Origin of the sequence: Blautia sp. OF09-25XD, assembly GCF_003482095.1 — a bacterium.
Classification (GTDB): Bacteria; Bacillota; Clostridia; order Lachnospirales; family Lachnospiraceae; genus Fusicatenibacter; species Fusicatenibacter saccharivorans.
Genome location: NZ_QUMG01000001.1, coordinates 1 through 57,274 on the forward strand (window position 1 = coordinate 1; position 57,274 = coordinate 57,274).

Annotated in this window: 50 protein-coding genes, 1 tRNA gene and 10 pseudogenes (1 of these 61 cut by a window edge); 51 read left to right on the top strand and 10 right to left on the bottom strand. The window is 48.8% G+C overall.

Annotated elements, in window-relative coordinates; all coding sequences use genetic code 11:
• Both DXA93_RS00005 and DXA93_RS00010 read left to right on the top strand, forming a co-directional pair.
• A pseudogene (locus DXA93_RS00005) lies at positions 1–162 on the top strand (MobQ family relaxase); the annotation flags it as partial.
• Positions 159–574, top strand: a pseudogene (locus DXA93_RS00010) (AAA family ATPase); the annotation flags it as partial. The pseudogenes DXA93_RS00005 and DXA93_RS00010, both read left to right, overlap by 4 nt.
• A gap of 261 nt (positions 575–835) precedes the next feature.
• On the opposite strand, the pseudogene DXA93_RS18860 reads toward DXA93_RS00010, so the two are convergent.
• Both DXA93_RS18860 and DXA93_RS00030 read right to left on the bottom strand, forming a co-directional pair.
• A pseudogene (locus DXA93_RS18860) lies at positions 836–970 on the bottom strand (transposase); the annotation flags it as partial.
• 240 nt (positions 971–1,210) lie between these two features.
• Positions 1,211–1,366, bottom strand: a pseudogene (locus DXA93_RS00030) (winged helix-turn-helix transcriptional regulator); the annotation flags it as partial.
• Positions 1,367–1,639: 273 nt separating this feature from the next.
• Between DXA93_RS00030 and DXA93_RS00040 the strand changes: the two are divergent.
• Positions 1,640–1,777 carry a hypothetical protein gene (locus DXA93_RS00040; protein ID WP_442857661.1) on the top strand — a complete coding sequence of 46 codons (138 nt, stop codon included), beginning with the start codon at positions 1,640–1,642 and terminating at the stop codon, positions 1,775–1,777.
• A 95-nt stretch (positions 1,778–1,872) separates the two neighbouring features.
• Here DXA93_RS00040 and DXA93_RS00045 read toward each other — a convergent pair whose 3' ends face one another.
• From DXA93_RS00045 to DXA93_RS00055, 3 genes are read right to left on the bottom strand one after another with little or no spacing between them, the layout of a single operon-like run.
• Positions 1,873–2,895, bottom strand: coding sequence for a helix-turn-helix domain-containing protein (locus tag DXA93_RS00045; protein ID WP_117814028.1), 1,023 nt, complete (start codon positions 2,893–2,895; stop codon positions 1,873–1,875).
• Complete coding sequence (locus DXA93_RS00050) at positions 2,892–3,278, bottom strand: ArsR/SmtB family transcription factor (RefSeq protein WP_055228485.1); 387 nt, start codon at positions 3,276–3,278, stop codon at positions 2,892–2,894. The genes DXA93_RS00045 and DXA93_RS00050 overlap by 4 nt, the downstream gene beginning before the upstream one ends.
• Positions 3,279–3,331: 53 nt before the next feature.
• Complete coding sequence (locus tag DXA93_RS00055; protein WP_242991104.1) at positions 3,332–3,874, bottom strand: Rrf2 family transcriptional regulator; 543 nt, start codon at positions 3,872–3,874, stop codon at positions 3,332–3,334.
• A gap of 127 nt (positions 3,875–4,001) precedes the next feature.
• Between DXA93_RS00055 and DXA93_RS00060 the strand changes: the two genes are divergently transcribed.
• The 3 genes from DXA93_RS00060 to DXA93_RS00070 are packed head-to-tail and all read left to right on the top strand — an operon-like array spanning position 4,002 to position 6,737.
• Positions 4,002–4,982: an NAD-dependent protein deacetylase gene (locus tag DXA93_RS00060; protein WP_173841546.1), complete on the top strand. Its 981-nt coding sequence runs from the start codon at positions 4,002–4,004 to the stop codon at positions 4,980–4,982.
• On the top strand, positions 4,979–5,860 hold the full coding sequence (locus tag DXA93_RS00065; protein ID WP_117800762.1) for an NAD-dependent protein deacetylase, SIR2 family: 882 nt from the start codon (positions 4,979–4,981) through the stop codon (positions 5,858–5,860). Before DXA93_RS00060 ends, DXA93_RS00065 begins: the two co-directional genes overlap by 4 nt.
• Before the next feature lie 16 nt (positions 5,861–5,876).
• Positions 5,877–6,737, top strand: coding sequence for an NAD-dependent protein deacetylase, SIR2 family (locus DXA93_RS00070; protein ID WP_243109112.1), 861 nt, complete (start codon positions 5,877–5,879; stop codon positions 6,735–6,737).
• A 142-nt stretch (positions 6,738–6,879) separates the two neighbouring features.
• Here the strand turns inward: DXA93_RS00070 and DXA93_RS00075 are convergent, their stop codons facing one another.
• Positions 6,880–7,233: a winged helix-turn-helix transcriptional regulator gene (locus DXA93_RS00075; protein WP_117814032.1), complete on the bottom strand. Its 354-nt coding sequence runs from the start codon at positions 7,231–7,233 to the stop codon at positions 6,880–6,882.
• 154 nt (positions 7,234–7,387) lie between these two features.
• Between DXA93_RS00075 and DXA93_RS18100 the strand changes: the two genes are divergently transcribed.
• From DXA93_RS18100 to DXA93_RS00130, 11 genes and pseudogenes are all read left to right on the top strand, one after another.
• Positions 7,388–7,630: a hypothetical protein gene (locus tag DXA93_RS18100; RefSeq protein ID WP_242998468.1), complete on the top strand. Its 243-nt coding sequence runs from the start codon at positions 7,388–7,390 to the stop codon at positions 7,628–7,630.
• On the top strand, positions 7,570–7,890 hold the full coding sequence (locus tag DXA93_RS18105; RefSeq protein WP_242998471.1) for a flavin reductase: 321 nt from the start codon (positions 7,570–7,572) through the stop codon (positions 7,888–7,890). Before DXA93_RS18100 ends, DXA93_RS18105 begins: the two co-directional genes overlap by 61 nt.
• 253 nt (positions 7,891–8,143) lie before the next feature.
• A pseudogene (locus DXA93_RS00090) lies at positions 8,144–9,062 on the top strand (radical SAM mobile pair protein B).
• Positions 9,063–9,364: 302 nt separating this feature from the next.
• Positions 9,365–10,255 carry a LysR family transcriptional regulator gene (locus tag DXA93_RS00095; protein ID WP_022462480.1) on the top strand — a complete coding sequence of 297 codons (891 nt, stop codon included), beginning with the start codon at positions 9,365–9,367 and terminating at the stop codon, positions 10,253–10,255.
• Positions 10,256–10,368: 113 nt separating this feature from the next.
• Positions 10,369–10,563, top strand: coding sequence for a DUF4224 domain-containing protein (locus DXA93_RS00100; RefSeq protein ID WP_022462481.1), 195 nt, complete (start codon positions 10,369–10,371; stop codon positions 10,561–10,563).
• Between the two features lie 20 nt (positions 10,564–10,583).
• Positions 10,584–11,927 carry an MATE family efflux transporter gene (locus tag DXA93_RS00105; RefSeq protein WP_117760428.1) on the top strand — a complete coding sequence of 448 codons (1,344 nt, stop codon included), beginning with the start codon at positions 10,584–10,586 and terminating at the stop codon, positions 11,925–11,927.
• A gap of 138 nt (positions 11,928–12,065) precedes the next feature.
• Complete coding sequence (locus DXA93_RS19045) at positions 12,066–12,230, top strand: oxidoreductase Fe-dependent alcohol dehydrogenase family (protein ID WP_022462483.1); 165 nt, start codon at positions 12,066–12,068, stop codon at positions 12,228–12,230.
• A gap of 467 nt (positions 12,231–12,697) precedes the next feature.
• Positions 12,698–13,714, top strand: coding sequence for an O-acetyl-ADP-ribose deacetylase (locus DXA93_RS00115; protein WP_117760427.1), 1,017 nt, complete (start codon positions 12,698–12,700; stop codon positions 13,712–13,714).
• A 189-nt stretch (positions 13,715–13,903) separates the two neighbouring features.
• Complete coding sequence (locus tag DXA93_RS00120; protein ID WP_119207608.1) at positions 13,904–14,554, top strand: vWA domain-containing protein; 651 nt, start codon at positions 13,904–13,906, stop codon at positions 14,552–14,554.
• 4 nt (positions 14,555–14,558) lie between these two features.
• Positions 14,559–15,592 (top strand): annotated as a pseudogene (locus DXA93_RS00125) (alcohol dehydrogenase).
• Positions 15,593–15,746: 154 nt separating this feature from the next.
• Positions 15,747–15,926: a hypothetical protein gene (locus DXA93_RS00130; protein ID WP_119188740.1), complete on the top strand. Its 180-nt coding sequence runs from the start codon at positions 15,747–15,749 to the stop codon at positions 15,924–15,926.
• 49 nt (positions 15,927–15,975) lie between these two features.
• Here the strand turns inward: DXA93_RS00130 and DXA93_RS20365 are convergent.
• Positions 15,976–16,811, bottom strand: a pseudogene (locus DXA93_RS20365) (4Fe-4S binding protein).
• Positions 16,812–17,440: 629 nt separating this feature from the next.
• Here DXA93_RS20365 and DXA93_RS00140 point away from each other — a divergent pair.
• The 15 genes from DXA93_RS00140 to DXA93_RS00220 all read left to right on the top strand — a co-directional run bounded on the left by DXA93_RS00140 (position 17,441) and on the right by DXA93_RS00220 (position 32,943).
• The gene (locus DXA93_RS00140) at positions 17,441–18,742 is read left to right on the top strand and encodes an MFS transporter (protein WP_055218308.1); all 1,302 of its coding nucleotides are present in this window, start codon (positions 17,441–17,443) and stop codon (positions 18,740–18,742) included.
• A 292-nt stretch (positions 18,743–19,034) separates the two neighbouring features.
• The gene (locus DXA93_RS00145; RefSeq protein ID WP_242856390.1) at positions 19,035–19,238 is read left to right on the top strand and encodes a hypothetical protein; all 204 of its coding nucleotides are present in this window, start codon (positions 19,035–19,037) and stop codon (positions 19,236–19,238) included.
• 275 nt (positions 19,239–19,513) lie between these two features.
• Positions 19,514–19,729: a hypothetical protein gene (locus tag DXA93_RS00155; RefSeq protein WP_022462490.1), complete on the top strand. Its 216-nt coding sequence runs from the start codon at positions 19,514–19,516 to the stop codon at positions 19,727–19,729.
• A 416-nt stretch (positions 19,730–20,145) separates the two neighbouring features.
• Positions 20,146–21,141 (top strand): asparaginase, encoded by a 996-nt coding sequence (locus DXA93_RS00165; RefSeq protein WP_117509129.1) that lies wholly within the window; start codon positions 20,146–20,148, stop codon positions 21,139–21,141.
• A gap of 333 nt (positions 21,142–21,474) precedes the next feature.
• Positions 21,475–21,747 (top strand): hypothetical protein, encoded by a 273-nt coding sequence (locus DXA93_RS00170; RefSeq protein WP_191892600.1) that lies wholly within the window; start codon positions 21,475–21,477, stop codon positions 21,745–21,747.
• Between the two features lie 48 nt (positions 21,748–21,795).
• On the top strand, positions 21,796–22,395 hold the full coding sequence (gene pcp / locus DXA93_RS00175; RefSeq protein ID WP_330420940.1) for a pyroglutamyl-peptidase I: 600 nt from the start codon (positions 21,796–21,798) through the stop codon (positions 22,393–22,395).
• A gap of 183 nt (positions 22,396–22,578) precedes the next feature.
• The gene (locus DXA93_RS00180; RefSeq protein WP_055218301.1) at positions 22,579–23,061 is read left to right on the top strand and encodes a LeuD/DmdB family oxidoreductase small subunit; all 483 of its coding nucleotides are present in this window, start codon (positions 22,579–22,581) and stop codon (positions 23,059–23,061) included.
• 5 nt (positions 23,062–23,066) lie between these two features.
• A complete protein-coding gene (locus DXA93_RS00185) occupies positions 23,067–24,317 on the top strand; it encodes a 3-isopropylmalate dehydratase large subunit (protein ID WP_117509127.1) in 1,251 nt (416 codons plus the stop codon).
• Between the two features lie 45 nt (positions 24,318–24,362).
• Positions 24,363–24,854 carry a LeuD/DmdB family oxidoreductase small subunit gene (locus DXA93_RS00190; protein ID WP_022462500.1) on the top strand — a complete coding sequence of 164 codons (492 nt, stop codon included), beginning with the start codon at positions 24,363–24,365 and terminating at the stop codon, positions 24,852–24,854.
• Positions 24,855–24,872: 18 nt separating this feature from the next.
• Positions 24,873–26,120 carry a 3-isopropylmalate dehydratase large subunit gene (locus DXA93_RS00195; protein WP_117509126.1) on the top strand — a complete coding sequence of 416 codons (1,248 nt, stop codon included), beginning with the start codon at positions 24,873–24,875 and terminating at the stop codon, positions 26,118–26,120.
• A 34-nt stretch (positions 26,121–26,154) separates the two neighbouring features.
• A complete protein-coding gene (locus DXA93_RS00200; protein WP_119207609.1) occupies positions 26,155–27,747 on the top strand; it encodes a Na+/H+ antiporter NhaC family protein in 1,593 nt (530 codons plus the stop codon).
• A gap of 263 nt (positions 27,748–28,010) precedes the next feature.
• Positions 28,011–29,783 carry an ABC transporter ATP-binding protein gene (locus DXA93_RS00205; protein ID WP_158554957.1) on the top strand — a complete coding sequence of 591 codons (1,773 nt, stop codon included), beginning with the start codon at positions 28,011–28,013 and terminating at the stop codon, positions 29,781–29,783.
• A gap of 2 nt (positions 29,784–29,785) precedes the next feature.
• Entirely contained in the window at positions 29,786–31,684 is a 1,899-nt protein-coding gene (locus tag DXA93_RS00210; protein WP_117509123.1) for an ABC transporter ATP-binding protein, read from the top strand.
• Positions 31,685–31,933: 249 nt separating this feature from the next.
• A complete protein-coding gene (locus DXA93_RS00215; protein ID WP_242991102.1) occupies positions 31,934–32,626 on the top strand; it encodes a YoaK family protein in 693 nt (230 codons plus the stop codon).
• Positions 32,627–32,661: 35 nt separating this feature from the next.
• Positions 32,662–32,943: a hypothetical protein gene (locus DXA93_RS00220; protein WP_022462506.1), complete on the top strand. Its 282-nt coding sequence runs from the start codon at positions 32,662–32,664 to the stop codon at positions 32,941–32,943.
• A 99-nt stretch (positions 32,944–33,042) separates the two neighbouring features.
• Here DXA93_RS00220 and DXA93_RS00225 read toward each other — a convergent pair whose 3' ends face one another.
• Positions 33,043–33,930, bottom strand: a complete 888-nt coding sequence (locus DXA93_RS00225; protein WP_117509122.1) for a LysR family transcriptional regulator — start codon at positions 33,928–33,930, stop codon at positions 33,043–33,045.
• Positions 33,931–34,183: 253 nt separating this feature from the next.
• On the opposite strand from DXA93_RS00225, the gene DXA93_RS00230 reads away from it, so the two are divergent.
• From DXA93_RS00230 to DXA93_RS00240, 3 genes are all read left to right on the top strand, one after another.
• Positions 34,184–36,724, top strand: coding sequence for a heavy metal translocating P-type ATPase (locus tag DXA93_RS00230; RefSeq protein ID WP_117509121.1), 2,541 nt, complete (start codon positions 34,184–34,186; stop codon positions 36,722–36,724).
• Between the two features lie 193 nt (positions 36,725–36,917).
• Positions 36,918–38,084, top strand: coding sequence for a GNAT family N-acetyltransferase (locus tag DXA93_RS00235; protein WP_117509120.1), 1,167 nt, complete (start codon positions 36,918–36,920; stop codon positions 38,082–38,084).
• A 27-nt stretch (positions 38,085–38,111) separates the two neighbouring features.
• Positions 38,112–38,417: an acylphosphatase gene (locus tag DXA93_RS00240; protein WP_022462510.1), complete on the top strand. Its 306-nt coding sequence runs from the start codon at positions 38,112–38,114 to the stop codon at positions 38,415–38,417.
• Here the strand turns inward: DXA93_RS00240 and DXA93_RS00245 are convergent, their stop codons facing one another.
• Positions 38,418–38,669, bottom strand: coding sequence for a YlmC/YmxH family sporulation protein (locus DXA93_RS00245; protein ID WP_022462511.1), 252 nt, complete (start codon positions 38,667–38,669; stop codon positions 38,418–38,420). It lies immediately after the preceding gene.
• A 142-nt stretch (positions 38,670–38,811) separates the two neighbouring features.
• Between DXA93_RS00245 and nrdR the strand changes: the two genes are divergently transcribed.
• The 12 genes and pseudogenes from nrdR to metA all read left to right on the top strand — a co-directional run bounded on the left by nrdR (position 38,812) and on the right by metA (position 49,849).
• Positions 38,812–39,264, top strand: a complete 453-nt coding sequence (nrdR, locus tag DXA93_RS00250; protein ID WP_022462512.1) for a transcriptional regulator NrdR — start codon at positions 38,812–38,814, stop codon at positions 39,262–39,264.
• Between the two features lie 14 nt (positions 39,265–39,278).
• Positions 39,279–39,914, top strand: a complete 636-nt coding sequence (locus DXA93_RS00255) for a DUF3786 domain-containing protein (protein WP_117509119.1) — start codon at positions 39,279–39,281, stop codon at positions 39,912–39,914.
• A 130-nt stretch (positions 39,915–40,044) separates the two neighbouring features.
• Positions 40,045–41,403, top strand: coding sequence for a citrate/2-methylcitrate synthase (locus DXA93_RS00260; protein ID WP_117509174.1), 1,359 nt, complete (start codon positions 40,045–40,047; stop codon positions 41,401–41,403).
• 104 nt (positions 41,404–41,507) lie between these two features.
• Complete coding sequence (locus DXA93_RS00265; RefSeq protein WP_055218274.1) at positions 41,508–42,395, top strand: patatin-like phospholipase family protein; 888 nt, start codon at positions 41,508–41,510, stop codon at positions 42,393–42,395.
• 74 nt (positions 42,396–42,469) lie between these two features.
• Positions 42,470–42,994, top strand: a complete 525-nt coding sequence (locus tag DXA93_RS00270; RefSeq protein WP_117801204.1) for a YqeG family HAD IIIA-type phosphatase — start codon at positions 42,470–42,472, stop codon at positions 42,992–42,994.
• Positions 42,995–43,078: 84 nt separating this feature from the next.
• Positions 43,079–43,636 (top strand): elongation factor P, encoded by a 558-nt coding sequence (gene efp, locus DXA93_RS00275; RefSeq protein WP_022462517.1) that lies wholly within the window; start codon positions 43,079–43,081, stop codon positions 43,634–43,636.
• Between the two features lie 269 nt (positions 43,637–43,905).
• A complete protein-coding gene (locus DXA93_RS00280; RefSeq protein ID WP_022462518.1) occupies positions 43,906–44,817 on the top strand; it encodes a DUF5688 family protein in 912 nt (303 codons plus the stop codon).
• A gap of 127 nt (positions 44,818–44,944) precedes the next feature.
• Positions 44,945–45,017: transfer RNA gene (locus DXA93_RS00285), tRNA-Arg, on the top strand.
• Positions 45,018–45,161: 144 nt separating this feature from the next.
• Positions 45,162–46,040 (top strand): hypothetical protein, encoded by an 879-nt coding sequence (locus DXA93_RS00290; protein ID WP_119207610.1) that lies wholly within the window; start codon positions 45,162–45,164, stop codon positions 46,038–46,040.
• Positions 46,041–46,085: 45 nt separating this feature from the next.
• Positions 46,086–46,816 (top strand): annotated as a pseudogene (locus DXA93_RS20370) (pseudouridine synthase).
• Complete coding sequence (ligA, locus tag DXA93_RS00300) at positions 46,813–48,768, top strand: NAD-dependent DNA ligase LigA (protein WP_055228463.1); 1,956 nt, start codon at positions 46,813–46,815, stop codon at positions 48,766–48,768. The pseudogene DXA93_RS20370 and the gene ligA overlap by 4 nt, the downstream one beginning before the upstream one ends.
• Before the next feature lie 150 nt (positions 48,769–48,918).
• Positions 48,919–49,849: pseudogene (metA, locus tag DXA93_RS00305) on the top strand (homoserine O-acetyltransferase MetA).
• 88 nt (positions 49,850–49,937) lie between these two features.
• Here metA and DXA93_RS00310 read toward each other — a convergent pair.
• Positions 49,938–50,171, bottom strand: coding sequence for a helix-turn-helix domain-containing protein (locus tag DXA93_RS00310; RefSeq protein WP_118659117.1), 234 nt, complete (start codon positions 50,169–50,171; stop codon positions 49,938–49,940).
• Positions 50,172–50,408: 237 nt separating this feature from the next.
• On the opposite strand from DXA93_RS00310, the gene DXA93_RS00315 reads away from it, so the two are divergent.
• The 4 genes and pseudogenes from DXA93_RS00315 to DXA93_RS00330 form a co-directional block, all read left to right on the top strand.
• Positions 50,409–51,182 carry a DUF6062 family protein gene (locus DXA93_RS00315; RefSeq protein ID WP_118699902.1) on the top strand — a complete coding sequence of 258 codons (774 nt, stop codon included), beginning with the start codon at positions 50,409–50,411 and terminating at the stop codon, positions 51,180–51,182.
• A gap of 31 nt (positions 51,183–51,213) precedes the next feature.
• A complete protein-coding gene (locus tag DXA93_RS00320) occupies positions 51,214–53,283 on the top strand; it encodes an LTA synthase family protein (protein ID WP_118594690.1) in 2,070 nt (689 codons plus the stop codon).
• Positions 53,284–53,404: 121 nt separating this feature from the next.
• Positions 53,405–55,035, top strand: a pseudogene (locus DXA93_RS00325) (ABC-F family ATP-binding cassette domain-containing protein).
• A gap of 2 nt (positions 55,036–55,037) precedes the next feature.
• Positions 55,038–57,274, top strand: the 5' portion of a protein-coding gene (locus DXA93_RS00330; RefSeq protein WP_117509114.1) for a DUF2298 domain-containing protein. 127 nt of this gene lie beyond the right edge of the window; only the first 2,237 of its 2,364 coding nucleotides appear in the window; the start codon lies at positions 55,038–55,040; the stop codon falls past the right edge of the window.

Consider the following 57,274-nt stretch of genomic DNA (forward strand, 5'->3'; position numbering starts at 1 on the left):
ACCACCTATGGCGAGTTTAAGACCGTCAGAGACGATTTACACCGTCTTTGGAAGGTCAAGTCATGTGTAGATACTGCCGCCCGATTTAACGAGCGTACAGAGGAACAAAAGCTCCAAAATCGACCCCAAACACGACAGAAAAAGGAGGAACTATCCCGATGAATTATACCCAAGCGCAGATTGACCGGGCAAATGCCGTCAGTCTGGAAGATTTTCTCCGCACACAGGGAGAGACACTGATAAAAAGCGGACGAGAATACCGCTGGAAAGAACATGACAGTCTGACCGTCCGGGGAAACAAGTGGTTTCGCCACAGCCAGAGCAAGGGCGGCTATCCCATTGATTTTGTCATAGAGTTTTACGGCAAGTCCTTTCCCGAAAGCTGACAATTATCCAGGGTAATCCCGGCGAGGGCAAGACCTACTTTGCCATGCGCCTTGCGGCGGCTTGCACCAATCGAAAGCCTTTGCCCGGTATGGAGACACTTGAACCTTTCAATATCATCTATCAGACCGCCGAGGACGGTCTGGGCGATACGGTCAAGCCCCGATTGATGGAAGCAGACGTAGCCCTTGCGCTGTAATTCTTTTTCAAGTTTTCTGCGTTCTTTCTCAGAATCCTTAAGTTCGCGGTTAAGCCGGGAAGCTTCTTTAGCGATGCCACCATTGGCATTCATGCAGGCATCTTTCCAGGCTTTGATCTGCTCGATATAAAGACCTTTTTTACGGGCATACTCGGCAAGTTCCGTTTCATTCATACCTGCTGTTTCAACAACAACTAAAAATTTATCCTGTGTACTCCAGTCATCAGGAACAGCATCCGTACCAGGAGCAGCATAGCCTTCCTTTCGGGCTTTATCCCGCCAGTTACGAAGTGTCTGTTCAGAGATTCCTTCTTCTCTGGATATCTTGGTAATAGATTCATTGTTTGGTGGAAGCATCCTCCTGAGGAGTGCATCCTTTAATTCTGGACTATCCTTTCGACATTTGCCCTGTCTCTTTTTTTACCAATACCATAGACAGTTTTCTTTCATTTGCTGTTGTCTCCAATCTCCATACACTGATATGGATAAAGCCTGCCAAGTATCATGCTGATACAGCACCCGGCAGTGCTTTCTGAAAATATGGTTTCTCTGTACTTTTTCTTATCACCCCAGAGATGTAGGATTTCTCACAGGCGGCAGTGTGCTTCACTGCTCCATTGGAAGTTGTCACTCTGTCAGTCGATTCTCCTCGCCCCAGACACAGAGCTGATCCAGCACAGTCATCAGCGTTTTTCCTCGTTCCGAAAGCGTATATTCCACCTTCGGCGGAATCTGCGGATACTCGGTGCGGACGATCAGTTTATCCGCTTCCAGCTCCTTGACAGTCTACATCTGCATTTTTAAAAATATGCGTTTCAAGATTTTTTGAAAGTAAGCGCAAAATAATTCGACGGATTGTGTTGCCCTAAAAATCAATTCATAATAATCATTAGAGAATGCAAGCATTTCACTTCATTTTCTCTTGCTTGAAATGATAGATGCGAGCATTTTACTCTATTCAAGTTATCCCTGTGTGTTAGGATAGTTGTCAGTGAAAGATAATTACTTTTGTGGTAGTATGTAGCTATCACAGGAAGGGAGCTTTCGCTATGAACTATGACGAAGAAGGCGATGGATAAACTGATTACAAGGAAGGAAGCAGCCAGTATACTGGGAATCAGCGTAAAAACACTGGATGCTGTAAGAACAGACGGTTTGATCTCCTATGTTCAGTATGTGGAAAACGGCTGCTGATGCAGTCAGCACAGATTAGGATGACAACGCTGATCGACTATACATCAAAAGTGAAGAACTTGGCTTTGTTGGCAGTAGTCTACCAGAATTTTTCATTACAGTGTTTTGCTAAAGGAATCCGATGGAGCTATACCCTGGATTTTTCTGTATTCTCTGGGTGACATTTTGACTATAGACTGAAAAGCGCTTGAAAACTTTCCCTGGGTTTGGTAGCCTACCTGGGAAGCAATATCCGCGATAGTGTCATTTGTTTCCCGTAATAATTTCATAGCCTGACGCACTCGAAATTCCTTCATATAGGTGGCGATAGGCTGGCCGTAGACTGCCTTGAATATCTCCTTTAGAGTGGAGGTATTTATCAAATACTGTTTGGAAAGTTCTGCGATCGTAAATCGTTGATCCAAGTGCTCTGTCAACTGTTGATGAATTTCTTTTATCAATTCGGTTTGCTGGGAGAAGTATTGAGTCAATTCTTTATGCTCCGATTTCATGTTGCTCAAATAAATCAAAATTTCCAGCACCTTCAATTTCAAGAGGGAAATTCGAACGGATACAGGAGCAGAAAAGAGTGGGGCAAAAATGTGCTCTAAATCGGAACAGGACGGGATTGCGGATGGTTTTCCGGAGCAAAATCGATCCCGTAACTGGTCTGCCTCCACACCGGCATTCTTTAAAACTTCCGGGCAAATGGAAGAGAGCTGTTTCAGATCCACGGAAATGGAAATTCCCTCTGAATATCCTAGGGGAAACATCATGGCGGAATCCGCGCAGCAGGCCATACTGTGTGCTGTCACATCACCTGTACCTAAATAGACGGCAGTACCGTCTTGCATATTCCAACCCACGCGACCACTGCGACAATAGTAAATTTCTAAAACAGAATCCGAAGCATCATGCTGAAACTTGATCTCTGAAGCAAGAAAAACATTGAAGGATACCTCTATTCCAGGAAAAGTTTCATATGCCTCCATAACCCCTTTTCCAGCGGTAACCGCTCGAAACTGTTCTCCAAAGAGTGTGGTACCCGTTCCGCCAGCCCGGCAATGCTTCAAGGCGAGGGTGCCGTTTGGAATCTTTTGAAATTTTTGAGCGATAACTTTGGATTCTTCTTTTTTCATGGCGTTCCTTTTTGTTTTTCTACTTGCGACGGACAGGCGATTTTTACAAGCCACTCAATCATGTGATGGAAATTTCGGGCCTGCTCGGTATCGGCCGCTTTATAATAGACCTCTTTTCCGTCCCGGCGGCTAACGATCAGACCTGCTGATTTCAACTGCTTGAGATGGTGAGAAACTGCAGGACTGCTCATATTTACCATGGCTGAAAGATTGATAACACATTCCTCACAGTGGCAAAGCAACCAAAAAATGCGAATACGGCTGCCATCCCCCAGCTGCTTGAAAATATCAGCTACGGTTTGAAAGTTTTCTACGCTGGGCATATGTTCCAGTTCCTGCTCGATAGTTTGTCCGTGGTCGTGTGGTAAGGGGTTCTGAATCATTTAGCACTCCTCCTTAAAGTCTATCTTACCACAGGCTGAAGGAAAAAGAAACTTTACTTCTGAAATATTTCTGGTTCAGGACCAGCGTCATGGGTGTAATCCAAGATACGGACACCATCACCTATCTCTTTCTGCACCAGCTCCCGCATACGTTTGGCAAAAGGACAGGGGTAACCAATGGGAGTCATGTGATATTGTTCCAGCACATCTTTCAACGTGATTCCTTGCATTCTTTGTTCCGCTGTTTTTTGAATGTCCAAGTAAAAATCCCGCAGCACCAGTTGAATATTTACACCCACGCCACAGGCAGGATTGGTGTGGATGTCCTGATGGAGCAGGGGCTTGTTGCCCTCTACTGCCCGATAGGCATCCAGTAGAGTGATTTTCTCCGGCTCACGAGCCAGAGCAGGTCGGGGATGTCCCTTCACGCTGACCAGCAGTCCTCCCTTCCGCAGGGCGGACATGAGCTGGCGCACATAGGCAGGATTCGTCTGAATGCTCTCTGCCAGCTTGTTACTGGTCAGGTCGCAGTTTGGGTACAGAGCGATAAAAGCCAGAATATGAACAGCATCGCTAAGACGGGTAGAATATTTCATAGCCTGATCTCCTTTTTTGCTTTGATGTTATTTTTATTATAACAACATATTGACAGTGACGCAAGAGGATGCTAAAATAATTTGAAGTAAGAATAAAAATAACACCCACTTGAAAGGAATGGTGACAATGAACTTCTATGATGATCTGGTCATGCAGACCCAGATGAATTATTCCAGGCACTATCATATCTATGCTTCCGGCGGTACGCCTTATCAGCTGACTGACAAAAAGCCGCTGCCGTATAGCGAACAGATCCATCGTTTGGTACAGGAGGTAAAGGAAGCTGACTGTGTGGTAGTGGGCGGGGCCTCCGGCCTGTCCGCTGCCGGTGGTGGAGATTTTTACTACGAGGACAACGACTCTTACCGCAAATACTTCCGCCCTTTTGCCGAGAAGTACCACTTCAAAGGTGCTTTTGCAGGGATGATGCACCCCTGGAAGACAAGGGAAGAGTATTGGGGGTATCTCGCCACATTCCTTCACACCACCCAGACCGCACCTGTGCGTCATTCCTATTTGGATTTAGACGCTTTGCTGAAAGGCAAGGACTTCTTCATCCTCACCACGAACCAGGATACCCAGTTTGTCAAACTCTACCCGGAGGAGAAGGTGGCAGAGATTCAGGGGGATCACCGCTTCTTCCAGTGTGCCGCCTGTTGTACCGATGACACTTGGGATGCGGTAAAGCCGGTGGCTGATATGGTAGCCGCTATGGGGAGTGACACGAAGATTCCCACGGATCTCATTCCCCGATGCCCCCACTGCGGCGGCGAGGCATTCCCTTGGGTGCGAGGATATGGGAATTTTCTGCAAGGAAAGAAATACGAAGAACAGTACGAAAAAATTTCTCGCTATGTGCTGGAACACAAAGACAGCAAAATTTTGTTCCTGGAGCTGGGCGTGGGCCGAATGACTCCCATGTTTATCCAAGAACCTTTCTGGAACATGACCCTCAGCTTTCCCCATGCTCGATATATTGCTGTCAACAACAAGTATGACTTCCTGCCCAAGCAGTTGGAGGACAAGGGCATGACCATTGTGGCCGACATTGCTCAAGTGCTGCGGGATGCACGGGATACCATGGACAGCGGAGATAACGATCGATGAGGGTTGCAAACCAAGCGACGCTTCAGGAACTTGCCGAGCGTATTGATCAAGCAGATGCTGTTGTGATCGGAGGCGGCTCCGGCCTGTCAAGCGCGGCTGGATACGACCACTACCATTGGTCCCCGGCACTTTCGGAGGCATTGGCTCCCTTTCGCGAACAGTATGGCTTTACCTCTCCGCTGGCTGGATTCTACCATTGCTTTTCCAGCTATGGGGAACAGTGGGGGTATTACAGTCAATATATCCGCTTCATGTGGGAAGCCCCTACTGGGCAGCCCTATCTGGACCTGCAGGCGCTTGTTGCGGACAAACCTGCTTTTGTTCTGACCACCAATGTGGATCAGCAGTTTTTTCGAGTATTTCCCCAGAAACAAATTTGCGCCTTTCAGGGAGACTTTAGCTACTGCCAATGCAGTCAGCCCTGCCGGGATGATATTGGGGAAAACCGCGAACTGGTGAAGGAACTGACTGGTTGCCTGGCAGGTGTTCGCCTGCCGGAGGAGGCTGTTCCTCGTTGCCCGGATTGCGGGCGGGTGCTGGTGCCCTGGGTACGAGATGATACCTTTCTGGAGGGAACCTTCTGGCAGGATAGTCTGCATCGCTACCATAGATTCCTGCGACACTGGATAATGGATCAGTCCGACAAAAAAGTCCTGCTGTTGGAACTTGGCGTGGGTGAGATGACACCCAGTATCATCAAATTGCCCTTCTGGGAACTTACTGCCAAAAACGAAAACGTCTTTTATGCATGTCTTAATCGAGAGGCAGCTCATAGGCCAGAGCATCTGCGGGGACGCAGCCTGTATCTGCAAGGAGATTTGGCGGAAACTCTGGCTGCCCTCCGGCAGGAGCGATCCATCGCAGCAACCATAAAATAGAAAGGAGCGAACGAATATGATTGATTGGAACCCTATTGCGAAAAAATTCAGAGAAGCGGACGCTATCCTGATCGGAGCCAGTAACGGCCTGTCCATCACCGAAGGACTGCATTTGTTTGCGGACAATGCGACTTTTGAAAGACTGTTTGGGGATTTCAAACAAAAATACGGCTTACGTTGTATTTTGCAGGGCATGATGGCCGGATGGCCCAGCGAGGAGGAAAAATGGGCCTTCTGGGCCCGGCTCATCCATCGTTACTGTGGGCAGTACCAGCCTACGCCGGTGATGAACGATTTGAAGGCCATTGTAGGAGAAAAAGATTACTTTGTCGTCACATCAAACGGAGAAGGTCACTTTGAACTGTGTGGCTTCGATCCGACGAAAATCTATGAGATTGAGGGCAACTGGATTACTATGCAGTGTGCCCGCCCCTGCCACGATACCCTCTATTCAAGTTTAGAGGTGGCCGAAAAATTATCGGCTGCCGAACAGGGCGGCCATGTGCCTACAGAGTTGGTGCCGCGTTGTCCCAAGTGCGGAGGTCCCATGGACATCCACATGGGCGCGGGTCAGAGAATGATCCCGGATGCCGCTGCCCAGGCACGGTTCCAAAACTTTCTGAAAACCTACCACGGAAAGAAACTGGTGGTTCTGGAGCTGGGCATTGGCTGGCGCAATCAGCTGATCAAGGCCCCGATGATGCGCCTGGTGGCCGGCGAGCCAAACGCCACTTATGTGACCATCAATCTGGGGGAGATCTACATTGCGGACAATATCAAAGAGAAGTCCTCGGACTGGACGGGCGGCTGGATGAGCTGCTGCCTGCTCTCTGGGAGGCGTGTGAGGTATGACGATTTCGGAGCAGGTTCAAAATGACTATACAAATGCATAAACTCTCATGAACCAGGTTGCTTCCTGAATCCTTTGCAGCAGTAGAGAATGCATAAAAAGCCGGGAAGTTGACTCAAATTGTCAATGCCTCCCGGCTATTATCAGGCAGATATTAATATAGTTAGAATCATGGTATATATTTCATTCCCCATTGGGAAATGGTGTAAAAGACCGGCAGCAGGTCCCGCCCTTTTTCGGTGAGGGAGTACTCCACTCGCAGAGGCATTTCATTATATTGGATACGCTGAACCAATTCGTCCGCTTCCAGCTCTTTCAGCGCGTTGGTCAGAGCTGTGTTGGTAATGGGTTTGAGAACTTTTTTCAGTTCCCCAAACCGCATAGGACACTTGATGCACAGTTCATAGAGAATTTGGAGTTTCCATTTGCCCTGCAGCATTTGAACCACCGGCGTGACCGGGCAGTTTCCCTCGCCGGTTAGAATGACACTGCCAACCTTTTCTTTGAATTCTTCATAAGTCATAATTGGATCGTTCCTCGTCTTTTGCAGTATATTTTTTGATACCAGGTATAAATAATTTGCGTACTTGAACAAAAATTACTATCAGATATAATAAATATATCACTGGTTGGCCATACAGTCAACGACTGAAATCTCTTAGAAAGGTCTGAATTTTATGAAAGAACTGAACATTATGGAGGCTACTGTTCTGACCTCCCCCAATCCGCTGACACTGATCTGCTCTAAAAAGGAGGATGGTTCTACGAACCTGGCTCCCATTTGCTTTGTGTCTTACCTCTCCTTCAATCCGCCTATGGTGGCTTCGCCACTGGCAAACAGTCCCACACCGGCAAGCGTGTGCGTGAGACCGGCAAAGTCATTGTCACTGTTCCCGGTGAGAGTCTGGCAGGCGCAGTAATGGCCTGCGGAGCATCTACCGGTGCCGAGACCGACAAGGTGGCCGCCAACAACATCGAGATGATGGCTGTGGAGGGTAGCGATATCCAGATTCCGGCGGACACCCGGCTGGCGATGGTGGCTATCTTGCAGCAGTCGGTGGAGGTGGGCGACCATATCCTGCACATCTGTCAGGTGGACAAGTTCCTGGGCGATGAGGACAAGAAGGGCCTGTATGCCTGGAACGGCTTCGGGAAAGTTGCACCTGCGGCAGAAGGCTAAATCTAAAACGGTAAGGAGGCATCAGCGGTGGCTGTTTGTATTAAATTGAGTGGATCGTCATTGGGACTGAGACCGGACATAGGAAGGGCAAAGCCGTATCGAAACCGGAATGGGTGTGGAACATGACACATCAGGCCCATTCGCTTGGCATCCCTGTATTTATGAAGGAAGATCTGCTTCCTATCATGGGCGAGGCACAGATGGTACAAGAATTTCCCCTGGCTTTTTACCGGGTATTGGAGGAACAGAAGACATGACAGAAGTAAAAGAGAGCAGCATTCTGATTCAGGATGTAGAAACCAAAAATATTATGACAAAATCCGCCCTGCCGGTGGGAGGCTATTCCGTCAATCCTTATGTGGGCTGTACCCATGGCTGCAAATACTGCTACGCCTCGTTTATGAAGCGATTTACCGGGCACACCGAACCGTGGGGGACATTCCTGGATGTGAAACATTGGCCAGCAATCAAAAATCCGCAAAAATACAAAGGGCAGCGCGTAGTCATCGGTTCAGTGACCGATGGATATCTGCCCCAGGAGGCTCAGTTTCAGAACACCCGAAAGCTTCTTGAACAGCTCCGGGGCAGTGAGGCAGAAATTCTCATCTGTACCAAGTCAGACTTGGTAATCCGTGACATCGACCTTCTGAAAAAATTGGGAAAGGTCACGGTCTCTTGGTCGATCAATACATTGGACGAAGGCTTTAAAAATGATATGGACAATGCCGTCAGCATCAAGCGACGGCTGGATGCCATGAAGCAGATCTATGATGCGGGCATTCGCACCGTCTGCTTTATTGCCCCTGTCTTTCCGGGTATCACGGATTTTGAGGCTATCTTCCATCAGGTCAGAAATCAATGCGACCTGATATGGTTAGAAAATCTAAACCTGCGAGGCGGATTCAAAAAAGACATCCTTGACTATATACGTAAAAAAACATCCTGACTTGGTTCCGCTGTACGACGCTATCTACAACAAGAGAGACAGAAGCTACTTCCGTGGTTTGGAGGATCAAGCGGAACGGCTGGCGAAAGAAAACAGCTGTCCCTTCGTGGACAACGAGCTGCCCTACGGCCGGGCAGAGCCTGGGCACCCGGTCATTGTGGATTACTTTTACCATGAGGAAGTGCGTGGCTCGGAAAACAGCGGACGACGCAACCCCAAAAAATAATTTGTGAAATAAATGGGTTCTGACATGGAGCTGTGCTTCAATGTCAGAACCTTTTTTAGCACTGTTTACCCATTCAGAAGTTTTCTTATCCCTCTTGGAAGGACTTGTACTCCGTCCATTGTTTTTCGATTTTCCCCGCTCTACAATGTAGACAGAACGATTAAATGATAGGTGTTTATCAAGTTTTACATAAAATTATATTACCGGTAAGCATACGATGAGCAGATGTTTTTTATTGCCTTTCGAGTATAGATACGTTAAAATATACTTATTAAGCATGATGAATTTGGGAGGTATTTTTCGTGGAAATTAGAGTTCTTCGATATTTTCTGACTGTAGTAAGGGAAGAAAGTATCACAAAAGCCTCAGAAGTTTTACATATCACGCAGCCGACACTTTCACGTCAGCTTGCACAGATGGAGGAAGATATTGGTGTAAAGCTGTTTGATAGAGGGACACGGAAAATCAAATTGACAAATGAAGGAATACTTCTTCGCCGTCGTGCGGAAGAAATTTTGCAGCTTGTAGATAAGACAGAAAAAGAATTAGTGGAGCAAGAGGAACAGGTGGAAGGTAAAATTTCCATTGGGTGTGGAGAAATTGCTGCTGTACAACTTCTTCCTAAAATAATTGAGTCCTTTCGTCGGAAATATCCCCGTGTTACTTTTGACATTTTTACAGCCACAGCAGATTTGGTAAAGGAACAAATGGAGAAGGGACTACTGGATATTGGTTTGCTTCTTGAGCCGGTTGATATGGAAAAATATGAATTTATTCGCTTGAATATAAGGGAAAAATGGGTGGTTCTGATGAAATCGGATGATCCACTCTCCAAGAAAGAAACGGTAAGCGCAAAAGATTTGTCTGTACTGCCTTTGATTCTTCCTAGGCGTATGAATGTGCAGAGTGAGTTGGCAAGTTGGTTTGGCAACTACTATGAGAAACTGGATATTGTTTTTACCAGCAATTTAAGTACGAACAGCGCAATTATGGTGAATGGAGGCTTGGCATATTCATTGGTGATTGAAGGGGCTGTACCGTTCTGGAATCAATCAAAGGTTACATTCAGACCGCTTGATCCGCCACTTACAGCAACAAGTGTATTAGCATGGAAACGTGGTCAGCCGTTTAGCTTAGCAACCACAAAATTCATCAAACATATTCAATGCTTTTTAGGCATGGACAAACCATAAAAACTAAGTATTTGATATAATTCAATTAGAAAATTATAATATAGGTGTAGAGATAAAGCAAACAGCTTTAATTTCTGCACCTATATTTTTTATTGAGGAGGGAGTGCCATTTCATGAAACCGGATTATGATTCCCGTATAAACGCCGGATTAAGCAAAGAAGAAATCGCAAAAATTTCAGGATGCGAAGATCAAGAAATGCAGATAAGGATGTTGCGAAAATATCGGTACAAATTGCTTGATGAGGTACATGAAAAGCAGCAGTCACTTGATGCAATCGATTATATGATCTGTAAAACAAAAAAATAACAATAAGAGGAGGAAAAGGCGTGAATCAGCAAACAACTCTGTTTTCAAACGAGAAGTTGATGGCTATGATTATTCCCCTGTTTTTAGAGCAGCTGCTGATAATGCTTGTAGGGATGGCGGACACACTGGTGGTCAGCTACGCAGGAGAAGCGGCAGTATCCGGTGTTTCACTGGTAAATCAGTTCAATACTATTTTTATTTATCTGTTTACAGCATTGGCATCTGGAGGGGCGGTTGTGATCAGCCAGTATATTGGTAGAAAGAAAAATGATGACGCTGGAGAATCCGCCAGTCAGCTTCTTTCATTTTCTGCGATTTTTTCCATACTGATCGTAGTGATGGTTCTAATTGGAAATGAAGGGATGCTTCGTCTGATGTTCGGTAAAGTGGAAGATTCTGTGATGCACTCTTGTATTACATACCTTAGGATTTCTGCATATTCCTATCCGGCATTGGCGGTTTACAATGCTGGCGCTGCCCTTTTTCGCAGTATTGGAAAAACCAGTGTGACCATGTATTTGTCGGTAATTTCCAATATCATCAATGTTATTGGAAATTTCATTGGTGTACTTGTTTTGCGTGCAGGTGTTGCAGGTGTTGCATACCCTTCACTGATCGCTCGGACATTTTCAGCCGTGATGATTACAGTACTTTGTTTTCAGAGAAAAAATGAAGTGTTCTATCGCTGCAAGTGGATTTTCCGGTGGAATGTGGATTTCATGAAACAAATTCTAAAAATCGCTATTCCAAATGGGATGGAAAACGGTATATTCCAGTTAGTCAAAGTAGCATTAAGCGGTATCGTTGCACTTTTTGGAACATATCAGATTGCTGCAAATGGTGTTGCACAAAGTATCTGGTCATTGGCTGCGCTGGCGGGAGTCGCTATGGGTCCCGTATTTATAACGGTCATTGGACAGTGTATGGGAAATGGGGATGCAGATGCTGCGGAGCATTATTTTAAGAGATTGACAAGAATCACATTGCTGATTTCATCGGCATGGAATCTTTTGATTTTTCTTCTGACTCCATTCTTTATGAAATTTTATGCTTTGCAGCCGGAGACCAAACGGCTTGTAATCTGGCTGGTTTTAATCCATAACGTGTTTAATGCAGCAGCATATCCCTTTTCCGGTGCGCTTAGTAATGGGCTGCGGGCAGCGGGTGATGTGAAATTTACCATGTATGTTTCGGTTATCTCCACGATAGCGGTGCGTCTGCTTTTATCATGGCTCTTGGGAATTGTTTTGAAAATGGGCGTGATCGGGATTGCTATTGCAATGGTTTGTGACTGGAGCATTCGGGCGGTCATTTTCTTCTGGAGGCAGAAGTCCGGAAAATGGAAAACATTTCAGGTGATATAGATTCATTTATAATAAGTTCAATATCGGTATATTATGCCTTATGGTCTTAGCAAGTTTTGCCGTTTTGCTGTGAATGTGTGGGAGGTCAATCCTGCTGGAAAAGCTGATGAACAGGTTGCCAGAGAAGGGCTTTCCTGTATGGAAGTTTGGATGAAAGAACTGGGACTTACAATGAATCTCCATGAGTTGGGGGCAACAGAAGAAATGTTGCATGGTATTGCAAATGGAACCATCATCATGGAAGGTGGATATAAGGTGTTGAATCATGATGAGGTATTGGAGATTTTGAAGAACAGTTTGTAAGCATTCAAGTAGGAGCTTTTATAACGATAATATAATAGAAAAAGGCAAGTGCTGTGAAAGAAATTTTTCTTTGATGTTGCTTGTCTTTTTTTAATTCATCACTTGACATTGTGGCAAAGAAATCCTGAAAGGGGACGAGTAGAAAAAAGAGCAGCTGCATGAGCAGGAAGAAGAAAATAGACAGAGCAGTTGATGATGTGGAATGTCCGGTGCAGTGTGGGTGTAATGCTCATGCTACATCGGACTTTTTTCGAAAATGATTTTTAATAATGTTGATTTTCAACTACTTTTAACTCAAATATTGCATCTTAACTTAAAAAGAGTTAAGATTGCAAGTAATGACATGGAATATCTCGATAAAGTTCCTGGAGTCAAGAATCAAAGTGTTTTTAAAGAAGCTTATGTTATGGGATATTCTATTTACTAATGTTGATTTTCAACTGCTGGACGAATGGGAGGTATGCTTCATGCCGTTGCAGCTTATCAGAAACGATATTACAAAAATGAGTGTTGATGCGATTGTCAATGCGGCCAACACGTCCCTTTTGGGTGGCGGCGGTGTGGACGGCTGCATTCATCGTGCGGCCGGACCGGAACTGCTTGCAGAATGCCGTACGCTGCATGGCTGCGAAACCGGCAGTGCAAAAATTACAAAGGGATACCGTCTGCCCTGCAAATATGTGATCCATGCAGTCGGTCCGCGCTGGAGGGATGGCAGGCATCGGGAGCAGGAGCTTCTGGAATCCTGTTATCGGACATCTTTGAATCTGGCGAAAGAAAATGGCTGTCAGTCTGTAGCCTTTCCGCTGATTTCCTCCGGTGTTTACGGCTATCCAAAAGACCAGGCTCTGAAGGTTGCAGTCGATACCATCAGCGAATTTCTGCTGGAAAACGAGATGATGGTCTATATCGTTATTTTTGACCGAAAGACATATCAGATTAGCGGAAAGCTGTTTGATGACATCGCAGTGTACATAGATGACCGGTATGTGGAAGAACATACCGACAGGCGGGCAGAACAGAGTCGGTGTTCCGAAGCATGGCAAGAGGAATCCTGCTTTGAAGCTGCATCTGTCCCGCTGCCGCCCGAAGCAATCTGTAAATCCTGCAGCAGTCAGTCTCTGGAAGAGGCGCTGGGACAGATGGATGAGAGCTTTTCAGAAATGCTGCTTCGAAAGATTGAGGAAAGCGGTATGACGGATGCACAGTGCTACAAGAAAGCAAATATTGACAGAAAGCTCTTCTCAAAAATCCGTTCGGATAGATTCTATAAGCCATCCAAACCTACGGTGCTGGCATTTGCCCTCGCTTTGGAGCTGCCGCTTGCCCAGATGCAGGAGATGCTCGGCAAGGCAGGATTCACATTGTCCCATTCAAGTAAATTTGACATCATTGTAGAATATTTTGTCGAACGGGGAAACTATAATGTGTATGAAATTAACGAGGCACTGTTTGCCTTTGACCAGAGTCTGATCGGAGCATAAGAACAAAGAAATGTCGCTTTCCATGCGACCACTCCACAAAAGAAAATCGCTATACTATGACTGTAAGGTACAAAACCGAGCAGCCATATGCGCGTGTAATGAGCCAAAGTTCGAGCTTGCTCGAAACCTTGGCGAATACCGCGACAGCGAGCCCGCAAGGGCGAGATCTTTTTGGAGGAGGACAAGCATATGAGAAAGAATTTAACAGAGATCGTTTTTATCTTAGACCGCAGCGGTTCTATGAACGGACTGGAACGGGATACCATCGGCGGATTCAATTCTATGATTGAGCAGCAGAAAAAAACAGAGGGCGAAGCACTGATTTCAACGGTACTGTTTGACAATGTGAGTGAAGTCCTGCACGACCGTGTAGATGTAAAGAAAATCCGACCGATGACCGACCGGGATTATACAGTTCGCGGATGCACAGCGCTCTTAGATGCCATCGGCGGTGCGATTCATCACATTGGAAATGTTCATAAGTATGCAAGACCGGAGGATGTACCGGAACACACCATGTTCGTAATCACTACGGACGGAATGGAAAATGCCAGCCGCAGGTACAACAGCGAAAAAGTGAGGCAGATGATCGAGCGGCAGAAAGCGAAATACGGTTGGGAGTTTTTGTTCCTCGGTGCTAATATTGACGCGGTAGAGACCGCAAGCCAGTTCGGAATCGGTGCAGACCGTGCAGTCAACTATCAGTGCGACAGCGAAAGAACTGCGTTGAATTATGAGGTGGTCAGCGAAGCAATCAGCTCTGTCCGGTGCAGTGCCCCGTTGAACGCAGACTGGAAAAAACGTATAGATGAGGATTATAAAAAACGTGGAGGAAAATAGAAATATGCAGGCGTATACCTACGTTTCAAAAGGAAAATTCGAATTAAGAGAGAAGCCAAAACCGACCCTGATGCAGGAGCGGGATGCTATTGTCAAAGTGACACTCGCCAGCATTTGCTCCAGCGATCTGCATATCAAGCATGGCAGCGTTCCGCGGGCAGTACCCGGGATCACGGTTGGCCATGAGATGGTGGGGATTGTGGAAGAGGTTGGAAAGGCAGTTACCAAGGTAAAACCAGGAGACCGGGTGACAGTAAACGTGGAGACCTTCTGCGGTGAATGCTTTTTCTGCAAGAAGGGTATGTGAATAACTGTACAGATGAAAATGGCGGTTGGGCGCTGGGCTGCCGGATTGATGGCGGCCAGGCGGAATATGTGCGTGTGCCCTTTGCAGATCAGGGACTGAATAAGATTCCGGATGGCGTTACGGATCGACAGGCATTGCTGGTGGGCGATGTTCTGGCTACCGGTTACTGGGCAGCGCGTATTTCAGAGATCTCAGAGCAGGACACGGTGCTGATCATCGGAGCCGGCCCCACCGGTATCTGTACCCTGCTTTCGGTAATGCTGAAAAAACCAAGACGGATTATTGTGTGTGAAAAGGATAAAAATCGTCTGCAGTTTATCCGACAGCATTATCCGGAGATTTTGTTGGTTTCTCCGGAGAAGTGTGAAGCGTTTGTACGGGCAAACAGCGATCATGGGGGAGCTGACGTTGTGCTGGAGGTTGCGGGGGCGGAAGCTACCTTCCGTCTGGCCTGGGAATGCGCGAGACCCAATGGTCTGGTGACGGTGGTTGCTCTTTATGATCAGGCACAGATCCTGCCGCTTCCGGATATGTATGGAAAAAATCTTACCTTTAAAACCGGAGGGGTGGATGGTTGTGACTGTGAAGAAACATTACGGTTGATTGCAGAGGGAAAACTGAACACAGAGCCGCTTATCACCCATACCTATCCCTTAGAAAGGATAGAGGAAGCCTATGAACTCTTTGAAGGTAAGCGGGACGGTGTAATTAAGGTAGCAGTAGAATGCTAAAAGAAGATATAGATAATTCCAATCATTAATGTACTATATATGGTATGATAATGATTGGAATTTTGTTATAACAGGGGGGATTTCCAACCATTAGTATATACGATTCATGAAAAATCAGGTAAAATTATGTATAGGTAATTAAGGGATCGGTTTTATGAATCCGCTGGGTCCGGATGTGGCGACAATCCGTACTTCTGGCTGTATCGTCTTTTCGCATGGAGCAATGGCTGCCGGAGGATTTGCCGGAGAATATGAACGATGGATGGATATGGCAGATCTGCCGACCGAAGAGGAAGAGAAGGAATTAATTGCCACGCTGTTTTCTCTGAGCTGAATGATCTGACGGCTGAAGCGAGGAATAAATTTACGGAAGAGGAAAACGGTTAATGCAGTGCTTTTGAGGGACAAACTTTCGTGCATTCATAGCAGAGAATACACTCTGTTCCGTTTTTCCGCTTGCGGGTTTCCTTATTAACCTCCACGTTCATGGGGCAGACCTGCAGACACTTCCTGCAATGGACACACTTATCCTCATCACAGTGGACGCGCAGAAGAGAAAAATAGCTCATAGGTTTGAGAAAAACCGTAATGGGACACAGGTACTTGCAGAATGCCCGGTTATCTTGAAACAGGAAGGCGAACACAATACCGACAAGGTAATAAAGCGCATTTCCGGCCAGGAAAAGCCAGAACATGATTTGCTCCAGATGTGCCACCTGCATCAGAAACAGCCCAGACACCAACGCCAGAGACAGAAGAAACATCACATAGCGAAGGAAGCCCAGCTTTTCTTTTCGTGGCTTCTGCGGCTGATTGTAGGGCAGAAAGTCCAGCACCATAGCTGTCCAGCAGGCGTAACCGCACCAGCCACGCCCAAAAAGCAACGGTCCGAAAATTTTTGCAATCGCGTAGTGGATAGTTGCTGCTTCGAAAACGCCGAGAAACAGGTAGTACCAGAACCTTCGATCTGCATATTTTCACGGGAAATCACGCCAAGGTACAGCAACATATAGCTGCCCACCGCCAACTGGACGAAATGCCGGGCATACCGTTTCCCGGCGGTAAATAGTGCTGTTCCAAGCCCAAGGCAGGCTCCGATGTAGCTGAAATTCAGCAGATAGAAAAAATTGTCCTTTGTGAGCCACAGCGTAACTGCCACTGCTTCAAACAGCAGAAACAGCAGCATAGATGGCACGTATTTGTGAAGTCTGTTTGGGATTTTCGTCATCTCTTTGATCCTCTGCTTTCTTATTTTTTCTCAATGCACGGACTGCCAGGCCGGTGCAAGAGCGTGTCTGGTATCTTAGCATAAGTATAGCAGAGAAATAAAAAAATAGTAATCAGATTCTTATAAAACATCTGCAAAAAAAGTGAAACGATTACAGGCGCAGACGGTTATGACCGCCTGCGCCTGTAATCGTTTGGAGTCATGCCAGACTGTTTTTAAAAGCTGTCTGGAAATGGCCTGGACTGGAAAAGTTTGATGTATTCCTATGCATAGGGTATAATGTCTTTAGGAAAAAAGATATGATTACGAAAACAAAATATTCCGCAAACATGATAGAGAAAGCAGGTATGCTATGAAAAGAAAAATTATGATTGCTGCAGTGGCAGCTGCTGTGATTTTTGCGGTGATTGCGATTCTTTCCGTTTTGGCGCAGACACCGGCATTAATCTGAGAAATCGAAATGATCTGCTGTGAAATTTCCGGCGGATCATGGAAGGATTGGAAAACTGGCGTTTCGCAAATGATTTTGCCTACTTTCATACAAAAAATACTTTGAATATCAAGAAATCTATGCTACACTGATACTGCATGACAAAATAAAAGAAAGTGGGGATTGTAGTATGAGTGGTCTGTTTCGGGCTCTTCATCGGACAAAAGTGTTTCGAAATCTGACGGAGCAGGAGTTTGCATGGGTTTTATATGATGTGGGAAATTCGGCATTTATTATGCTTGCCTGTTCGCTGATTCCGATCTGGTTTAAGAGTCTGGCAATCGGTACAGGGCCGGGAAAAATCAGTTCGGATCAGGCGACGGCGTATTATTCGATTGCCATTTCCATTGTTACGGTGGTGGTGGCACTGATCGGTCCTGTCTGCGGTGTGCTGGCGGATCGTAAGGATAAGAAAAAGATCTTTTTTACCACAACGGCAGGTCTTGGCATCACAGGATGTGTGCTGAATGGCGTTGCAACGAGCTGGGTGCTGTTTCTGGTCATTTATATTGTGACAAGAGTCTGCTATAATGCATCGCTGACGATTTACGATTCCATGCTGAATGACGTGACAACGGAGGAACGTATGGATGAGGTATCCTCCTATGGCTATGCGTGGGGATACCTGGGATCCTGCATTCCGTTTCTTGTAGCACTGATTGCTTATGTGTTGGGGCCGGATATGGTCGGGGTGCTGCCGGATTTTGTCTCTAAGATGATTGGCTTTGGCGTGACGGCTCTCTGGTGGCTGGTGGTGACGCTGCCGTTGCTGAAGGAGTATCGGCAGAAGAATTACGTGGAAATGAGAACGGTTACCGTCGGTCAGACATTTGGAAAAATATTCAGAACCCTGAAAAAAATCGCAGTTTCGGACCGGAAAGTATTTTTCTTTCTGATTGGATTCTTTCTCTATATTGATGGGGTTGGAACTATCATTGACAACTGCATCAACATCGGAACCGATCTGAACCTGAATACGGTCGGACAGGTTGTTTTCCTGCTTGCCACGCAGGTTGTCGCTTTTGGAGGATCTCTGTTTTTTGCAAAACTGTCGCGGAAAAAAGATACGGTATCCCTGATTCTGATCTGCATCGCAGGCTATTTTGTCATCTGCCTCTATGCGCTGACACTGCGGACGCTGGTGCACTTTGCGATTCTGGCATTTGGAGTGGGATGCTTTCAGGGATCAATTCAGTCGTTGTCGCGGTCGTATTATTCCAAAATTATTCCGGCGGAGAATTCGGGAGAATATTTTGGCATCTATGATATTTTTGCCAAGGGCGCTTCCTTCCTTGGATCTGTAGTCATTGCAGTTGTAAAGCTGGCGGGAGGAACGATCAACGTAGCAGTTGCATGTCTGGCGGTTTTCTTTGCACTTGGATTTGTTTTTCTGAAAATTGCAGACCATCAGCCGATGACGGGTGAAAAATAAAAGATACACAGTATAAAAAATCTCAAAACCAGGAGAACAAGAGCAACTGGTTTTGAGATTTTTTGCTTTTGACTCCGGGGTTTCACAAAGAGAGGTTACGTGTTACGATAATCAGTGAGTCGGGCTGCCGGGAATGTGGCTGCCTGAAAAAAGCACAGACAGGCCAGATCCGGAAAGCCGGAAGAGTCGATCACAGGGATGCGTCTCTGGACACCGAGGAGCTGCACATTGATACCAGACCCCATTACACTTCTATCTGCGGACCCCGATTGCACAGATTCATGATTACAGCATGGCGCAGTTTGAGCATTGGACGAAAGAAACATTCTCTGCCAATTTTCGCAAAATGCTGACGCTGGAACAATACTGCGATCCAAAACTTGTGCAGCTTCATCATGATTATCTGGCGGGCGGACCATTGAAATATATGGCGGTGATTTTTCGTAAGCTGGCGGATTCTGATGAAACGGCCATGCAGCTGGCGTTGGAGTTTTAGCTGTGAGAAGAACCCGGAAGCTTTTGAAAAATTTGAAGCCGTATTCCCCAAAAAGGAAAAGCTGAAACTGCTGGGGCAGCTGTTCTGATTCGAGCGATAAAGTTTGGCAGCAGAACGATGCTGAGGGGTAAGCAGGTGTGTGATAAAAGGAGAACAGGACAATGGGGGAATCCCGTGTCCTGTTTTTTGCCCCTGAAAAGTGGAAATTTCCTATCCCCTCTGCATACAATACAGGTAGAGTATCTTTTCAAATCCGTTCAGAAAGGATGATCATTATGACGAAAGGCATTGTAAAAATAAAGAAAAACCGTGCATTTGTAGAGCAGCAGAACGGCGAGGTGGAAGTGGCTTCCGGGCAGTATGTGTATCTGAAAGTGGAAAATTGCTGGATTCCGGTGGTGGTGCGGTATTCGGCGCGGAGGAAGAAGTGGTATTTTAAGTATCTCGAGGAAATCCCGGTCTGCGGGCAGAAGGTGCTGCTGAAGGCGTAGCCGGTAAAGGGCGTTTCACGTATGTTTAACATGTGTTTAATCTTTCTGAGTCAGAAATTCATTATGCAGCTCATGGATTCTGCGCTGTTCGGCAGCTTTCTGTTTTTCACGCTCCGATCAATACGAAGATCCTGCAAGCAGAGCGCAGATCAGCGTCAGACCGAAAACAAGAAGAAAAGAATAAAGATATGGATGACCGGGATGATTTTCATGATTCATAGGAAGCCTGGCTTTCTGAATGTAAAATTCGTAGATAAGGATTTTCTGTGTCTAAAATTCAGTATAGCAAACGGAATTTTTCGCGTCAATGGAAAGGATTGGTTTCTCGATTTCCAAATTCATCATTTACGCCGTCCCCAAAGTCTGCTAAGATAAAGAAAACTTGTTACCAAACGAGAAAACAGGAGTGATTTACATTGAAAAAGATCTTATTTATCGCAACCGGTGGCACAATCGCTTCGAAGAAGACGGAAAATGGTTTGACTCCGCAGATTACGCCGGAGGAGTTATTGTCTTATATTCCGGAGGTGGAAGGCCTCTGTGAGATTACGGCGGTGAATCCGTTTAATCTGGACAGCTCGAATGTGGTTCCGGAGAACTGGAGCACGCTGGTGAAAGTGGCGAAGGAGCATTACGAGGATTACGACGGTTTCGTCATCGCGCACGGAACTGATACGATGGCGTACACCGCGGCGGCGCTTTCCTATATGATTCAGAATTCGGAAAAGCCGATCGTCATCACCGGAGCACAGCGGCCGATCAATTTGGATATCACGGATGCAAAGACAAACCTGTCCGATAGCTTTTATTACGCCTGTGATGATGCATCCCAGGGTGTACAGATTGTGTTCGACGGAAAAGTCATCGCGGGAACGCGCGCGAAGAAGGTGCGGACGAAGAGCTACAATGCCTTTTCCAGCATCGATTTCCCGTACCTTGCGGTAATACAGGACCGCCGGATTCTGCGGTATCTGCCGATGCTGCCGTATGAAAAGCCGGTTCGTTTTTATGAAAACTTAAGCGATAACGTTTTTCTCTTGAAACTGATCCCGGGAATCAGCCCGGTATTGCTTCCGGCGATTTTTGAGCACTACGATGCGATCATTGTGGAGAGCTTCGGTGTCGGCGGTATTCCGGCGAGCATCAAGGAGCCGTTTTACGAGCTCTGCCAGAAGTACCCGGAAAAACTCATCATCATGTGTACCCAGGTTTCTCACGAGGGAAGCGATATGACCGTCTATGAAGTCGGCCATGAGATGAAAACCCTGTGCAACATTCTCGAGTCATACGATATGACCCCGGAGGCAGTCGCAACTAAAACCATGTGGCTTCTCGGCAACCGTCCGGATGATCATGAGAGCCGGGAAAAAGCATTCTATAAACCGATCAACTACGATACGGTCTGGAAATAAGAAAAAGAAAGACGGCAAAAAGGCTGTCACGGTCCGCAGGAAAGAAATGTTTCTGCTGGCTGTGAACGCCTCTTTTTCTTTTTGAGGAAAAAGAAATTTTCCACAAAATTTTCAGATAGTACGGACGCAAAATTGATTTTTATTGGAAGAATTGTGCAAATTTCATAGAAAAATCAGAAACAGGTTGATATCTTTTGAACATTTTAGTAGAATTGAATTCATGATGCAGTGCGGAAAACGGCGGATTTTGGATGACGAATCCAACCGCTGGTTACAGTTACAACATATGTCGATATCGAGGAGACACCGACCGGCATCCGCTTAAAGAAGTATATGGAGAAATATTTCGATCCACGGATTTATATCGCAGGAGAGCTTGGCATCGGACTGAATTCGTGCTCGAACTGCCTCGGCAACTGCTACATTGAGGATGAATCCGCGTATGGAACTTTCCACGTAGGGCTTGGACGCAATATCGCGCTCGGCGGCGTGCAGAATGCGAAAGGCCACTTCGACCTGGTCTGCCGGGAACCCGATATTTTTACCGATAACCGTCAGATTATGGACCGGGGAAAGATTATTGCACCCGAGCCTGTGTTATACTAAAGGACAGAACCAGGAGACAAAAATTAAGAGACAAAAGGAGAAAAGACGATGAAAGTTTTATTAACAGGATTTGACCCATTTGGAGGAGAGAGCGTGAACCCGGCATTCGAGGCCATCAAACTTCTGCCGGATACCATCGCCGGAGCAGAGATCGTAAAAGTTGAGATCCCGACCGAGTTTACCAGAAGTATTTCCTGCGTGGAAGCAGCCATCAAAGAGCACAATCCGGACGTTGTCATCGATGTCGGACAGGCAGGCGGACGCGCATGCGTAACCGTAGAGAAAGTCGGCATCAACCTTGCAGACGCAAGAATCCCGGACAACGCCGGAGAGCAGCCGTCCGATGAACCGCTGCAGGCAGACGGCCCGACCGCATACTTTGCAACGATTCCGGTCAAAGCAATGGTTCAGAACGTCCGCGAACACGGCCTTCCGTGCCACGTATCCTTCACCGCAGGCACCTACGTATGCAACTGCGTCATGTACAATGTGCTTCACCTGTGCGCAACGAAATATCCGAACATCCGCGCAGGCTTCATCCACGTACCGTTCGCATGCGAGCAGGTAGTCGGAAAAGCAAGCACCATGCAAGCATGCCGCTGGAAACGATTGCAAAATCTCTGGAATACTGCATCGAGGCAGTCGTAACCAACAAAGAAGAAGTAGAAGAAGCAATGGGAACTACCCACTAAAACAGACTTTCAGACCGTCGTACCGGAATTTTGGTGCGGCGGTCTGCTTTTTTTGCTATTTTCTCTTTTGCAAACTATATCTTTTGTGATACAATAAGATTCGTCAGAATTTTTATGCGAAAGGAACGAAAGAAAGAAAATGGAACAGGGTAAAATTTTTAAATTTCATAATGACCTTGATACAGACCAGATCATCGCATCCCAGTATCTGCTTCTGCCGAATCTGGATGAGATGAAAGGTCATGCGTTTGAATCGTTAGATCCGGACTTTGCAAAAAAAGTAAAACCGGGAGATTTTGTCGTAGGAGGAGAAAACTTTGGCTGTGGTTCCTCAAGAGAGCAGGCACCGGGCGTTTTAAAGGCACTTGGTGTACAGGCTGTTATCGCAAAATCCTTTGCCAGAATCTTTTTCCGCAACGCCATCAACATCGGTCTGCCGGCGATTGTCTGTAAAGACCTGCCGGATGCCGTAGAAGACGGGGACACCATGGTCCTCCATATGTCCGAGGGAACCGCAGAGGTGAACGGCAAAACGTACACCTGCACCAAACTGCCGGAATATATGCAGAACATACTGAATCAGGGAGGCTTGATTGCCTCTTTGAACCGCGAGGAGGAGTAAGAACCATGGGAATGACAATTGCAGAGAAAATTATCGCCGCTGCAGCCGGCGTTCCGGAAGTAAAACCGGGAGATATCCACACCGTAACACTGGATCGTCTGATGAGCAACGACGGAACAACTCATCTGACGGTTGATATGTACCGCAACAAATTAAACCACCCGCACATTGCGGATCCGAAAAAGCTCGTTTTCATCGTCGACCACAACGTGCCGTCCGACAGCCCGAAAACAGCAGCATCCCAGAAAAAGATGCGTGATTTTGCAAGAGAGAACAACATTGACTTCTGGGAAGGAAAAGGCGTATGCCATCAGGTGATGATCGAGAACTATGTCCGCCCGGGCGAGCTGATCTTCGGCGCTGACAGCCATACCTGCTCTTACGGAGCACTCGGCGCATTCGGCACCGGTGTCGGCTGTACCGATTTCCTGTACGGCATGGTAACGGGAACTTCCTGGGTACTCGTACCGGAAAGCGTAAAATTCAATCTTGTAGGAAAACTGCCGGAGGGCGTTTATGCGAGAGACCTGATCCTCACCATCATCGGCGAGGTCGGCGCAAACGGATGCAACTACCAGGTGATGGAGTTTACCGGTGAGGGTGCAAAAACGCTGAGCATCAGTGACCGTATGGCACTTTGTAATATGGCAGTCGAAGCCGGCGCCAAGACCGGTATCTTTGAGGCAGATGAGAAAGCCATGGAATACCTGAAAGAGCACGGAAGAGAGCCAAAAGAAGTCTTCCACAGCGACCCGGATGCAAAATACGTCCGAGAGTATACCTTTGACCTCTCCAAAGTCCGCCCGGTTGTTGCAAAGCCAGACTTTGTGGACCGCGTTGTTCCGGCAGAGGAAACGTGCGGAACGCCAATCAATGAGGCATTCCTTGGTTCCTGCAACAACGGAAGAATCGAAGACCTCCGTGTCGGCGCAGAGATCATCCGCGGAAAGAAGGTCGCAGAGGGTGTCCGTTTCCTCGTTGTTCCGGCAAGCCAGACGATCTACCGTCAGGCATTAAAAGAAGGCATCATCGACACCTTCATGGAGGCCGGAGCCATCGTCATGAACCCGAACTGCAGCGTCTGCTGGGGAAGCTGCCAGGGTGTCATCGGCGAGAACGAAGTGCTGATCAGCACCGGAACCCGTAACTTCAAGGGCCGTGCCGGTCATCCAAGCTCCAAAGTATACCTGGGATCCGCTGCTACGGTAACCGCATCCGCGATTGCCGGAAAGATTGCGACGGCAGATCAGATCTGACCATTTTCTTTGAGGGATACATAATATTTTTGGGAGAATAAACATATGGAAGCATTTACAGGAAAAGTATGGGTGCTTGGAGACGATATTGATACCGATATCATTATCCCGACCGAGTATCTTGCTTTAAAGACAATTGACGATATGAAACAGTACGGCTTTTCCCCGCTCCGCCCGGAACTGGCCGGACAGATCGAAAAGGGCGACATCATCGTGGCAGGAAAGAACTTCGGCTGCGGCTCCTCGAGAGAGCAGGCACCGGAGATCATCAAGGCGCTCGGCATTTCCTGCGTTATCGCGAAATCCTTTGCTCGGATCTTTTTCCGCAACTCCATCAATAACGGCCTTCTTCTGATCGAGCAGCCGGATCTGCACGATGATATCAAAGAGGGCGACACCATCACCGTCAAGATGAATGAGCATGTTGATTACAACGGAAAAACATACCCGATCGCAGCTCTGCCGGAGAACCTGATGGATATCATTCAGGCAGGCGGCCTGGTAAAGGCAATGCGCAAGCGCAACGGATTGGATTAAGAGCGGGAGGAAGAAACGATGGGCAATACAGTAATTGAAAAAATCATCCGCCACAACACCGGAAAAGACGTAAAACCGGGCGACATTGTGACGGTCAACGTGGACAGAGTCATGATTCATGATATCTTCATCCCGTTTGTCGGCGATAAATTCGAGGAGATGGGCTTTACCAAACTGTGGGACCCGGATAAAGTCGTTCTGATCTACGACCACCTCGTTCCGACAAGCCAGGTGGACGATACGAGACATTTCCACAAAGGCGATGAATTTGCAAAGAAATATGGCATGAAAAACGTACACAGAAGCGACGGAATCTGCCATCAGTTAATGACAGAGGCAGGTTACGTAAAACCGGGCGACGTTGTTTTCGGAACCGACAGCCACACGACGACATACGGCTGTGTCGGTGCATTCTCTTCCGGAATCGGCTACACAGAGATGGCGAGCATCCTTGGAACGGGTACGATGTGGATCAAAGTGCCGGAGACGATCAAAGTTGTCATCGAAGGCGAGCTGCCGAAAAATGTGATGTCAAAAGACATTATCCTGCGTCTGATCGGTGACCTCGGTGCAGACGGCGCAACGTACCGCGCACTGGAGTTCTCAGGAAGCACCGTAGAAAATATGACCGTGGCAAGCCGTATGACGATTGCCAACATGGCGATCGAGGCAGGTGCCAAATGTGCACTTTTTACCCCGGATGAGAAGACCGCAGAATACTGCGAGATCGAACTCAATGACTATCAGAAGAGCTTAAAAGGCGATGAGGATGCAAAATATCTGTGCACCATCACCTACCGCGCCGAGGATTTTGTGCCGGTTATGGCATGCCCGTCCCAGGTAGACAAGATCCGTGATACCAGCGTTCTCGAGGGAACCCCGATCGATCAGGTCTTCATCGGTTCCTGTACGAACGGCCGTCTCGAGGATCTGCAGGCGGCAGCCGAGGTTTTAAAAGGCAAAAAAGTAGCCGACTACGTAAAACTGATCGTAACACCGGCAAGCCGCAAGATTTATCTGCAGGCAAGCAAAATGGGCATTCTCGATACACTGGCAGAGGCAGGCGCCATGATTACACATCCGGGATGCGGCCTGTGCTGCGGAAGAGCGGGCGGAATCCTCTCTGACGGCGAGCGTGTTGTAGCAACGAACAACCGAAACTTTCTTGGAAGAATGGGTACTTCTAAAGTTGAAATTTATCTGGCATCTCCAAAGACAGCGGCAGCATGTGCAGTAGCTGGAAAAATTGTGACGCCGGAAGTGTAAACGAACTTAACAGCAGAAAGGGAAAACAGACGACATGAATGGTTCAATGTTTATCGGAACCTGGTGGGCACTCGTCCCGCCGCTGCTTGCAATTCTGCTTGCATTTGTCACAAAAGAAGTTTACAGTTCCCTGTTCATCGGATCGGCAGTCGGTGTCCTTTTGTACACCGGCTTCCATCCGTGGGATGCGTTCACAAGCTTCTTTGAAATTTTACGGAACAGCATGAACATCAACATTCTGATCTTCGATATCCTGCTTGGCATGGTTGTCGTGCTGATGGCGAAATCCGGCGGCTCGGCGGCGTATGGAAAATGGGCGGGGACGAAGATCAAAACGAAGCGGAGTGCGCTTCTGGCAACGATGGGGCTTGGTGTTCTGATTTTTGTGGATGACTATTTCAACTGTCTGACAGTCGGCTCTGTCATGCGCCCGGTCACGGACAGCCACAAGGTTTCCCGCGCGAAACTCGCATACATCATCGACTCCACCGCAGCGCCGATCTGTATTATCGCGCCGATCTCAAGCTGGGCGGCAGCCGTCAACTCGTATGTGCCGGCGGATGCGGGAATCAGTGGATTCCAGCTGTTTCTGCGGACAATTCCGTATAACCTGTATGCGATCCTTACAATTGCGATGGTCTTTTACATCTGCTACACCGGCTTTGATTTTGGTCAGATGAAGCTCCACGAGGATAATGCCGCCAAAGGTGATCTTTTCACGACCGGAGGCGAGGAGTTTGAGCAGGTTTCCGAGCAGGAGGTCAATCCGAACGGAAAAGTCATCGACCTCGTGCTCCCAGTTGCCGTGCTGATTGTATCAGCGATTGGAGCGATGGTTTACACTGGCTTCCTCGGCGGCGCGGACAATGTGATTTCCGCGTTCGCAGGATGTGATGCAGAGACGAGTCTGATTTTTGCCTCCGTCGTGACGATCCTGTTTATGATGGCGCTGTATCTGCCGCGGAAGGTCATCACCTTCAAGAGCTTTATGGACAGCCTGTCCGAGGGCTTCAAGCTGATGGTTCCGGCGGTTACGATTCTCGTCTTTGCGTGGACCTTAAAAGGCGTCGGTGATGCGATGGGCCTGGCCCAGTTTGTCGGAAGCGTCGTGGGAGACCATGCATCCGCAAGTATTTTTATCCCGGTGGTGCTGTTCGCCGTGGCGGTGTTCCTTTCCTTTTCGACGGGAACCTCCTGGGGAACGTTCGCGATTCTTGTGCCGATTGCAACGGGCATGTTCGCCGCCGGAACAAATCTGGAGATGATGATTATCTCGGTATCCGCCGTCCTGGCAGGGGCGGTCTGCGGTGACCATATTTCGCCGATCTCGGATACGACGGTTATGTCAAGTGCGGGTGCGCAGAGCAACCATCTGAACCACGTATCGACGCAGATGCAGTATGCGGCCGTTACGGCGTGTGTCTGCCTGGTGGGATATCTGATTGCAGCCGTGACCAGAACGTGGTGGATCACACTTGGCGTCAGCCTTTTTCTTCTTTTGGCTGTTTTACCGGAATGCGCAGATTTTGCGCAAAAAAAGCGGAAAACGGCAAAAAATAAAAAAGAAAACAGAAAAACGCGTGAAATGCTTGACGGGAGAGAAAAAGAACCGTATACTAAAAAATAGAACAAACATTCACAGGACAACGGTGTCCTGCAAAGAAGAAGCGGAACGCTTTTGGAGCAGGAATGTGAATTGGAACAGAAGGAATTGGATTTTTCAAAGTCCAGTTCCTTCTGTTTATCTCTGTTAAAATTGCATCGGAGCTGTGAAATGCAGGAGAAGAAAGGAGGCATTCCGGGGCGAAAACGCTTTGGAAAAGGGAAGGACTGTTATGGTCAGAAAGATCATAGCAGACAATGGCAAAAACAAAAAGAGGGAGAAAATATATGATATTTGGAAAGTACATTAACAAATACTACCTGAAGAATGCGCCCATTCTGATTCTCGGTCTTGCAGCGCTGATTCTCGTAGATTATTTCCAGCTTTTCATACCGGAGCTGTACCGCATGGTCATCAACGGCATGAACGGCGACCCTGTTCTGGTCAACGGCCAGGCGGCGGTGTTTGATATGGAATTTCTGCTGGATCAGGTCTGCCGGCCCATGATTATTACCATTATCGTCATGGTAGTCGGCCGTTTCCTGTGGCGAGTCTGCTTTTTCGGCTCCGCGATCCGCGTGGTGACCGATCTTCGTACCTGCATGTTCGCGCACAGCAAGGAGCTGTCCCAGGAGTATTATCAGGTCAACAAAGTCGGAAACCTGATGAGTCTTTACACGAACGATCTCGATACCGTGCAGGAGTGCTTCGGCGACGGTATTCTGATGTTCTGCGATGCGCTGTTTTTAGGCCTGCTTGCCGTGATCAAAATGTGGCGCATGAACCACTTCCTGACCGGCCTTTCCATGATCCCGATGGCATTTCTGATGGCCGCCGGCACAACGCTCGGCAAATACCTGATGAAAAAGTGGGAAGAGCGCCAGGCGGCCTTTTCCGAGCTGTCCGATTTCGCGCAGGAAAACTATTCCGGTCTTGCTGTCATCAAAGCATTCGTCAAAGAGACGAAAGAGCTGATGATGTTCCGCAGACTGAACCGCGAGAACGAGGACATCAACGTAGAATATACCAAAATTTCCACACTGCTGAACATTATGGTAACGCTGTTCGTCGAGTCCGTCATCTGCGTAATCTTAGGCTACGGCGGCTATCTCGTTTACTGCGGAAGCTTCGACGCCGGCCAGCTTGTCGAGTATATCGGCTATTTCTCGGCCGTTGTATGGCCGATCATGGCGGTCTCCATGCTGATTGAGAAGACATCCCGTGGAAAAGCGTCCTTAAATCGTATTACGGAACTGCTTGACGCAAAAGTCGATGTGAAGGACCGCGGCGGTGTGCAGGATCTGCCGTTCATCCATGGAAAAATCGAGTTCCGCAATCTGACCTTCCGCTATCCGGACGGGGAGTACGATGTGCTGAAAAACGTATCGTTTACCATTGAGCCGGGCGAGAGTGTCGGCATCGTCGGAAAGACCGGTTCCGGAAAAACGACCATCGTCGATCTGCTGCTCCGCACCTACAACGTGCCGGACGGAATGCTGTTTATTGATGACCACGATGTCAACACCGTTTCCATTCACTCCGTGCGTGAGGGCTGTGCCTACGTGCCGCAGGACAACTTCCTGTTCTCCGACACGATTTCCGGCAATATTTCCTTCGCCTTTGATGACGAAAACCAGGAGGCCATTGAGGATGCGGCGATGATGTCCGATGTCCATGACAATATCGCAGAGTTCAAAGAGGGCTACCGCACCGTTCTTGGCGAGCGCGGTGTGACGGTTTCCGGCGGACAGAAGCAGCGAATCTCGATTGCGCGTGCGCTGATGAAACACGCACCGATTCTGATTCTCGACGATTCCGTCTCTGCGGTCGATACCAAAACAGAGCGCACGATTCTCGACAATCTCAAAAAACGTGAGGGACTGACGACAATTCTGATCGCACACCGGATTTCAACGGTGGAGCAGATGGACAAGATCGTGTTCGTCGAGGACGGAGAAGTCCATGCAGTCGGAAAACACGAGGATCTGTACCGGACCTGCACGGCGTACCGCAAGATGGTCGATCTGCAGAAACTTGAAGAGGAAGCGGGGGAGGAGTAGAAATGCACAATTATTATCCGATTCTCTGGGTCGGCGCGATCATCGGCGTGATTTCCACCCTGCTGATTGTGGCCGCGTTTGTAGTGAAAGATGGAGAAAAAGAAACCGGCTTTGAGCGGAACATGAAAGACAGTGAAATCATGCAGCGTCTGATGGATTACGCAAAGCCGTTTTACCGCCAGTTTATCGTTGTTGGTTTTCTGATGCTGTTTTCGATCGCGTACGATATCATTTCGCCGCTGATCGTCGGCAAAATTGAGGAGCTCGTCGTTGGAAAATTCGCGCTGAATGCCCTGTTTCTGTGGGTAGCGGGCTATGCGGCAATCCTTCTTGTCTCGATGGCGTGCACGTATTTCCAGGCCGTGATTCTGCAGAAGACGGGTCAGAAAATTATTTCCAATATGAGGGAGGATCTGTTCGTCCACATCGAGCGCCTTTCCCACGAGCAGTTAAATGAGATTCCGGTCGGAAAGCTTGTCACGAGAACGACAAACGATACGAACGCGATTTCGCTGATGTTCACCAACCTTCTGGTCAATCTTCTGAAGAACTTCTTCGTGATCATCGGTATTCTGATTGCGATGCTGTTTCTGAACTATGAGCTGACGCTGATGGTGCTCTGCTTCGTGCCGTTTATCATGCTGTTCTCGATTATTTTCCGCAAATTCTCGCGAAGAGCACACCGGAAAGTAAAAGACTGTACTACGGACATCAACACGTATCTGTCGGAGAACCTTTCCGGTATGAAAATCACACAGATCTTCAATCGCGAGGATGCCAAGATGCGCGAGTTTACCGACAAGAGCAACGCACTCGGCCGCGCACAGCAGGAGCAGATTTTCGTGTTTGGTATTTTCCGTCCGCTCGTCTACATGCTGTATATCAGCTCCGTGCTCTGCCTTTTGTATTTAGGCGGCAAGGGCTATCTGGAGGGAACGTCGTTCCTCGGCCAGACGCTTACCAGCGGTATGATCGTCAGCTTTTACATGTATATTTCAAAATTCTTCAACCCGATCCAGAACCTGGCGGAGCAGTTCAACTGGCTGCAGTCCGCATTTGCATCCGCCGAGAAAGTATTCTCGATTCTGGATCTCGAGCCAAAAATGCAGGATGCGCCGGATGCGATCGAGCTTACCGACATCAGGGGCGAAATTGAGTTCCGCGACGTATGGTTTTCCTATATCCCGGGCGAGTGGGTGTTAAAAGGCGTTTCATTCCACGTCAACCCGAAAGAGACAATCGCATTTGTGGGTTCCACCGGTTCCGGAAAATCGACGATTCTTTCCCTGATCTGCCGGAACTACGAGTTCCAGAAGGGTGAGATTCTGATCGACGGCATCGACATCCGAAAGATCAAGATCGATTCCCTGCGGAAAAAATTCGGCCAGATGCTGCAGGATGTCTTCCTGTTCTCGGGAACGATCCGTAGCAACATTATTCTCCGCGAGGAGGGGATTTCCGATGAAGAGATCATGGACGTCTGCCATTACGTGAATGCTGACCAGTTTATCAACAAGCTGGATTACGGCCTCGACGAGCCGGTGCGGGAGAGAGGAAACAACTTCTCCGCCGGACAGCGCCAGCTTCTCTCGTTTGCGCGTACCATCATCCATAAGCCTTCGGTCATGATCCTTGACGAGGCGACGGCGAACATCGACACCGAAACCGAGCTTCTGATCCAGGATTCCATGGAAAAGATGAAGAACATCGGAACGATGCTGATCGTAGCGCACCGTCTTTCGACGATCCAGCATGCGGATGAGATTATCGTACTGTCCCACGGAAAAATCGTGGAGCATGGAACGCATCAGGAGCTTTTAACAGCGCAGGGAAGATATTACCAGCTCTACACGCTGCAGTACCACCGCGAGCAGAGTGAGAAACAGAGAGGAAGAAAGTAAGAAAATTTTAGAACAATAAAGACAATTTACAAAAAGGGAGAAATTTTGTTTGTGCAAAGTGACAAAATTTCTCCTTTTTTTACGGTGTATCATATTAAAATGATTTTAAATCAATATAGTCATATGAAAAATATATGAGCATAATACGATATCCGTTTTTCCATCTCAAAAAGCGGGCGGTTATAATAAGGGAAGCAAAACGGCAGGCACCAAAAAGCCGGGCCGTCTGTTGAAAGAAAGGGAAAATTTATGGAAAAGAAAGCAAGCCTTGTAGGACGCCTGCTCTCGGAAAATCAGATGTCGGAAGCATTTATCAACAGTATGTTTCTGGCGCTGTCCGGCGGTTTTCAGGATGCCTACACGTACAATTGCAGAGATGAAGTATTCTCAAATGCCCAGACGGGAAACGTTGTGCTGATGAGCCAGAACTTTCTGGAAGGAAACTTTACGGCAGGTCTTCGGTATCTCTTCCCGATCCTCTTTTTTGCGATGGGTGTATTTCTGGCAGAAAATTTCCAGGAGCATTACCGGTATGCAAAGAGGCTGCACTGGCGGCAGGTACTTCTCGCGGCGGAAATTGTGATCCTTGCGATCGTCGGATTTATTCCGTCTTCTTATAATATGCTCGCGGCGATGCTTGTATCGTTTGCGTGCGCGATTCAGGTACAGACCTTCCGCAAGGTCGGCGGTTATTCGTATGCAAGCACCATGTGCATCGGAAACCTGCGAAGCGGAACCGCAGCGCTGTCTATGTATATGCGGGATAAGAAAAAAGAACAGCTCCGTCAGGCCGGATACTATTTCGGCGTGATTCTGGCTTTCGCCATCGGCGCCGGAATCGGAGGCGTGTTCTCCATGCTGTATGGAATCCATGTAATCTGGATTTCCTGCGGACTTCTTCTGGTGAGCTTCCTTCTGATGTCACTGGAAAAGTACCGCTGAGAAATAAGAGAGAGTGAAGAAAGAAGGCTGAAAAAATGGAAGTATTTCTGGAGTGCTGTATGACACTATTCTTTTCAGCGGCCATGCTGCTGCTGATCGTCCGCCTGGCAAAGGGTGAGGAGAAAAACATGATGTTTGCGCGTGTGTTCTCCCTGGCGTCCAACGTCGGTTTCTGGATTGGAATTGTCCGCATCGCTGTGCTGAACCGGAGCGGATTTCTGATGTTCTTCTACATCACAGGCGCAATGCTTTCCTACACGGCGATGGTATTTGCCATGCCGCATAAAAAAGAGCAGATTGCCGGACAGCAGGCATAAATAAAAAAGAGACCCTGTATACGGGAAGGATGGAGCAGCGATGTTCCGTCCGCCGGTAGACAGGGTCTTTTTCTGTTTCAAACAAAAGTTCATAAAATCTTATACGCGTTCCAGAAGCTCCTCGATCAGCTCTTTTGCCGCCGCGTTCTGGTGCTGCCGCGGGTTGATGATAAGACAGATTTCACGTTTGGGGGCCTCCTCGATGAGCGGAATCCGACAGACGGTACGGCTCTTTAAGGCATCGCGTGCCAGCTCCTCCGGATAAAATCCGATGCCGAGGTTATACTCGACCATAGGAAGAATCTGATCCGTTGTCGCCGCCTCCATATCGGGGTGGAAGGCGAGGTTGTGATTCAGAAAGTACTCGGCGTACAGCTCCCGCGTGCCGGTGTCTTTGGCAAGCGAGATAAAAGGATATTCTGACAATTCGCCGAGATGATGCGGCTCTGCGGAAAGGGATGCATATTTCGATCCGCCGATCAGAATTTCCTGGAATGGGAAAATCGGGATCTTGTGCAGCGGTTTGCGGATTTCCACCGGGCTTGTGACGACTGCGAAGTCGACCAGACCGTTTTCGAGCGCCTGGATGGCCTGCGGCGTCGAGTGGTTGGAGATGCGCAGGCGGACGTGCGGATAGCGGGTGTGGAAGTGCTCCAGGCGGGAGAGCAGCATCAGACGAAGTGCCGTCTCGCTCGCACCGATTGTGATAAGGCCGCTCTCAAGAGACCGCTCAAGAGCCAGCTCCTCCTCAACCGTGCGGAGCTGTTCGTAGGCAACGGCCACACGCTCATACACCTTTTCGCCCTCCGCTGTCAGTGTGACACCCTGGTGGGAACGGATAAAAAGTTTGCAGCCAAGCTCACTTTCCAGATTGTTCATGCACCGTGTGATGTTGGGCTGGTTGTTTTTCAGAATTTCCGCGGCTTTTGTAAAGCTGTGATATTGTGCTACGAAGTAAAAAATGCGATAATAATCATATGTAATCATAAAAACCTCCGAAGGATGAAGAAGAAAAAATCATCCATGATTGCTTCAATATAAAATACATGCGCCGGGTTGTCAAGGGATTTCTGAGGATGGTCCGGCCGGATTGTGCGGGGGATGGCAGAAGAGAAGTGGAAATTTTTTGAAAAAACACTTGCAAAATACCCGGACAGGGTATATAGTGTAGAAGAAAACAAGATACCCCATTAGGGTATATGAAATAGAAAATCCAGAACTACAGAAAGGAAGACATACGATGGAACAGTACAATGTAACCGGCATGAGCTGCGCCGCCTGCCAGACCCGTGTCGAAAAAGCCGTGTCAAAGGTACCCGGTGTCACATCCTGCGCAGTCAGCCTTCTGACAAATTCCATGGGCGTGGAGGGAACGGCCTCCCCGGCAGAGATTATTGCCGCCGTGGAAAATGCAGGCTACGGTGCGTCGAAAAAAGGCGAGAAGGGAAGCACATCACAGTCGGCTTCCACAGCAGAATACGAAGAGATGCTGAAAGACAAGGAAACACCGGTCATGAAACGCCGTCTGTTGAGCTCCGTTCTTCTTTTGATTCCGCTCATGTATTTCTCCATGGGCCATATGATGTGGGGATGGCCGCTGCCGAAATTCTTTGAAGGAAATCACATCGCAATGGGACTGGTACAGCTCCTGCTTACCATTGCGGTCATGGTCATCAACCAGAAATTCTTTATCAGCGGTTTCAAGAGTCTCTGGCATAAAGCACCGAACATGGACACGCTGGTAGCGCTTGGTTCTACCGCATCGTTTGTATACAGCGTCTACGCCCTGTTTGCCATGACGGGAGCGCAGGTACAGGGGGACATGGATGCAGTCATGAGCTATATGCATGAATTTTACTTCGAGTCCGCAGCCATGATTCTGACCCTGATTACCGTCGGAAAAATGCTGGAGTCGATTTCCAAAGGAAAAACGACCGATGCGTTAAAGAGTCTGATGAAGCTGGCTCCGAAGACCGCCGTTCTCTTAAGAGACGGAAAAGAAGTGGAAGTCGGCATTGATCAGGTGAAAAAGGGCGATCATTTCATCGTCCGCCCGGGCGAAAATATTCCGGTGGACGGCGTTGTCCTGGAGGGAACGAGTGCCGTCAACGAATCCGCGCTGACTGGCGAGAGTATTCCGGTGGATAAAGAGGCCGGCGACCGCGTATCGGCGGCGACCTTAAACCAGTCCGGTTTCCTGACCTGTGAGGCGACGAGAGTCGGAGAAGACACAACACTCTCCCAGATCATTCAGATGGTCAGCGATGCGGCAGCGACAAAAGCGCCGATCGCCAAAGTGGCCGATAAAGTTTCCGGTATTTTTGTGCCGGCCGTTATCTGCATTGCACTTGCTACGATTGTGATCTGGCTGTTTGCAGGAGAGAGCGTCAGCTTTGCTCTTGCAAGAGGTATTTCCGTTCTCGTTATCAGCTGCCCGTGTGCGCTCGGCCTTGCAACACCGGTTGCGATCATGGTCGGAAACGGAATGGGAGCAAAACACGGAACGATGTTCAAAACCGCAGTTTCTCTCGAGGAGACAGGAAAAACACAGATCGTTGCACTCGATAAGACTGGAACCATCACAAGCGGAGAGCCGCAGGTAACCGATCTTGTCCCGGCGGACGGTGTAAGTGAGGAGGAGCTTTTAAAAGGTGCCTTTGCACTGGAGCAGAAAAGTGAGCATCCGCTGGCCCGTGCGATTCTTGCACTTGCAGAGGAAAAAGGCCTGGCCCGCGAAGAAGTCAGTGATTTCTCTGCGCTTCCTGGAAACGGCCTTGTGGCAAAACGGAACGGAAAAGAGCTCTGCGGAGGCAACCGCGCACTGATTACGAAAAAAGCGGTTCTCTCGAAACAGATGGAAGAGCAGGCAGCAAAACTTTCCGAAGAAGGAAAGACACCGCTGTTCTTCAGTGAAGACGGAAAGATGCTCGGTATGATCGCGGTTGCGGATGTCATCAAAGAGGACAGCCCGCGTGCGGTGAAAGAGCTGCAGAATATGGGAATCCGTGTCGTGATGCTGACCGGAGACAATGAGCGCACCGCGCGTGCCATCGGCGCTGAGGCAGGTGTGGACGAAGTCATCGCAGGCGTTCTGCCGGATGGAAAAGAAGCGGTCATCAGCCGCCTGAAAGAAAAAGGAAAAGTAGCGATGGTAGGAGACGGCATCAACGATGCACCGGCTCTGACCAGTGCGGATATCGGTATTGCCATCGGAGCAGGAACCGATATCGCGATCGATGCGGCAGACGTTGTCCTGATGAAGAGCCGCCTCTCCGATGTACCGGCAGCGATCCGCTTAAGCCGTGCGACCCTCAGGAACATTCACGAGAATTTGTTCTGGGCCTTCATTTACAATATCATCGGTATTCCGCTGGCTGCGGGCGTATGGATCCCGCTGTTCGGCTGGAAGCTGAACCCGATGTTCGGTGCGGCGGCGATGAGCCTTTCGAGCTTCTGCGTTGTGACAAACGCCCTGCGTCTGAATCTGTTTCGGATGCACGACGCGTCAAAAGATAAAAGAATCAAAAACGAAATTCTAAAGGAGGATCTGAACATGACAACAGAACAGGGAATGGTAAAAACCATGACAATCGAGGGCATGATGTGCGGCCACTGCGAGGCAAGAGTGAAGAAAACACTTGAGGCAATCGAGGGTGTTGCATCCGCAGAAGTAAGCCATGAAAAAGGAACAGCCGTTGTAACACTGACAGCTCCGGTATCAGACGATGTGCTGAAAACAGCCGTAGAGGCACAGGATTACACCGTAAAAGGAATCCAGTAAAACAGGAAACGTTGAGAAAAGGGAAACGCGCCTGGAATGAAAATTTCCGGGCGCGTTTCTTTTTTTTACCAGATATAGCAAAAATATTGCAATTTGTTCGGAATTTTCGTGACAAAAGGACAAAAATCCGTTAGGATAGAGAAAAAGAAGAGCAAAAACAAAAGGGTTTTTAGGATCAGGAGGTTTTTACATTATGACAGAGTACAGACTTGCAAAGCCGGAAGAGTGGGAGGACTGCATCGAACTTGCAAACTACGTGTTCAGCACGGCACACCGTCCGCACGACTTTGAGCAGTTAATTCCAAGGGTTTATCAGGCAGGACCGGAAATGGCACGGATCCACCGCGTCGCTGTTGCGGAAAACGGCAGACTCCGGGCCGAGATTGCGGTGCTTCCGCAGCAAATGGCAGCAGGGGGTAAGCTGCTCCGCGCAGGATATGTGGGAAGCGTTTCCGTGCATCCAAAGGCAAGGGGCGAAGGCCACATGAAGCGTCTTCTTGGCGACTGGATTACGGATCTGGAAGGAACGTGTGATCTTCTGGCACTGGACGGCCAGAGACAGCGGTATGCCTACTTTGGCTTTACGCCGGGAAGTGAAAAATACACGTTTTACCTGGATGTGGCAAATGTGCGCCATACCTGGAAAAACGGGGAACTCTCCGCTTACACCTTTGCGCCGCTGTTTCCGGAAAACGGCGAAGCGGACGAAGAGGCGGCAGCCTTTGCAAAGAAGCTGAATGAGGAAAAACCGCTTTACGTGGTAAGAGAGGATGTGAAAGCCTGCCTGAAAACGTTCGGCGAGCAGGCAATTGCAATCTGGAAAAACGGTGAGCGGATCGGATATCTGGCACTTTGCGGCGGAAACCAGGTTGTGGAAGCAGAAGTGTTGGAGGAACAGGATTTCGTTCCTGCACTTGCCGCTTATTTAAAAGAAAATGCGCTTGACTCTCTTTTCATTTCCATTCCGGTGTATGAGACCGGAAAAGCAGCAGCGTTATCGGAAGTCTGCGAAAGCTTCACAAAAGAGCGCTGCGGTTCCGCGATGTACCGTATTTTCCAATTTGCAGACGTCATCGAGGCAATGCTGACCATGAAAGCAGAGACGATGGGCATCAGCGATGGAACGTGGTCTGCCGTACTGGAGGGACAGCCGCTGACCGTGACGGTAAAAGATGGAACTGTGACCGTGACACGGGAAGCCCATCCGGGGGCAGATGTACTCAACCGGGAGCAGGCGCAGGAACTGCTTCTTTCACCGCTGGCAAGTAAGGGAAGCAAGGTTCCATCTGAAATCTGGAAGAACATTCCATCCGACTGGTTCCCGCTTCCGCTGTACTGTGCGACGGCAGACGAATTTTAGGCAATGACTGTTGGGAGGCAGAGAAATATGAACGAGACAGCGAAACGAGACAGAAGAGACGAAAAAGAAGAAATCCGGTACCATGTGATTTTCTACGGCCAGGTGCAGGGCGTGGGGTTCCGTTACCGGGCGTATTATGCTGCCTACCAGCTCGGGCTGACAGGCTGGGTGAGAAACTGCTGGGATGAGACGGTGGAGATGGAGGTGCAGGGTGATGAGGAGACGATCACGGAGATGATCAAAAGGATCCGCACCTCCAGCTACATCGAAATCACGGATGCAAAATGGACGAAGATTCCGCTGGAATCGGAATTCGGTTTTCATATCCGTTGATCAGGGCTGTTTTTTCTCTTTTTCCGGAATTTCGACGAGAATGATATCGTTGCCGATCTGGCAGATGCGGTCCCATGGGATCACAAAATCCTCGCCGTGGCAGAAAAAGCCGCAGAATTTCACAGGACCCGGAAGAACGAGTCCGGTAAGATGTCCCGTTTTTGGATTGAATTCCACATCAATCGGACAGCCGAGCGTTTTGCAGGTGCAGATATTGATAACTTCTTTCTGGCGGAGATCTACAACGCGCATGCGGTGCTCCTTTTTACTGATTCCTATGGAAAAACATATGCGAAAATGTTGCTGCAGTTGACTTGAATTTCACGGAAAAATGCGTATACTGTAAAAGTAGAAAACTTTCCGAAATACTTATTTAGAAACGAGGACGAAAGATATGAGATGTCCATTTTGTAATCAGGATAATACCCGGGTTGTGGATTCACGCCCGATTGAAGACAGCAATGCGATCCGCCGCCGCCGGATGTGCGATGTCTGCGGCAGACGCTTTACGACATACGAAAAAGTGGAGACGATCCCTTTGATCGTCATCAAAAAAGATATGAACCGCGAGCAGTATGACCGCTCGAAAATCGAGACCGGTATCCTGCGCGCCTGCCACAAACGGCCGGTGTCCGCCGAGAAGATCAACGAGATGGTCAACAAGGTGGAGACGGAGCTTTTCAACGGCGAGGAACGCGAGATTCCAAGCTCTGTGATCGGAGAGAAGGTCATGCATTACTTAAAAGACCTGGATCAGGTGGCGTACGTCCGCTTTGCGTCGATTTACCGTGAGTTCAAGGACGTCAACACGTTCATGGACGAGCTGAAAAAGATGCTCGACAAATAGCGGGAGGCAAAAAAATGGAAGTGTCGAACTATATTAAAATGCGTGATCAGATGCAGGAACGTTTTCTGACATACGATCAGAAGGAGATCGAAGGAAAGTATGGCTTTGCGTTTGATGGCGATTATTTCTATGTGCCGTATCTTTTTGAAGAATGGAGAGTGAACCGCCATACCGGCGTTGTAGAGGGATCAAAAGACCATTTTCTTCATGTACATCAGGGCAGTTTCAATGAGACGCTGACGATTTTCGACCTGCTCTGCTGCGGAAAGAAGGAGATTGTGCTCGCCGGCACGTATGCGCGTACCAATTCCTTAAAGGGAACGATCAAAGGCCGCACGATTGCGTCCGGCGTTCACGACAGCCGCGCCGCACGGTATGACGGGCATGTGGAACAGCTGAAAAAAGCATGCGTTTCCCTTGGCGGAAAACCATATTTCCCGGGAGACGCTGCTTTTGTTTTTCATGTCTTTCCGTTTCTGCCGCTCGTCTTCCAGTTCTGGGAGTCCGATGAGGAATTCCCGCCGGTGCTGAAGTTTATGTGGGATGAAAACGTCCTCGATTATCTGCGGTTTGAGACGCTGTATTACGTGATGGGAGATTTCCTGGACGCACTGGATCAAGCCTTCGATGCATGTAAAACAGAAGCCTGATACCTTTTGTGAGACAAAATCTTACGAAAATTTTTCGAATGTTTATAAAAATTTCAGTATACGAATCCCTTGGTTTAATGCTATAATGAGCGAAAGTGAGTAAAAAAAGAGAAGAGAAAGGGGAATGCATATGGCTTTTAGCATGAAAGTAACACCGGAAATAGAGGAACTGACAAACATCTGTCTGGATAACTCCAAAATGGATGTTTCGCTGTATGGGCAATACGATGTAAAACGCGGACTGCGCGATGTCAACGGCGTTGGCGTCCTTGCGGGACTGACACAGATTTCAAACGTTGTGTCTTCGGATATCATTGACGGCGTCAAAACACCGTGTGACGGACGTCTGTACTACCGCGGCATCAACGTGGAAAAACTGACCCAGGGATTTTTGAGTGAAAACCGTATGGGATTTGAAGAAGTCGCTTATCTGCTCCTGTTTGGAAATCTGCCGAATGAAGAGCAGCTTAAGCATTTTAAGACGATTTTAAAACAGCAGCAGTCCCTGCCGAAGAACTTTGTGCGTGACGTTGTTATGAAAGCGCCGACCAAGGACATGATGAACACTCTGTCCCGAAGCGTTCTGACCCTGTACGCGTACGACAACCACGCAGATGATACCTCCCTTCCGAATGTGCTTCGCCAGTGCATTAACCTGATTTCTGTTTTCCCGATGCTGTCCGTCTATGGCTATCAGGCGTACAACCATTATATCAAGGGAAAAAGTTTATATATCCACAATCCGTCGAAGAAGCTTTCCACCGCAGAAAACATTCTGCTGATGCTCCGCCCGGATCAGAAATACACCCCGCTGGAGGCGAAGATCCTCGATCTTGCCCTCGTCCTCCACATGGAGCACGGCGGCGGTAACAACTCAACCTTTACAACACATGTTGTTTCTTCTTCCGGAACCGATACGTACTCCGCAATTGCAGCGGCGCTCGGCTCCTTAAAGGGACCGAAGCACGGCGGTGCAAACATCAAGGTTGTGCGGATGTTCGACGATATGAAGTCACACGTCAAAGACTGGACGGATGAGGAAGAAGTATCGAATTACTTAAGAAAGCTGCTGCACAAAGAGGCGTTCGACCAGAAAGGTCTGATTTACGGTATGGGCCATGCGGTTTACTCCATTTCCGACCCGCGTGCGCGCATCTTCAAGACCTTCGTTGAGCAGCTGGCAAAAGAAAAACACAGAGAGAAAGATTACCGGCTGTACGCTATGGTCGAGGAACTGGCTCCGAAGATCATCGGCGAGGAGCGCCATATTTACAAAGGTGTATCCGCAAACGTCGACTTCTACAGCGGCTTCGTTTACAGCATGCTGGATCTTCCGCTGGAGCTCTACACCCCGATGTTCGCCTGCGCGCGTATCGTCGGCTGGAGTGCACACCGGATGGAGGAACTGATCAACACCGACAAGATCATCCGCCCGGCGTACAAGAGTGTCAAAGATGAAGTGGACTATGTTCCGCTGGAAAACAGATAAAACAGGCAGAAGGGCCGGAGCGTGTCGGGATTTTCCGATCTGCTCCGGCATTGCTCTGTGCAGGAAGTAATGTGTCATTGTGAAAAATAGGAGAGTGCAGGAGAATGAATGAGACAAAAAATTACAGCATAACAAAATCCGGAGCAGTCATATTGGAAGGAGGGGCCAATCGCGGCGTCTTTACAGCAGGAGCGCTGGACTTTCTGATGGAGCAGGAGTATTATATCCCTCATGTGATCGGCGTTTCCGCCGGAGCCTGCAATGCGCTGGACTATGTATCGCGCCAGATTGGCAGAACGAGGGACTGTATGATTGTCACGGATGAGAAAAACCGCTACGTCAATAAGAATATCAAGACAATCGTTGAGAAAAAAGCACTGCTCGACATGGATATGGTGTTCGAACGGTATCCGTATGAGATTTTTCCATTTGATTTTGATACGTATTTTGCATCGCCGCAGACGTGTGAGCTGGTTGTGACAAACTGTGAGACGGGACGCGCGGAATATCTGGATGACCGCGAAAATAAAGAACGTCTGCTTGCAATTGGCCGTGCATCATCGAGCATGCCGATCGCCTGCCCGATGGTGGAGATCGACGGAAACGAGTACGTCGACGGCGGTGTTGCCGATTCGATCCCGATTATCCGTTCCTTAAAGACGGGACACCGAAAAAATGTCATTATTCTGACACGGAATTTCGGTTACCGCAAAAAAGAGGGAACGAGAGGCTGGGAGCTGTATGTGGCGGCATTCCGCAAATACCCGAATCTCGTGCGTGCGCTTGTAAACCGCGCGAAACATTATAACCAGGTACTCGAATGCATCGAAAAATGGGAAGAAGAAGGCTCCGTCTTTGTGATCCGCCCGGAGATACCGGCGGTATCGCGTCTCGAAAAGGACGAGGAGAAGCTGCGGGAATTTTACCAGCACGGCTATGACCAGATGAAAGCAAATTTTGAGGCTCTGCAGGAGTTTCTGAAAGAAGAATAAAGTTACTGTATAAACGAAAAGAGGATTGGAGAAAGAAGATGAGTGGAAAAAACCAGAAGAACCGGGGAACTATACTGATGCGGATGTTTTACCCGGACCGGAGAGAAAAAAGTGCCTATACGATCGATTACGCGGATCTGTACCGGAAAGGATACCGGGGCGTGATTTTTGATATCGATAATACGCTTGTTCCGCACGGTGCGCCGGCGACGAAGGAGGCGGCTGCGTTCTTTGCGTCTCTTCGGGAGACTGGCTTTTCCACCTGTCTGCTTTCCAACAATCAGAAACCGCGTGTGGCTCCGTTTGCCGATGCGGTCGGTTCTATCTATATCGAAAATGCGCACAAGCCTTCGGTGAAAAACTACCAGGAGGCATGCCGGAGAATGGGGATCAAAGAGGAGCAGGCGGTCTTTGTCGGGGATCAGCTTTTCACCGATGTGTACGGTGCAAAACGGACCGGACTTTACAATATTCTGACCGAGCCGATCGATCCGAAAGAGGAAATTCAGATCGTTCTGAAACGGTATCTGGAGCACATTGTACTGTTCTTTTATGAGCGTGATCTGGCCCGCGGCAGGATTACGAAAAAAAACAGTTGAAAAATCGGGAAAAATATTATATTATAAGATAAGCCTATGGTGCGCATTTGGCGCATCGTACTATGTTAAGGAGGAAAAATCAGAATGATTTCAGCAGGAGATTTTAGAAACGGCGTTACCCTCGAGATCGATGGTCAGGTCGTTCAGATTCTTGAATTTCAGCATGTAAAACCTGGTAAAGGAGCTGCATTCGTAAGAACAAAATTAAAAAATGTCATCAACGGTGGTGTAGTAGAGCGTACCTTCCGTCCGACCGAGAAATTCCCGCAGGCTCGTATCGAGCGTGTAGACATGCAGTATCTGTACAGCGATGGCGATTTATTCTACTTCATGAACGTAGAAAACTATGAGCAGATCGCTCTGAACGAAGAGACCATCGGAGATGCTCTGAAATTTGTAAAAGAAAACGAAATGGTTAAAGTATGTTCCTACAACGGAAATGTATTCGCAATCGAGCCGCCTCTGTTTGTAGAGCTTGAGATCACCGAGACTGAGCCAGGCTTCAAGGGAGATACTGCACAGGGTGCTTCCAAACCGGCTACCGTTGAGACTGGTGCTACCGTAAGCGTTCCGCTGTTCGTAAACCAGGGAGACAAAATCAAAATTGATACCAGAACAGGTGAATATCTGTCCCGTGTATAAGTAAGAATGTTCCCGCCGTTGTCCGTCACAACTTTCTTTGTGGCGGACACGGTTTTCTAAATAAATAGAATATTCGTCTGAAAAATGGCTGATAAAGGCTGTCGGAAGCAGCCCGGGCCCGTTTTTCTCATCGTTCGAAGTTCCGCGAACCAACGAATCTCTGGCATATACAGATCTGTACAGAGGTTTTTAAGTTGTGTTTTCCGGAGCTTTTTTTGTTCCGTAAAGCAAAAATACAAAAGGCAATCAAACAGGAAAGGTGGGAAAAAATGGACTATCAGATGTTCAAAGAGCAGCTTGCCGCGCTGCTGAAAAGAAAAGCCGGCGATGATTTTGAGGTGAAGGTAGAATCGGTGCAGAAGCTGAACGGTATCGAAAAAGAGGCGTTTGTCATCAGCAGAAAGAAGGACTGGATTGCACCGACGATCTACGTGGAGCTTCTGTATGAATGCTGTCTGCAGGGCGTGCCGCTTTCTCAGATTGCAGAAAAGGTACTGGAGCAGTACCGGAAAGTGGAAGCGGAGGCGAGAAGACCGGAGAAAGCTGCCTTTTTTACCAACTGGAAAAATGCTGCGCCGCAGATCTACTGCGAGCTCATTCATGCGGAGAAAAACCGTACGCTGCTCTCCGAAGTTCCGCACAGAAAATTTCTCGATCTCGCGGTCGTGTACTATTACCAGATGCGGGGAAACCGCGTGCCGGATGCGACAATTCTGATCCACGAGACGCACCGGGAGCTGTGGGGAATTTCGGCGGAGGAGCTGGATGCCCGTGCCTGGGAGAACACCCTGCGGGATCTGCCGGTGCGCACAGACAGCCTTATGGTGTATTTGAAAGAGGAGTACGGAGTAACGTTTCCCCTGTTCGAGCTTGGTCCGCTGGCGGAACAGTTTTACCTGGTCAGCAACCGCAGAGGAAAGCTGGGTGCAATCTGCATGTGCTATCCCGGCGTGCTGGAGAGTCTTTCGCAGCGCTTTGAGGCAAGTCTTTATGTGATTCCGAGCAGTATCCACGAGTGTATGGTGATTCCAGATTATGATGTGTTCCCAGAGGAGTGTCTTTCCGACATGGTACGGGACGTGAATGAAAAGACGGTCAAGCCGCAGGAGATTCTGTCGGATCACGTTTATTATTACCACCGGGAAAGCGGGGAACTGACGCTGTGTGAGAAAGAAACGTAAGCTGCGTGGCAGAATAGTCTGCGAATAATTTAAGAAAAAAATGGGCGGCTGGGTGGGAAAAATACTTTACAATTGCAGGAGTCTGTGGTAAACTGTCATAGTGTGGTTGAGAAAACAGATCACATCAGCGTCTGTAGCTCAGGGGATAGAGCAACGGTTTCCGGTACCGTGTGTCGGGGGTTCGAATCCCTCCAGACGCGTTTTTGCTACATGGCATGCTGCGGCGGGCAGGACCGGCGCAGGACAAGGAAAGCCCCTGCTTCGGTGTGAAGTAGAGGTTTTTTTGCTTACTGAGCATATCAATAACTGATCCGGCGGATCAGTTTTGATGAAGGAGGAAAAATATGGCAAAACCAATGACAACAAAAGATAAAATCCGGGAATGGATTTCCGATAATCTGCGCTACATGCTTCTGATCGGAGCAATTCTCCTGATTGTGGCAGCGGTTCTTCTCATCGTTCATCTGGTATCACCAAAAAACGATGGAAAATCGAGCGGCGGAACCGTAACAAGCAGCAGCACCGGAAGCAATGTGCCGGATAAAAAGACACAGGTAAAAGCAGACAGCAAAGCAGATTCTGAGGACAGCACAGGCATTTCATCGGACGTTTCGGATTCCGCGAATGATTCCAGTGCAGATGCTTCCAGTACCGATACCGCCAGCGCGCCGGATGCAGAGGCTGAGCCGACAAGTGAGCCGGAAGCGGCAGACGATACCAGCAATACAGAGAATACCGATAATACGGCTGTCTCCTTTGCCGCGGACAATGTCCCGGAAGTAAGCACCGTGCTGGAGCAGTATTACACCGCGCTCGGTGCAAGGGATATCAACGGTCTTTTTGCAGTAACAGATAATCTGACCGCGGAGGAGCAGGCGCAGATTGAGGCAGAAAGCGACGTGGAGTCATACGGAGATGTAAAGGCCTACACGATCAGCGGTCCAAGCGACGGAACGTACATCGCGTTTGTCAGCAGCAGATGCAAATATCTGGGAATCAACCAGACCCTGCCGATGCTTTCGGAGTATTATCTCTACACGACAGAAGACGGCGGCCTGAAAATCATGGATGATACTGACAGCGATGCGGCCGTAACCGAGGCTATGAAAGCGGCGCTCGAAAACGAAGAAGTCAAAAATCTGATCGAACAGGTTCAGAACGATTATCGGAATGCACTCGATGCAGATGCTTCCCTGAGAGTATATGTAGAGAGCATTCAGTAGGAACAATAGAATAATACAAAACAAAAAAAGCAGTTTCTGGTTTTTATGAAACTGCTTTTTTGGAAGGATAAAACCATGCGCTTAAACAAATACTTAAGTGATGCGGGCGTCTGCTCGCGGCGGGAGGCGGACCGTCTGACAGAAGCGGGCGAGATTACGGTAAACGGAAAACGCGCGGAAACCGGCATGCAGGTGGAGTCTGGCGACGTTGTTGTCGTGAAAGGCAAAACCGTTGTCCCGGAGGAGAAAAAAGTCTATCTCGCCTTCAACAAACCGCGCGGCATCGTCTGTACTGCGGAAAAACGGGAGAAAAACAACGTCATCGATTATCTGTCCTACCCGGTGCGGATTTACCCGGTGGGAAGACTCGATAAAGATTCCGAGGCCTCCTTCTGATGACGAACGACGGTGCGATCGTAAACGGTATCATGCGTGCCAGAAACCGCCACGAAAAAGAATACCAGGTCGAGGTAAACAAAGAGATTACACCGGAATTTCTGAAAGAAATGGCATCCGGCGTGCCGATTCTCGATACCGTGACGCGCCCGTGCCGGATCCAGAAAACGGGAGAGCGCAGCTTTATGATTATTCTGACGCAAGGACTGAACCGTCAGATCCGGCGGATGTGCGAAGCATTAGGATATCGTGTCACAAAGCTGAAACGTGTGCGGATCATGAATATTCACTTGAAAGACCTGAAAACAGGGGAGTACCGCCCTTTAACGGAAAAAGAATTAGCAGAACTGAAAAAGCAGATCGGGGAGGAAAAGCGATGAACGAGACAGAACGGATGAAGGAACTGGTCAAAAAGCTGAACGAAGCGGCAAAAGCCTATTACCAGGAAGACCGGGAGATCATGAGCAACCTGGAGTACGACACGCTGTATGACGAACTGCAGGTATTAGAGGAAAAAACAGGCGTAACACTCGCCGGAAGCCCGACCACAAAAGTCGGCTACGAGGCGATGGACGAACTGCCGAAAGAAGCGCACGAGTCGCCGATGCTTTCCCTTGATAAAACGAAAGATGTGGAAGTGCTCCGCAGCTTCATCGGGGATCACAAAACGCTGCTATCCTGGAAGATGGACGGTCTGACCGTCGTTCTGACGTACCGCGGCGGTACCCTCGCAAAGGCCGTCACCCGTGGAAACGGCGTGATCGGAGAGGTTGTCACGAACAATGCAAAAGTGTTTGAAAATATTCCCTTAAAAATCCCGTACCAGGGAGAGCTGGTTCTGCGCGGCGAGGCGATCATCCGCTATTCCGATTTTGAGAAGATCAACGAGGAGATTGAGGATGTCGATGCGAAATACAAGAATCCGAGGAACCTCTGCAGCGGTTCTGTGCGCCAGCTGAACAATGAGATTACGGCAAAACGCCACGTTCATTTTATGGCATTTGCGCTTGTGAGCGCTCCGGAACAGGATTTCGAAAATTCCAGAATCCGTCAGATGGAGTGGCTGAAAGAGCAGGGCTTCGAGGTGGTGGAATACAAGGTTGTCACCAAAGATAACCTCGACGAGGCGATGCAATATTTCTCCACGAAAATCGAGACAAACGATTTCCCGTCCGATGGCCTTGTCGCGTTGTATGACGATATCGCCTACGGAGAATCACTCGGCACAACCGCGAAATTCCCGCGGAACGCTTTCGCCTTCAAATGGGCGGATGAACAGAAGGAGACCACTCTGCTTGAAATTGAGTGGAGCCCGTCGAGAACCGGTCTCATCAATCCGGTTGCGGTTTTTGAGCCGGTCGAGCTGGAAGGAACTTCGGTTTCCCGCGCAAGCGTCCACAACATCAGTATCATGCGTTCGCTGGATCTCGGTGTGGGTGATAAAATCCTTGTCTACAAAGCAAACATGATCATTCCACAGATCTCAGAGAATCTGACGAGAAGCGGTGTGCGCGATATTCCGGAAACGTGTCCTGCCTGCGGCGGTGCCACCCGGATTCAGATGATGAACAATGTCGAGACCCTCTACTGTACGAATCCGGAGTGCCCGGCAAAATTCATGAAGGCATTCACCCTGTTTGTAAGCCGCGACGCGATGAACATCGACGGCATGTCGGAGGCAACGCTCGAAAAATTCGTGGGCCACGGCTTCATCCGTGAGTTTGCCGATATTTTCCGTCTCGACCGCTACCGCGACGAGATTGTGGAGATGGACGGTTTCGGTGAAAAATCATACCAGAATCTGATCGACAGCATCGAGCGCGCGAAAAACACAACGCTGCCCCGTCTGATTTTCGGACTTGGCATCTTAAATATCGGTCTTGCAAACGCGAGAATGATCTGCAAAGCCTTCGATTTCGATCTCGACCGGATCCGGAATGCATCGGCGGAGGATTTCGCGCAGATCGACGGTGTCGGAGAAGTGATTGCAAAAAGCATCGTGGATTACTTTGCGGATGAGGAAAATAAAGAACGCCTTGAGCGCCTTCTGTCGTATCTGACGATTGAGAAGCCGCAGGCAAGCCAGGAAGAACAGAAATTAGCCGGTCTTACCTTCGTCATCACCGGAAGTGTGGAACATTTCCCGAACCGGAATGCATTAAAGGCAAGAATCGAGGAGCTCGGCGGAAAAGCCACCGGAAGTGTAACGGGAAAGACGAGCTATCTGATCAACAACGACACGACATCCAGTTCCTCCAAAAACCGGAAAGCGCGCGAACTCGGCGTGCCGGTGATCTCAGAAGAGGAATTTCTGAAGATGACAGAAGAATAACGAAATATCTGCAAAGGCGGTTTGCATCCCGCGCGGAATCTGCTATAATCGGAAGCAGACGGCAGAAATTCCTGCCGGAAAAAGCAAACCGCCTGTCTGCGCAGAGAAAAGCGCGGCAGATCAAGAAGAATAGAAACGAGGAAAAAGAATATGCCGGTTAAAGTTCAGGCAGATTTACCTGTAAAAGAAATACTCGAAAGCGAAAATATATTCGTCATGGACGAGACAAGAGCGGTTCATCAGACATCCGTCCGCTGAAGATTATGATCCTGAATCTGATGCCGCTCAAAGAAGATACCGAGCTGCAGCTTCTGCGCTCCCTTTCCAACACCTCCCTGCAGGTTGATGTCACCTTTCTGATGGTGGCAAGCCACGAGGCGAAAAATACATCGACCAGCCATCTGAACACGTTCTATGTGAAATTTGAGGATGTGCGGAAAAATTATTACGACGGTATGATCATCACGGTGCACCGGTCGAGCAGATGGAATTTGAAAAAGTTGATTACTGGGATGAACTGACAAAGATCATGGACTGGACGAACACACACGTTACCTCCACGATGTTCCTCTGCTGGGGAGCCCAGGCGAGTCTGTATCATTTCTACGGACTGAAGAAACGGATGCTTCCGGAGAAGAAATTCGGGCTGTTCTGGCACAAAGTCAACAACCGCAAGATCCCGCTTGTGCGAGGCTTCGATGACGAGTTTTTGGCACCGCATTCCCGCCACACAGAAGTACCGATCGACGATATCCGTGCCTGCAAAGATGTCACGATTCTCGCAGAGTCCGACGAAGCCGGATTCTATCTTGGCATGGCGGAAGAGGGAAGAAAGATTTTTGTGATGGGTCATCCGGAGTACGACCGTATGACGCTCGACGGCGAGTACCACCGCGATAAAGACAAAGGACTCCCGATTGAGATTCCGAAGAACTATTATAAAAACGACGATCCAAATACAAAACCAGTGCTTTTATGGCGGTCACATGCGAACAATCTGTACACGAACTGGCTGAACTACTATGTATACCAGGTGACCCCGTATAATCTTGACGGAACTCCGGATTTTTCGGGAAAATAAGAGAGAAAAAGCCCCCCGCACCGGGCGCACACCGGCTGCGGGGGGTTGCTGTAAAAATCTGCTATAAAAAACGGAAAGCTTTCCGGGCTTACCGTTTGAAATCAAATAATGTTTTCAGCGGAATTTCGAGTGATTCCGCAATATCCATCAGCTTGTTTAGAGACAGAGAGGTATGACTGTTTGGCGCTTCGATGTTGCTCATATGTGTACGGCTGATCTGGACAGCTTCGGCAAGCTCACTTTGCGTTAATCCGCGTGCTCTGCGATAAAAAGCGATGGTAAGACCGAGGAGGCGCATCTCCTCCGTATGACGTTCTCCCATTGCTGCGGCTCCTTTCTGAACAGAGTGATACAAAGACTTATATAATATTTATCTTAAACGATTAAATACCAAAAAGAAACAACTTTAAATTTTTATAATGCACATGTAAATTGTGCAAAATATAGAAATTATCCATCAGAATAATAGAAAAACAGGAAAAAGAGTTCTTTTGACAAATGAGAGGTTTTTGTGTATGCTGTAGAAAGCACCAACAAATAAAATCGGAGGTTTTTGCATATGAAAGAGTCGATCCATACCATTCCGCTGATGGATGCATTTAAGGCGGAAGATGAGTGCCCGTTCTGCTATCTGGAGCGGGAAGCAGAGCAGCATGCGATTTCGTTTGCGCTTGGTTCCGGCGCATCCTATATGGAGGATGATGTGCGTGCGGAAACAGACGCGATGGGATTCTGCCGCCACCACTATAAAATGATGTACGATTACGGAAACCGTCTCGGAAGCGGTCTGATTTTATCCACCCATCTGAAAAAACTGAACCAGGAGCTTGCCGCACAGATGGATCTGTTTGCACCGGGAAAATCCTCGGTGTTCAAGCGGATGCAGAAGACATCCCTCGACAAACAGGGCCGTGAGACTGCGATCGGCCAGTGGATTGATGAGAAGACGCATTCGTGCTACGTCTGCGATCACTTCAAGGCAAACTATAACCGCTATCTTGATACGTTCTTTGATCTCTACAAAAAAGATGAGGAGTTTGCAAGACTGTTCCGCGAGGGAAAAGGCTTCTGTCTGCCGCATTTTGCGGATCTGGTAGAAACGGCGGAGAAAAAGCTGAATGATAAACAGAAAGCGGAATTTTACCCGGTTCTGTTCAAAATCATGAAAGAAAATTACCAGCGGCTGCAGAAAGAGGTAACATGGTTTACTGACAAATTCGATTACCGCAACAAGGATAAGGACTGGGGAAATTCAAAAGATTCCATCCAGCGCTGTATGCAAAAATTAGGCGGCGGCTATCCGGCGGACGAGCCGTTTACGGAAGGATTATAATTCTTGTTTATAAAAGGAGCATAAAGTTTCGATGCAGAAGTTTTATCAGAGATTAAAAGAGAATCAAAAGGAGCGCGCCCGGTGCGCGTTTCTTGTTTTGTATTTCGGCGTGCTGGCGGTGCTGCTGTTTCTGGCGCGCCCGCTGCTGGATACGACGGCGGCAGACCGGGAGTGGAGTATTCACTTTCTGTTCCCATGCCTGCTGGCGTGCATCATACTGACGACAGTCGTCAGTTTCTGCCGGTTTGCTGCAAAGCCGGACCAGAAACCAAAACCGCGCTATGTGGGATGGAAACAGCCGATTCTGATGCTGGCAAACGCAGCCTATCTGTTTGCCACACTGGAATTTGTCACAAACAGCCAGTTCCGGGAGATGAAATGGTATTATGCGTTGTTGAATATCGGTGTCATTTTCGTACTTTCCATTCTCGTTTCCCTCTTTCTGAACTCCATCCGCCGCGCGATGATTTTCATGAACATCTTTTATTTCTGCATGAGTCTGGTATTCTACTATGTTTATCTGTTCCGCGGAGAAGCGTTCCAGCTCATCGACCTGTACAGCATTGCGACGGCGGCGGACGTAGTCGGCGGCTACAAATTCGAGATCACAGGTGAAATCGTGACTTCGTTTATCACGATGATGCTCGTTGTGCGCCTCTGGCTGCAGAGCCGGGAATACCGTTTTGCACGGAAAACGAGAAATAAAATTCTGCTCCGCGTGGCTGCTGCTGCGCTGACGCTCGGAACATACCTGGCGTACATGAATCTGAACTGGAACGCCGAGTTCGGTGTCATCAGTGACCTCTGGAATCCGGCGAAGACATACCGCCAGTACGGAACGACAGTCGGTTTTACCGCGGTCGCCAAATACATGCGCCTGACACCGCCGGACGGCTATTCGAAAGACGAAGTGACAGCGATTGCCGATACGAGCGAGAAAGAGACGAAAACAGAAGATCTTCGAAAAGATAATGCGGATAGCGTGACACCCGTCAACATCATCGCGATCATGAACGAGTCGTGGTTTGACTACCGTTCCGTCGGCGATCCGCAGACGAGCGAGAGCTACATGCCGTTCCTCGACTCGCTGACCGAAAATATCATCAAAGGGCACACGCTGACGTGTACCAAGGGCGGCGGAACAGCAAAAACGGAGTATGAGTTCCTGACCGGAAACTCCTGCAAGCGGTTCCCGGGCATGGTGCCGTACGTCAGCTACTTTACGCACAGCCAGTATTCCCTTGTCACGACGTTAAAAGACCAGGGTTATCAGGCAATTGCGATGCATCCGAACAAGGCGACAAACTGGAAGCGGAGCACGGCATACCGTTTCCTTGATTTTGATGATTTCATCTCGATTGATCAGTTCTCCGATACGGCCAAGCGGTACCGCGGCATGATCAGCGATCAGGCGAACTATGAGAAGATCGTGGAAACCTACGAGAACAAGGAGCCGGGCAGCCCGTTCTTCCTCTTTGATGTGACGATGCAGAACCACAGCGGCTACACGAACCGTTATTTCCAGGCGGATATCAACTGCAACGGCTACGACAGTGATGAGGCCGATCAGTATTTCTCCCTGTTAAAGCTTTCCGATGAGGCAATTTCCTATCTGATCCGGTATTTCCAGCAGGTGGACGAGCCGACGATGATCATTATGTTCGGCGATCATTCCCCGAAACTGCCGGATGCGTTTGAAACATGGATTGCCGGAGACGCCTATCAGAATCTTTCGGTCGAGGATCAGGAGAAGTTCTATGGAACCCCGTTCTTCATCTGGACCAACTACAGCATGAAATCCGAGAGCAATGTCTGGATCAGCACAAATTATCTCTCAAGCTATGCGTTAAGCCTTACCGGCCTGGAACTGACGCCGTACAACGAGTATCTGCTTGACCTGCGCGAGAAGATGCCGGCGCTCAATCACCTCGGCTTTTTAGCAAGTGACGGAACCTGGTACCGCTGGAACGACAGCGATGCGCCGGAGGAGGATCTCGAGTACGAACGGCAGTATGAATGCCTGCAGTACAATGAACTGATCGACAAAAAAGACCGGGATGACAGCTTTTTTACAATTTCCGGTGAAAAAGACGAAGAATAAGGGCTTTCCCTACTTGCCAGAAAACGGAAACCTATGGTAGACTATACTCCGTATGACCGGGAAACCCCGGCGGTAACTTCACGTTTACAATTAAGAATAAGAAAATGAGGTTTTAAAAAGTATGATTGCAGCAAATAATGTGACACTTCGTGTCGGAAAAAAAGCGTTGTTTGAAGATGTCAATATCAAATTCACCGAGGGAAACTGCTACGGCATGATCGGTGCCAACGGAGCGGGAAAATCAACCTTTCTGAAAATCTTGTCCGGCCAGCTTGAACCGACAAACGGAGACGTAACCATCACACCGGGCCAGCGTCTTTCCTTCCTCGAGCAGGACCACTTCAAATACGACAGCTATCCGGTACTCGACACCGTTATCATGGGAAATGCCCGTCTCTATGAGATCATGAAAGAGAAAGAGGCGCTGTACGCAAAAGAAGACTCACCGATGAGGACGGTATCAAAGCGAGCGAGCTCGAGGGTGAGTTTGCAGAGATGAACGGCTGGGAGGCAGAGACCGATGCAGAGCAGCTCTTAAACGGCCTTGGCATTGAGCCGGAACTGCACTACGCACAGATGGCAGACCTGACCGGCAGCCAGAAGGTCAAAGTTCTTCTTGCAAGAGCCCTGTTCGGAAACCCGGACATCCTTCTTCTCGACGAGCCGACCAACCACCTGGACCTCGATGCGATCGAGTGGCTTGAGGAGTTCCTGATCAACTTCGAGAATACCGTTATCGTCGTATCCCACGACCGTTACTTCCTGAATAAAGTCTGCACCCAGATCGCAGATATAGATTACGGAAAAATCCAGCTCTATGCCGGAAACTACGACTTCTGGTTTGAGTCCAGCCAGCTGCTGGTAAAACAGATGAAAGAGGCGAACAAGAAGAAAGAGGAGAAGATCAAAGAGTTACAGGACTTCATCTCTAGATTCAGCGCCAACGCATCGAAGAGTAAACAGGCTACTTCCCGTAAGAAAGCCCTGGAGAAAATCCAGCTCGACGATATCAAACCGTCCAGCCGGAAATATCCTTACATCGATTTCCGTCCGAACCGTGAGATCGGAAACGACGTTCTGCAGGTAGAGGGACTGACCAAAACCGTAGACGGCGTGAAAATCCTGGATAACTTAAGCTTCACCCTCGGAAGAGAAGATAAAGTTGCTTTCGTCGGAAGCAACGAGCAGGCGATCACCATGCTGTTCAAGATTCTGACCGGAGAAGAAGAGCCGGATTCCGGTTACTACAAATGGGGCGTAACCACTACACAGGCTTACTTCCCGAAGGACAACACCGCAGAATTCGACTGCGACCTGACGATCGCAGACTGGCTGACCCAGTATTCCGAGATCAAGGACGTAACGTATGTCCGCGGATTCCTCGGAAGAATGCTTTTTGCCGGTGAGGACGGCGTGAAACGTGTCAGAGTCCTTTCCGGAGGAGAGAAAGTGCGCTGCCTGCTCTCCAAGATGATGATTTCCGGTGCAAACGTTCTCGTTCTTGACGAGCCGACCAACCATCTGGATATGGAGTCCATCACTGCACTGAACAACGGTCTGATCAAATTTCCGGGCGTGCTCTTGTTCACCTGCCACGACCATCAGTTTGTACAGACTACAGCAAACCGTATCATGGAGATCCTTCCGAACGGCGCGCTGATCGATAAGATGACCACCTACGACGAGTATCTTGCAAGCGATGAGATGGCAAGAAAACGTCATGTCTATACAATGACAGAGGAAGATAATTAAAGATGAGCAAAAAGACGACAGTTTCCGGCATTCTGCTGGTGTTGCTTGTGCTGGCCACAACGCCGCTTCTTGGAACGGACAACGTTTCGTTCCTGAAGTGGTGGCTTATGACCCTGGTGCTCGGTATTGGATTTTATCCGGCTGCCGCAGCGCTGTTTCCGCGGTTTCATGACCGGGGATGGATGTTTTCTAAAGTGCTTGGCATCGTTGTTTCCGGTTTTGCTGTATTTGCTCTTGGAAGCTTCGGACTGGTTCCGTTTACCGCACCGGTCTGCCTGATCACAGTCGGTGTACTGATCCTGGCTTCTTGGATTTTCGGATGTTTTAAGGTACGCGTCCATGCGCCGGAAATCGACTTCCTGATGATGGAAGAAGTGTTGTTTTTCGCCTTTTTCCTTCTCTGGACCTATCTTGCGGGCTTTCACCCGGAGGCACACGGAACCGAAAAATTCATGGATTATGGTTTTATGAAGGCCATGATGCGCAGCACCGCCGTTCCGGCAGAGGATCTCTGGTACAGCGGAAGCGGTATTAACTACTATTACGGCGGCCAGTTCTATGCCGTATTTCTGACGAAGATTACCTTCACGGATGTAAAGCAGACGTACCATCTGATGCGTACGATGGTGGCATCGTTCGCGTTTGTTCTGCCGTTTTCGATCACCTACCATCTGGCAGAGTCGCGTGCGTGCCACCGCATCCGGAAAGAGGGCGGCAATAAAAGCCAGATTGCACCGGTGCTTGGCGGTCTTCTTTCGGGAGGCGCCGTTTCCCTTGCCGGAAATATGCACTATGTGATTTACGGCTGCATCCGCCAGTGGCTGGGACTGAACGAATCGGCTTACTGGTTCCCGAGTTCGACCCGCTATATCGGGTATGACCCGCTTGTGGAAAATGACCGCACGATTCATGAGTTTCCATCGTATTCCTTTGTGCTCGGCGACCTGCATGCCCATGTGGTGAATGTCATGTTCGTCCTGCTGGTGCTGGGCCTTTTATATTCCTACGTGAAAAATACCTGCCGTGATCCGGAAAAAGAGTGGAAATGGTCGTTAAAAGACGTTCTGCTTCAGCCGCAGATCATCGCGGCGGGCTTTCTGATCGGTGTGTTCCACTGGTCCAACTACTGGGATTTTGTTATCTATTTCGTCGTGATTGCAGGCTTCTCTCTGTACGGTGCGCTGTACCGGTATCATGCGCGGGCGAAAGAGACGATCGGAACGGTTCTCCTGCAGGCTGCAGAAGTTTTTGCAATTGGAACGATTGTTGCCCTTCCGTTTACAATGAAGTTTGAGACGATGGTTTCCGGTGTCGGCATTGCCAGGCACCATTCGATGCTGTATCAGCTGACGATTCTCTGGGGCCTTCCGACGGTGCTCGTTGTGCTGTTTATCGCAGCCGTTCTGCTAGCATGGCGGAAAAACTGTCATCTTCCGGGCATGGAGCGGCAGGGACAGATTGTACTTGCCGATGGAAAGACGCAGGAAGAGGTGGAAGAGCAGGCCGTTGCCCTGATTCTGGGAGAGAAAAAACCGGAGCCGGGCGAAAAAGAAACGGCGGAAAAGCCAAAAAAAGTTTCTGCCTTCTGTAATTTCTGGAGAGAGATTGCGGTGAGCGATATGGTGATCGGTATTTTAGGCCTCTGTGCCATCGGCCTTATCATCATTCCGGAGCTCGTCTATGTGCGCGATATCTACGAAGAATCGTATGCGCGCTCCAACACGATGTTCAAGCTGACGTATCAGGCATTTATCCTGTTTGGGATCTGCATGAGCTACATCATCACGCGGTTCCTGCTCTGGAAAAAAGAGCGGATTCTGCAGGTGTTCGGCGGAATCGGGCTGGTACTGCTTTTATGGACCTTCGGCTATTTTGGAACGAGCGTGTACTCCTGGTTCGGAAATATTTTCGATCTGTCCGAGTACCGCGGACTCGATGCGACAGCGTATCTGGAAAATGTCTTTTCCGAGGACGCAGGTGCCATCCGCTGGCTGGATGAAACAATAGAAGGACAGCCGGTTGTGCTTGAGGCGAACGGCGACAGCTACAGCGATTACGAGCGCGTTTCCGCAATGACCGGTCTTCCGACCGTGCTTGGATGGTATGTCCATGAATGGCTCTGGAGAGGGGATCCCGCAGACTTAAATGTCCGCGCCGAGGATGTGAAACAGATGTACACCTCGACCGATACGAATGAAGTGCTGCGCCTGCTGGAGCAGTATCATGTGACCTACATTTT

Excerpts from the sequence above, each read along its gene's own strand:
- nrdR (WP_022462512.1), top strand. The coding sequence starts at position 38,812 with ATGAGATGTCCATTTTGTAATCAGGATAATACCCGGGTTGTGGATTCA.
- DXA93_RS00040 (WP_442857661.1), top strand. The coding sequence starts at position 1,640 with ATGACGAAGAAGGCGATGGATAAACTGATTACAAGGAAGGAAGCAGCC.
- DXA93_RS19045 (WP_022462483.1), top strand. The coding sequence starts at position 12,066 with ATGGAAGTTTGGATGAAAGAACTGGGACTTACAATGAATCTCCATGAG.
- DXA93_RS00120 (WP_119207608.1), top strand. The coding sequence starts at position 13,904 with ATGAGAAAGAATTTAACAGAGATCGTTTTTATCTTAGACCGCAGCGGT.
- DXA93_RS00290 (WP_119207610.1), top strand. The coding sequence starts at position 45,162 with ATGGCAAAACCAATGACAACAAAAGATAAAATCCGGGAATGGATTTCC.
- DXA93_RS00260 (WP_117509174.1), top strand. The coding sequence starts at position 40,045 with ATGGCTTTTAGCATGAAAGTAACACCGGAAATAGAGGAACTGACAAAC.
- DXA93_RS00180 (WP_055218301.1), top strand. The coding sequence starts at position 22,579 with ATGGAACAGGGTAAAATTTTTAAATTTCATAATGACCTTGATACAGAC.
- DXA93_RS00310 (WP_118659117.1), bottom strand. The coding sequence starts at position 50,171 with ATGGGAGAACGTCATACGGAGGAGATGCGCCTCCTCGGTCTTACCATC.
- DXA93_RS00205 (WP_158554957.1), top strand. The coding sequence starts at position 28,011 with ATGATATTTGGAAAGTACATTAACAAATACTACCTGAAGAATGCGCCC.
- DXA93_RS18100 (WP_242998468.1), top strand. The coding sequence starts at position 7,388 with ATGAAAGAACTGAACATTATGGAGGCTACTGTTCTGACCTCCCCCAAT.
- DXA93_RS00320 (WP_118594690.1), top strand. The coding sequence starts at position 51,214 with ATGCAGAAGTTTTATCAGAGATTAAAAGAGAATCAAAAGGAGCGCGCC.
- DXA93_RS00100 (WP_022462481.1), top strand. The coding sequence starts at position 10,369 with ATGAAACCGGATTATGATTCCCGTATAAACGCCGGATTAAGCAAAGAA.
- DXA93_RS00215 (WP_242991102.1), top strand. The coding sequence starts at position 31,934 with ATGGAAAAGAAAGCAAGCCTTGTAGGACGCCTGCTCTCGGAAAATCAG.
- DXA93_RS00255 (WP_117509119.1), top strand. The coding sequence starts at position 39,279 with ATGGAAGTGTCGAACTATATTAAAATGCGTGATCAGATGCAGGAACGT.
- DXA93_RS00045 (WP_117814028.1), bottom strand. The coding sequence starts at position 2,895 with ATGAAAAAAGAAGAATCCAAAGTTATCGCTCAAAAATTTCAAAAGATT.
- DXA93_RS00235 (WP_117509120.1), top strand. The coding sequence starts at position 36,918 with ATGACAGAGTACAGACTTGCAAAGCCGGAAGAGTGGGAGGACTGCATC.
- DXA93_RS00225 (WP_117509122.1), bottom strand. The coding sequence starts at position 33,930 with ATGATTACATATGATTATTATCGCATTTTTTACTTCGTAGCACAATAT.
- DXA93_RS00075 (WP_117814032.1), bottom strand. The coding sequence starts at position 7,233 with ATGACTTATGAAGAATTCAAAGAAAAGGTTGGCAGTGTCATTCTAACC.
- DXA93_RS00060 (WP_173841546.1), top strand. The coding sequence starts at position 4,002 with ATGAACTTCTATGATGATCTGGTCATGCAGACCCAGATGAATTATTCC.
- DXA93_RS00200 (WP_119207609.1), top strand. The coding sequence starts at position 26,155 with ATGAATGGTTCAATGTTTATCGGAACCTGGTGGGCACTCGTCCCGCCG.
- DXA93_RS00070 (WP_243109112.1), top strand. The coding sequence starts at position 5,877 with ATGATTGATTGGAACCCTATTGCGAAAAAATTCAGAGAAGCGGACGCT.
- DXA93_RS00220 (WP_022462506.1), top strand. The coding sequence starts at position 32,662 with ATGGAAGTATTTCTGGAGTGCTGTATGACACTATTCTTTTCAGCGGCC.
- DXA93_RS00065 (WP_117800762.1), top strand. The coding sequence starts at position 4,979 with ATGAGGGTTGCAAACCAAGCGACGCTTCAGGAACTTGCCGAGCGTATT.
- pcp (WP_330420940.1), top strand. The coding sequence starts at position 21,796 with ATGAAAGTTTTATTAACAGGATTTGACCCATTTGGAGGAGAGAGCGTG.
- DXA93_RS00130 (WP_119188740.1), top strand. The coding sequence starts at position 15,747 with ATGAATCCGCTGGGTCCGGATGTGGCGACAATCCGTACTTCTGGCTGT.
- ligA (WP_055228463.1), top strand. The coding sequence starts at position 46,813 with ATGAACGAGACAGAACGGATGAAGGAACTGGTCAAAAAGCTGAACGAA.
- DXA93_RS00210 (WP_117509123.1), top strand. The coding sequence starts at position 29,786 with ATGCACAATTATTATCCGATTCTCTGGGTCGGCGCGATCATCGGCGTG.
- DXA93_RS00315 (WP_118699902.1), top strand. The coding sequence starts at position 50,409 with ATGAAAGAGTCGATCCATACCATTCCGCTGATGGATGCATTTAAGGCG.
- DXA93_RS00145 (WP_242856390.1), top strand. The coding sequence starts at position 19,035 with ATGGCGCAGTTTGAGCATTGGACGAAAGAAACATTCTCTGCCAATTTT.
- DXA93_RS00185 (WP_117509127.1), top strand. The coding sequence starts at position 23,067 with ATGGGAATGACAATTGCAGAGAAAATTATCGCCGCTGCAGCCGGCGTT.
- DXA93_RS00230 (WP_117509121.1), top strand. The coding sequence starts at position 34,184 with ATGGAACAGTACAATGTAACCGGCATGAGCTGCGCCGCCTGCCAGACC.
- DXA93_RS00115 (WP_117760427.1), top strand. The coding sequence starts at position 12,698 with ATGCCGTTGCAGCTTATCAGAAACGATATTACAAAAATGAGTGTTGAT.
- DXA93_RS00170 (WP_191892600.1), top strand. The coding sequence starts at position 21,475 with ATGGAGAAATATTTCGATCCACGGATTTATATCGCAGGAGAGCTTGGC.
- DXA93_RS00280 (WP_022462518.1), top strand. The coding sequence starts at position 43,906 with ATGGACTATCAGATGTTCAAAGAGCAGCTTGCCGCGCTGCTGAAAAGA.
- DXA93_RS00265 (WP_055218274.1), top strand. The coding sequence starts at position 41,508 with ATGAATGAGACAAAAAATTACAGCATAACAAAATCCGGAGCAGTCATA.
- DXA93_RS00055 (WP_242991104.1), bottom strand. The coding sequence starts at position 3,874 with ATGAAATATTCTACCCGTCTTAGCGATGCTGTTCATATTCTGGCTTTT.
- DXA93_RS00240 (WP_022462510.1), top strand. The coding sequence starts at position 38,112 with ATGAACGAGACAGCGAAACGAGACAGAAGAGACGAAAAAGAAGAAATC.
- DXA93_RS00195 (WP_117509126.1), top strand. The coding sequence starts at position 24,873 with ATGGGCAATACAGTAATTGAAAAAATCATCCGCCACAACACCGGAAAA.
- DXA93_RS00140 (WP_055218308.1), top strand. The coding sequence starts at position 17,441 with ATGAGTGGTCTGTTTCGGGCTCTTCATCGGACAAAAGTGTTTCGAAAT.
- DXA93_RS00245 (WP_022462511.1), bottom strand. The coding sequence starts at position 38,669 with ATGCGCGTTGTAGATCTCCGCCAGAAAGAAGTTATCAATATCTGCACC.
- DXA93_RS00155 (WP_022462490.1), top strand. The coding sequence starts at position 19,514 with ATGACGAAAGGCATTGTAAAAATAAAGAAAAACCGTGCATTTGTAGAG.
- efp (WP_022462517.1), top strand. The coding sequence starts at position 43,079 with ATGATTTCAGCAGGAGATTTTAGAAACGGCGTTACCCTCGAGATCGAT.
- DXA93_RS00190 (WP_022462500.1), top strand. The coding sequence starts at position 24,363 with ATGGAAGCATTTACAGGAAAAGTATGGGTGCTTGGAGACGATATTGAT.
- DXA93_RS00050 (WP_055228485.1), bottom strand. The coding sequence starts at position 3,278 with ATGATTCAGAACCCCTTACCACACGACCACGGACAAACTATCGAGCAG.